At 60.6% G+C, this 54,581-nt stretch carries 43 protein-coding genes, 2 rRNA genes and 3 pseudogenes (1 of these 48 running past the window's edge); 25 read left to right on the forward strand and 23 right to left on the reverse strand.

Going from position 1 to position 54,581, the window contains the following annotated elements:
• Positions 1–513, reverse strand: the start of a protein-coding gene (locus tag AO240_RS17770; protein ID WP_099237883.1) for an AI-2E family transporter. It extends 555 nt beyond the left edge of the window; only the first 513 of its 1,068 coding nucleotides appear in the window; it begins with the start codon at positions 511–513; its stop codon lies off the left edge, out of view.
• A 160-nt stretch (positions 514–673) separates the two neighbouring features.
• Between AO240_RS17770 and yegQ the strand changes: the two genes are divergently transcribed.
• A complete protein-coding gene (yegQ, locus tag AO240_RS17775) occupies positions 674–1,996 on the forward strand; it encodes a tRNA 5-hydroxyuridine modification protein YegQ (RefSeq protein ID WP_099237885.1) in 1,323 nt (440 codons plus the stop codon).
• A 17-nt stretch (positions 1,997–2,013) separates the two neighbouring features.
• Here the strand turns inward: yegQ and AO240_RS29360 are convergent, their stop codons facing one another.
• The 3 genes and pseudogenes from AO240_RS29360 to AO240_RS17785 form a co-directional block, all read right to left on the reverse strand.
• The gene (locus AO240_RS29360; RefSeq protein ID WP_371918642.1) at positions 2,014–2,835 is read right to left on the reverse strand and encodes a methyl-accepting chemotaxis protein; all 822 of its coding nucleotides are present in this window, start codon (positions 2,833–2,835) and stop codon (positions 2,014–2,016) included.
• A 36-nt stretch (positions 2,836–2,871) separates the two neighbouring features.
• A pseudogene (locus AO240_RS29365) lies at positions 2,872–3,693 on the reverse strand (cache domain-containing protein); the annotation flags it as partial.
• A 190-nt stretch (positions 3,694–3,883) separates the two neighbouring features.
• Positions 3,884–5,203 carry a Na+/H+ antiporter family protein gene (locus AO240_RS17785; protein ID WP_177445838.1) on the reverse strand — a complete coding sequence of 440 codons (1,320 nt, stop codon included), beginning with the start codon at positions 5,201–5,203 and terminating at the stop codon, positions 3,884–3,886.
• Positions 5,204–5,351: 148 nt separating this feature from the next.
• Here AO240_RS17785 and AO240_RS17790 point away from each other — a divergent pair.
• A pseudogene (locus AO240_RS17790) lies at positions 5,352–5,597 on the forward strand (chemotaxis protein); the annotation flags it as partial.
• A 145-nt stretch (positions 5,598–5,742) separates the two neighbouring features.
• On the opposite strand, the gene AO240_RS17800 reads toward AO240_RS17790, so the two are convergent.
• From AO240_RS17800 to AO240_RS17815, 4 genes are read right to left on the reverse strand one after another with little or no spacing between them, the layout of a single operon-like run.
• Positions 5,743–7,062 (reverse strand): sensor histidine kinase, encoded by a 1,320-nt coding sequence (locus AO240_RS17800; RefSeq protein WP_099237891.1) that lies wholly within the window; start codon positions 7,060–7,062, stop codon positions 5,743–5,745.
• The gene (locus AO240_RS17805) at positions 7,059–7,727 is read right to left on the reverse strand and encodes a response regulator transcription factor (protein WP_099237893.1); all 669 of its coding nucleotides are present in this window, start codon (positions 7,725–7,727) and stop codon (positions 7,059–7,061) included. Before AO240_RS17805 ends, AO240_RS17800 begins: the two co-directional genes overlap by 4 nt.
• The gene (locus tag AO240_RS17810; protein ID WP_099237895.1) at positions 7,727–8,041 is read right to left on the reverse strand and encodes a PepSY domain-containing protein; all 315 of its coding nucleotides are present in this window, start codon (positions 8,039–8,041) and stop codon (positions 7,727–7,729) included. Before AO240_RS17810 ends, AO240_RS17805 begins: the two co-directional genes overlap by 1 nt.
• Positions 8,041–8,343, reverse strand: coding sequence for a PepSY domain-containing protein (locus AO240_RS17815; protein WP_099237979.1), 303 nt, complete (start codon positions 8,341–8,343; stop codon positions 8,041–8,043). The genes AO240_RS17810 and AO240_RS17815 overlap by 1 nt, the downstream gene beginning before the upstream one ends.
• Positions 8,344–8,503: 160 nt before the next feature.
• Between AO240_RS17815 and AO240_RS17820 the strand changes: the two genes are divergently transcribed.
• From AO240_RS17820 to AO240_RS17845, 5 genes are all read left to right on the forward strand, one after another.
• Entirely contained in the window at positions 8,504–9,583 is a 1,080-nt protein-coding gene (locus AO240_RS17820) for a hypothetical protein (RefSeq protein ID WP_099237897.1), read from the forward strand.
• A 76-nt stretch (positions 9,584–9,659) separates the two neighbouring features.
• On the forward strand, positions 9,660–10,016 hold the full coding sequence (gene queD, locus AO240_RS17825) for a 6-carboxytetrahydropterin synthase QueD (protein ID WP_058414152.1): 357 nt from the start codon (positions 9,660–9,662) through the stop codon (positions 10,014–10,016).
• 1,812 nt (positions 10,017–11,828) lie between these two features.
• Entirely contained in the window at positions 11,829–13,097 is a 1,269-nt protein-coding gene (codB, locus tag AO240_RS17835; RefSeq protein WP_099237899.1) for a cytosine permease, read from the forward strand.
• 158 nt (positions 13,098–13,255) lie between these two features.
• Positions 13,256–14,491 carry a cytosine deaminase gene (gene codA / locus AO240_RS17840; protein WP_099237901.1) on the forward strand — a complete coding sequence of 412 codons (1,236 nt, stop codon included), beginning with the start codon at positions 13,256–13,258 and terminating at the stop codon, positions 14,489–14,491.
• 172 nt (positions 14,492–14,663) lie between these two features.
• On the forward strand, positions 14,664–15,815 hold the full coding sequence (locus tag AO240_RS17845) for an MFS transporter (RefSeq protein WP_099237903.1): 1,152 nt from the start codon (positions 14,664–14,666) through the stop codon (positions 15,813–15,815).
• Between the two features lie 26 nt (positions 15,816–15,841).
• Here the strand turns inward: AO240_RS17845 and AO240_RS17850 are convergent, their stop codons facing one another.
• The 4 genes from AO240_RS17850 to AO240_RS28660 form a co-directional block, all read right to left on the reverse strand.
• A complete protein-coding gene (locus tag AO240_RS17850; protein WP_099237905.1) occupies positions 15,842–16,390 on the reverse strand; it encodes a type III secretion effector protein in 549 nt (182 codons plus the stop codon).
• Position 16,391: 1 nt separating this feature from the next.
• The gene (locus AO240_RS28410; protein ID WP_143505393.1) at positions 16,392–16,595 is read right to left on the reverse strand and encodes a hypothetical protein; all 204 of its coding nucleotides are present in this window, start codon (positions 16,593–16,595) and stop codon (positions 16,392–16,394) included.
• Positions 16,596–16,937: 342 nt separating this feature from the next.
• A complete protein-coding gene (locus tag AO240_RS29010) occupies positions 16,938–17,252 on the reverse strand; it encodes a type III secretion protein (RefSeq protein ID WP_256585985.1) in 315 nt (104 codons plus the stop codon).
• A 138-nt stretch (positions 17,253–17,390) separates the two neighbouring features.
• The gene (locus AO240_RS28660; RefSeq protein WP_177445834.1) at positions 17,391–18,338 is read right to left on the reverse strand and encodes a type III secretion effector protein; all 948 of its coding nucleotides are present in this window, start codon (positions 18,336–18,338) and stop codon (positions 17,391–17,393) included.
• A 328-nt stretch (positions 18,339–18,666) separates the two neighbouring features.
• On the opposite strand from AO240_RS28660, the gene AO240_RS17870 reads away from it, so the two are divergent.
• The 3 genes from AO240_RS17870 to AO240_RS17880 all read left to right on the forward strand — a co-directional run bounded on the left by AO240_RS17870 (position 18,667) and on the right by AO240_RS17880 (position 22,305).
• Positions 18,667–19,467, forward strand: a complete 801-nt coding sequence (locus tag AO240_RS17870) for a glucose 1-dehydrogenase (protein ID WP_099237909.1) — start codon at positions 18,667–18,669, stop codon at positions 19,465–19,467.
• Complete coding sequence (locus tag AO240_RS17875; protein WP_099237911.1) at positions 19,460–21,286, forward strand: glycoside hydrolase family 15 protein; 1,827 nt, start codon at positions 19,460–19,462, stop codon at positions 21,284–21,286. The genes AO240_RS17870 and AO240_RS17875 overlap by 8 nt, the downstream gene beginning before the upstream one ends.
• 113 nt (positions 21,287–21,399) lie before the next feature.
• On the forward strand, positions 21,400–22,305 hold the full coding sequence (locus tag AO240_RS17880) for an alpha/beta fold hydrolase (protein ID WP_099237913.1): 906 nt from the start codon (positions 21,400–21,402) through the stop codon (positions 22,303–22,305).
• A gap of 3 nt (positions 22,306–22,308) precedes the next feature.
• Here the strand turns inward: AO240_RS17880 and AO240_RS17885 are convergent, their stop codons facing one another.
• Together AO240_RS17885 and AO240_RS17890 are read right to left on the reverse strand one after the other, a co-directional pair.
• The gene (locus tag AO240_RS17885) at positions 22,309–24,519 is read right to left on the reverse strand and encodes an ATP-binding protein (RefSeq protein ID WP_099237915.1); all 2,211 of its coding nucleotides are present in this window, start codon (positions 24,517–24,519) and stop codon (positions 22,309–22,311) included.
• A gap of 104 nt (positions 24,520–24,623) precedes the next feature.
• Complete coding sequence (locus AO240_RS17890) at positions 24,624–25,592, reverse strand: GlxA family transcriptional regulator (protein WP_099237917.1); 969 nt, start codon at positions 25,590–25,592, stop codon at positions 24,624–24,626.
• Between the two features lie 89 nt (positions 25,593–25,681).
• Between AO240_RS17890 and AO240_RS17895 the strand changes: the two genes are divergently transcribed.
• From AO240_RS17895 to AO240_RS17960, 13 genes are all read left to right on the forward strand, one after another.
• A complete protein-coding gene (locus tag AO240_RS17895) occupies positions 25,682–26,362 on the forward strand; it encodes a DJ-1/PfpI family protein (protein ID WP_099237919.1) in 681 nt (226 codons plus the stop codon).
• Positions 26,363–27,017: 655 nt separating this feature from the next.
• On the forward strand, positions 27,018–28,457 hold the full coding sequence (locus AO240_RS17905; RefSeq protein ID WP_099237923.1) for an undecaprenyl-phosphate glucose phosphotransferase: 1,440 nt from the start codon (positions 27,018–27,020) through the stop codon (positions 28,455–28,457).
• Complete coding sequence (locus AO240_RS17910) at positions 28,457–29,917, forward strand: mannose-1-phosphate guanylyltransferase/mannose-6-phosphate isomerase (protein ID WP_099237925.1); 1,461 nt, start codon at positions 28,457–28,459, stop codon at positions 29,915–29,917. The genes AO240_RS17905 and AO240_RS17910 overlap by 1 nt, the downstream gene beginning before the upstream one ends.
• 1 nt (position 29,918) lies before the next feature.
• A complete protein-coding gene (locus AO240_RS17915) occupies positions 29,919–30,830 on the forward strand; it encodes a glycosyltransferase family 2 protein (protein WP_099237927.1) in 912 nt (303 codons plus the stop codon).
• 29 nt (positions 30,831–30,859) lie between these two features.
• Positions 30,860–31,636: a polysaccharide biosynthesis/export family protein gene (locus AO240_RS17920; protein ID WP_099237929.1), complete on the forward strand. Its 777-nt coding sequence runs from the start codon at positions 30,860–30,862 to the stop codon at positions 31,634–31,636.
• 14 nt (positions 31,637–31,650) lie between these two features.
• On the forward strand, positions 31,651–33,642 hold the full coding sequence (locus AO240_RS17925) for an exopolysaccharide transport family protein (protein ID WP_099237931.1): 1,992 nt from the start codon (positions 31,651–31,653) through the stop codon (positions 33,640–33,642).
• Positions 33,642–34,832 (forward strand): glycosyltransferase, encoded by a 1,191-nt coding sequence (locus AO240_RS17930; RefSeq protein ID WP_099237933.1) that lies wholly within the window; start codon positions 33,642–33,644, stop codon positions 34,830–34,832. The genes AO240_RS17925 and AO240_RS17930 overlap by 1 nt, the downstream gene beginning before the upstream one ends.
• On the forward strand, positions 34,822–36,150 hold the full coding sequence (locus AO240_RS17935) for a cellulase family glycosylhydrolase (protein WP_099237935.1): 1,329 nt from the start codon (positions 34,822–34,824) through the stop codon (positions 36,148–36,150). Before AO240_RS17930 ends, AO240_RS17935 begins: the two co-directional genes overlap by 11 nt.
• 8 nt (positions 36,151–36,158) lie before the next feature.
• Positions 36,159–37,376, forward strand: coding sequence for a glycosyltransferase family 4 protein (locus AO240_RS17940; protein ID WP_099237937.1), 1,218 nt, complete (start codon positions 36,159–36,161; stop codon positions 37,374–37,376).
• The gene (locus AO240_RS17945; RefSeq protein ID WP_099237939.1) at positions 37,367–38,470 is read left to right on the forward strand and encodes a glycosyltransferase family 1 protein; all 1,104 of its coding nucleotides are present in this window, start codon (positions 37,367–37,369) and stop codon (positions 38,468–38,470) included. The genes AO240_RS17940 and AO240_RS17945 overlap by 10 nt, the downstream gene beginning before the upstream one ends.
• On the forward strand, positions 38,467–39,900 hold the full coding sequence (locus tag AO240_RS17950; protein ID WP_099237941.1) for an O-antigen ligase: 1,434 nt from the start codon (positions 38,467–38,469) through the stop codon (positions 39,898–39,900). The genes AO240_RS17945 and AO240_RS17950 overlap by 4 nt, the downstream gene beginning before the upstream one ends.
• Positions 39,901–39,902: 2 nt before the next feature.
• Positions 39,903–41,312, forward strand: a complete 1,410-nt coding sequence (murJ, locus tag AO240_RS17955) for a murein biosynthesis integral membrane protein MurJ (RefSeq protein WP_099237943.1) — start codon at positions 39,903–39,905, stop codon at positions 41,310–41,312.
• Between the two features lie 48 nt (positions 41,313–41,360).
• A complete protein-coding gene (locus AO240_RS17960; RefSeq protein ID WP_099237985.1) occupies positions 41,361–42,407 on the forward strand; it encodes an acyltransferase family protein in 1,047 nt (348 codons plus the stop codon).
• 33 nt (positions 42,408–42,440) lie between these two features.
• Here the strand turns inward: AO240_RS17960 and AO240_RS17965 are convergent, their stop codons facing one another.
• From AO240_RS17965 to AO240_RS17975, 3 genes are all read right to left on the reverse strand, one after another.
• Positions 42,441–43,013 (reverse strand): DUF4174 domain-containing protein, encoded by a 573-nt coding sequence (locus AO240_RS17965; RefSeq protein ID WP_099237945.1) that lies wholly within the window; start codon positions 43,011–43,013, stop codon positions 42,441–42,443.
• A 164-nt stretch (positions 43,014–43,177) separates the two neighbouring features.
• Positions 43,178–43,810, reverse strand: coding sequence for a glutathione S-transferase family protein (locus AO240_RS17970; protein WP_099237947.1), 633 nt, complete (start codon positions 43,808–43,810; stop codon positions 43,178–43,180).
• Positions 43,811–43,855: 45 nt separating this feature from the next.
• On the reverse strand, positions 43,856–46,213 hold the full coding sequence (locus AO240_RS17975; protein WP_099237949.1) for a DNA polymerase II: 2,358 nt from the start codon (positions 46,211–46,213) through the stop codon (positions 43,856–43,858).
• Positions 46,214–46,429: 216 nt separating this feature from the next.
• On the opposite strand from AO240_RS17975, the gene AO240_RS17980 reads away from it, so the two are divergent.
• Positions 46,430–48,661 (forward strand): TonB-dependent siderophore receptor, encoded by a 2,232-nt coding sequence (locus tag AO240_RS17980; RefSeq protein ID WP_099237951.1) that lies wholly within the window; start codon positions 46,430–46,432, stop codon positions 48,659–48,661.
• A 67-nt stretch (positions 48,662–48,728) separates the two neighbouring features.
• Here AO240_RS17980 and AO240_RS17985 read toward each other — a convergent pair whose 3' ends face one another.
• Positions 48,729–49,196: an SRPBCC family protein gene (locus AO240_RS17985; protein ID WP_099237953.1), complete on the reverse strand. Its 468-nt coding sequence runs from the start codon at positions 49,194–49,196 to the stop codon at positions 48,729–48,731.
• A gap of 97 nt (positions 49,197–49,293) precedes the next feature.
• Between AO240_RS17985 and AO240_RS17990 the strand changes: the two genes are divergently transcribed.
• Positions 49,294–49,698, forward strand: a complete 405-nt coding sequence (locus AO240_RS17990; protein WP_058414123.1) for a GFA family protein — start codon at positions 49,294–49,296, stop codon at positions 49,696–49,698.
• Here the strand turns inward: AO240_RS17990 and mrdA are convergent.
• The 5 genes and pseudogenes from mrdA to AO240_RS18010 all read right to left on the reverse strand — a co-directional run.
• Positions 49,695–51,587 carry a penicillin-binding protein 2 gene (gene mrdA / locus AO240_RS17995; protein WP_058414122.1) on the reverse strand — a complete coding sequence of 631 codons (1,893 nt, stop codon included), beginning with the start codon at positions 51,585–51,587 and terminating at the stop codon, positions 49,695–49,697. The genes AO240_RS17990 and mrdA overlap by 4 nt on opposite strands.
• 181 nt (positions 51,588–51,768) lie before the next feature.
• The gene (locus AO240_RS29370) at positions 51,769–52,641 is read right to left on the reverse strand and encodes a methyl-accepting chemotaxis protein (protein WP_371918643.1); all 873 of its coding nucleotides are present in this window, start codon (positions 52,639–52,641) and stop codon (positions 51,769–51,771) included.
• Positions 52,624–53,673: pseudogene (locus tag AO240_RS29375) on the reverse strand (methyl-accepting chemotaxis protein); the annotation flags it as partial. The gene AO240_RS29370 and the pseudogene AO240_RS29375, both read right to left, overlap by 18 nt.
• Positions 53,674–54,129: 456 nt before the next feature.
• Positions 54,130–54,245 (reverse strand): 5S ribosomal RNA (gene rrf / locus AO240_RS18005).
• A 240-nt stretch (positions 54,246–54,485) separates the two neighbouring features.
• A 23S ribosomal RNA gene (locus AO240_RS18010) occupies positions 54,486–54,581 on the reverse strand; the annotation flags it as partial.

The raw sequence follows: 54,581 nt of genomic DNA on the forward strand, positions 1-54,581 counted from the left end.
CAGGTAGAGCATGATGAAAAAGCTCACCAGAAAATCAAACGTGCCCTGGCCGAAGCTGAACGCCTGGGTCGCGAAGAACTGGCTGCCCTGCATCGCGCTTTTGACGATATTTTCGCGCAGGCCTTCGAGGTTGCCCATGCCGAAGCGGTCCAGCAGGTGCTGGAAGTACGGCGGCAGGAAGTTTTTGAACTGCTCGATATAGCCCGCCACATCCAATTGGCCGCTTTCTATATTTTTGTAAAGCGTCGCGCCCTCTTGCACCAGCAACACGCTGGTAATGATCACCGGCAGGATCGCGATGACCAGGCACACCGTCAACGTGGTCAAAGACGTCAGGTTACGGTTCCAGCCGAAGCGCATTTGCAGGCGCCGTTGCATTGGCGCAAAGATGATGCCGAGGATGACCGCCCAGAACACCGCGCCATAAAACGGCAGCAATATCCAGATAAAAGCGAGGGTCACCAGCACCAGCAGTAACAGCAGGGTTTTGAATTGCAGGTTGGTTTGATTCATGTCCGGTCCATGTCAAAAAGCCGGGTGCGTATATGCGCCCTGCTGCTTAGTCCGCTGCAAGCCCTGCGAGTGCCATCTTTGTTGCAAGCGTAGACGCAGATCAATAACCCCGGTTGAAGCTTGCACTACCCTGCGGCACTTTTTGAACCCAGTGCCGACCATGCCGCCTATTCTTGCCCCCGAACTGCTCGCCCCCGCCGGCACCCTGAAAAACATGCGCTACGCCTTCGCTTACGGCGCCGATGCGGTATACGCCGGCCAGCCGCGTTACAGCCTGCGCGTGCGCAACAACGAGTTCGACCACGCCCACTTGGCGCTCGGCATTCAGGAGGCCCATGCGCTGGGCAAACGCTTCTACGTGGTGGTGAACATCGCGCCGCACAACGCCAAGCTGAAGACCTTTCTCAACGACTTGGCGCCGGTGATAGCCATGGGCCCGGATGCGCTGATCATGTCCGACCCCGGGCTGATCATGCTGGTGCGCCGCCACTTCGCGCAGATGCCGATTCATTTGTCGGTGCAGGCCAATACGGTGAATTGGGCGAGCGTGCAGTTCTGGCAGCAGCAAGGCATTTGCCGAGTGATTTTGTCACGCGAGCTGTCGCTGGAAGAGATCGACGAGATCCGCCGGGAGGTGCCGACCATGGCGCTCGAAGTGTTTGTGCACGGTGCCTTGTGCATGGCGTATTCCGGGCGCTGCCTGCTCTCGGGCTACCTCAACAAGCGCGATGCCAACCAAGGCAGTTGCACCAACGCGTGCCGCTGGAAATACCAGGCCACTGCGGCGGTGGAAAACGCCGCCGGCGACATCGTCCAGCCGTATCCGCCGGAGCCGACACTGGGCATCGGTGCGCCGACTGATCAAGTATTCCTGCTGCAAGAAGCCAATCGCCCGGATGAGCTGATGCCGGCGTTTGAAGACGAACACGGCACCTACATCATGAATGCCAAGGACCTGCGTGCGGTGCAGCATGTGGAACGCCTGACCCGGATGGGCGTGCATTCGTTGAAGATTGAAGGCCGTACCAAATCGCACTTCTACTGCGCGCGCACCACTCAGGTGTATCGCCAGGCAATCGATGATGCAGTGGCCGGTCGCGCCTTTGACCGCCACTTGATGACCGATTTGGAATCGCTCGCCCAACGGGGTTACACCGAAGGTTTCCTGCGCCGCCATGTGCACGACGAATACCAGAATTATCAACATGGGAGTTCGGTGTCGGAGCGCCAGCAGTTCGTCGGCGAGCTGACCGGTGAACGCCGCGGCGAGTTGGCCGAGGTCAAGGTGAAGAACCGCTTTGCGCTGGGTAACCACTTGGAGTTGATGACGCCCGCCGGCAACGTTCACTTCGCCTTGGCAATGATGCAAAACGCCAAGGGCGAGGCCATCGACGTGGCGCCGGGCGATGGGCACACCGTGTATGTGCCGATCCCTGCGCAGGTGGATTTACGCTTCGGCCTGCTGATGCGTGCTGTTTCGTAGCAACGGCCGCTGCGGTGTCAGATCTTGAACTGCCCGACCAATTGCCCCAACCGCTGGCCAAGGTCCGCCAGGCTGCGCGAGGTCTGCGCGCCCAACCGGGTTTCATCGGCCACACTGTCCACCGCCACGGCAATCTGGTGCACGCTGCGGTTGATCTCTTCGGCCACGGCGGTTTGCTCCTCGGCGGCGCTGGCGATCTGCGCGTTCATCGAATTGATGGTGCCGATCAACTGCGCCATGGTGTCGAGTGACGTCCCGGCCTGGTTGGCCTGGGCCGACGTGCCATCACCGGCATCGCTGGAGCGGCGCATTGCATCCACAGCGGCTTCGGTGCCTTTTTGCAGGCGGTCGATCATGCCCTGAATTTCCTGGGTGCTGGTTTGGGTGCGGCTGGCCAGGGCGCGCACTTCGTCGGCGACTACCGCAAAACCACGCCCGGCCTCACCGGCGCGCGCGGCTTCGATGGCGGCGTTGAGCGCCAGCAGGTTGGTCTGTTCGGCAATCGAGCGAATCACCCCGAGCACGCTGACAATCGACGATACATCCTGCTGCAAGCTGTCGAGGGACACGCCGCTGCTAAGAATATCGTTCACCAGCGCATGGATCTGCGCGATGCTGCCGTCCACCACACGCTTGGCGGCCTGGCCTTCTGCATCGGTCTGTTGCGCGGCGACGGCGGCGCCCTGCGCACTGCGCGCCACTTCGTGTGCGGCGGAGGACATCTGGTTGATCGCGGTAGCCACCTGGTCGGTTTCGTGGCGCTGACGCTCCATCGCCCGTTCGGAACGTTGGGCCTGGTCGGATACCTGGCTGACCAGACCCGTGAGTTGCGTAGTCATCTCGGTGATCTGGCGCACCAAGCCGTGGATCTTGTCGACAAAACGGTTGAACGCGCCAGCCAGATCACCCAGCTCATCGTGGCTGGTGATTGCCAGGCGCCGAGTCAGGTCGCCCTCGCCGGCAGCAATGTCGTCGAGGTTGGCTTTCATCAAATTCAACGGCCGCAGAATGGTATTGGCCACTACCATGCCGACCGCGGCGATCACCAGCAGCACCACCACCGCCAGGCCGAGGATGCTCAGCAGCACGCCTTCCATTCGTTTCTCGACCTTGGCCTCGACCACCGCCACCTGCGCTTCGATGCCATCCAGATTCACCGACGTACCGATCACCATGTCCCACTTCGGCAGGTAGTCGGTGTAACCCAGCTTGGGCACCAGTTCGGTCTGCCCTGGCTGGGTCGAGCTGTATTGCAGGTAGTGGCTGCCGTCCTTGCCGACCTTGACCAGGTCGCGGTTGACGTAGACGCCGTTGGGGTCGCGGTTGTCCTTGAAGCTCTTGCCCACGCCGTCCGGGCTGTTGCCCTTGAACAGGCGGATGGTTTCGGAATCGTAGCCGAAGAAGTAGCCGTCCTTGCCGTAGCGTGTATTCGACAGCAGCTTGACCACCTCGGCCCGCGCCGCGGTATCGCCGGGGGCAGCCGCGTCGTACAGCGGCTTGATGGTGGTCATCGCCACCTCGACGTAACTTTGCAGGGTGGCCTTGGCGTCATCGAGCAGACGCTGGCGGGTTTCATCCACCTCGTTGCGCGCTTGCCCTTGCAGAATCCACACCGTGGTCAGGCTGATGACCACGGCAAACAGCAACACCGGAACGACGGCGAGGGACAAAACCTTGCCCTTTAAACTCAGACGCATGGCTTTTCTCTCTTATTAGTAGCGACTTGAGAGGTTAACGGCCGGCTCCGAGTATTCTGTAGGGCTCAAGCACGTGTGCCGAGCACCCTTGTGGCGAGCGGGCTTGCTCGCGTTGGGCTGCGTAGCAGCCCCATCATCCAGACAGACCGAACCCGCCAGCCCAGCCACACAGCGAGCAACAACCAAACACCTAAAGCGTCATTGCCGCAATCCAGCCAAACGCCAGCAACGGGATGTTGTAGTGCAGAAAGGTCGGCACCACAGTGTCCCAGATATGGTGGTGCTGGCCGTCGATATTCAGGCCGGAGGTTGGCCCAAGCGTAGAGTCGGAGGCCGGCGAGCCGGCGTCGCCCAGCGCACCCGCTGTGCCGACGATGCACACGATGGCCAGCGGGCTGAAGCCCAATTGCACACACAGCGGCACGAAAATCGCGGCCAGAATCGGCACTGTGGAAAACGACGAACCGATGCCCATCGTCACCAACAGCCCCACCAGCAACATCAGCAGCGCACCCACACCACGGCTGTGGCCGATAAACGCCGCCGAGGTTTCCACCAGCGAGCGCACGTCGCCGGTGGCCTTGAGCACTTCGGCAAAGCCCGACGAGGCGATCATGATGAAGCCGATCATCGCCATCATCTTCATGCCTTCGGTGAACAAGTCGTCGGTTTCGCGCCAGCGCACGATGCCCGACACCGAGAAAATCAGGAACCCGGCCAACGCGCCGATGATCATCGAGTCCAGCCACAACTGAATAATGAACGCCGCCGCAATCGCCAAGCCGGCCACCAGCAATGTCAGCGGGTTGTACTGCACCGCCACTTGCTCGACGCGCTCGATTTTTTCCAGGTCATACACGCGTTTCTTGCGGTAGCTGATAAACACCGCCACCAGCAGGCCGACCACCATGCCCAATGCAGGCAAACCCATGGCGTGGGTGACGTTGACCTGGCTGATGTCGACGCCGCTTTTGGCCACGTTGGCCAGCAGGATCTGATTCAGGAAGATATTGCCAAAGCCCACCGGCAGGAACATGTAGGGCGTGATCAGCCCGAAGGTCATGACGCAGGCAATCAGGCGACGGTCCAACTGCAACTTGGTCAACACGTACAACAGCGGCGGCACCAGCAGCGGGATAAACGCGATGTGGATCGGCAGGATGTTTTGCGAGGCAATCGCCACCGCCCACAATAGGCCGATCAACAGCCATTTGACGTGGTTACCGCCCGTGGCCTCCTGGCGATCCACCAACATCAACGCCTTGTCGGCCAGCGCGTGGGCCAGCCCGGACTTGGCAATTGCCACCGCGAACGCGCCGAGCAAGGCGTAAGACAACGCCACAGTGGCGCCGCCACCCAAACCGCCGTTGAAGGCCTTGAGCGTGGCCTCAATGCCCAGGCCACCGGTCAAACCACCGACCAGGGCGCCGATGATAATGGCGATGACCACATGCACGCGGGACAGGCTGAGCACCAGCATGGTGCCGACCGCGGCGATGACTGCGTTAATCATGGTTACCTCAAGGCAGAAACAAAAAACAGGCATGCCCGCGCCCGAGCGGCCAGTGAGTGGCTGCCAGCGCGCAGGCTTTAAGAGGTCTTATTAGAGGGCGCGCACTTTGCAGCAGGCGCGCGCGCATGTCAAAACGCGCCGGTCAAAAACTCTGGTGCGACGCACTCAGGAGTCGGTGGAAGACACCCGATTGGTGATTGAACACCTGCAAATCGCCAGCGCTGCCGAACAGCAAAGCGCGGTGGCTGAAGAGATGAACACTAATGTGGCGACTATTCGGGATGTGGCGGAGTCGCTGTAAGAGCAGGCGAATGAGCCGGCACGGGTGAGTCAGACGTTGAACAGTTTGGCCAATCAACAGCAGGGGGTGATGGGGCAATTTGGCGTGTAAGCGGCCTGCGTTGTCGGTGAGCCCAAAGCGGCCGGAACACGGTCAAATGTGGGAGCGGGCTTGCTCGCGATGCAGACACCTCGGGCCCTCAGGGACACCGAGTTGATGCCATCGCGAGCAAGCCCGCTCCCACAGAAAAGCCCACTCAGGCCTGCCGTTTGGGCAGCTCAACCCACACTTTCAGGCCACCCAGCTCACTCTCCTGCAATTGCAACCCCCCGCCCCACACTTCGGCGATGTCGCGCACTATCCCCAGCCCCAAGCCATGGCCGTCTATCTGTTCATCCAAACGCGTGCCACGGCTGAACACTTGGTCGCGCTGGATGTGCGGAATCCCCGGGCCATCATCTTCGACCACCAACACGTAGCTGTGCGCCGTGTCACTAATGTTCAAGCGGATCTCGGCGTCTGCCCATTTGCAGGCGTTGTCGAGCAGATTACCGAGCAACTCCAGCAAGTCCTCGCGATCCCAAGGCAGTTGCAACCCAGGCGTGACGTGGTAGCTCAAGTCCAGGTGTTCGCCGTGGATCACGCTCAGCGTGGCCAACAAGCCCGGTAGTTCCTTTTCACAGTCAAACAACGCACCCGGCAACGTTTCACCCGCAAGGCGTGCACGGTTGAGTTCGCGATTTAAACGCTGCTGCACGTGATCAAGCTGTTCGCGCAACAACTTGGCCAATTCCGGATGGGCCTTCAACTGTTCGTTGGAAGCCACGCTCAACAGCACGGCCAATGGCGTTTTCAACGCGTGGCCCAAGTTGCCCAACGCGTTGCGCGAACGCTTGAGGCTGTCTTCGGTGTGAGCCAACAGATGGTTGATCTGCGCCACCAGCGGTTCCAGCTCCAGCGGCACTTGGGTGTCGAGTTGCGAGCGCTGGCCCTGTTGCAGTTGGGCGATCTGCTCGCGCACGGTTTCGAGTGGGCGCAAGGCGCGGCGCACGGTGACCCGTTGCAAAATCAGCACCAGCAGCAACGCGGCAAGGCCCAGCACCAGACCGATCTGGCGCATCAGGCGAAAGCTTTCGCGCACCGGGGTGTAGTCCTGAGCCACGCTGATGGAAATCAATTGGCCGAAGCGCTTGTAGTCCGAACGCAGCACCAGCAGTTGCTGGCCTTCCGGCCCTAACTGCAAGTTGCCCTTTAGCCCAGCCTCGGGCAAGCGCGGCAGTTCCTGGTCCCATAACGAGCGGGAGCGCCAATGCGTGTCGGTAAAGTCGATACGAAAATAGTGCCCCGAAAACGGCCGCTGGTAGGCAGGCGACAAGCGATGTTCGTCCAACTGCACGCCGTTCGGCCCGCGCACCAGCGCCACCAGCAGGTTCTCGCTGTCGTTGCGCAACCCAGCTTCCAGATAGCGCTGCAAACCGGCCTCGAACAACCACAAACTGGTTTGCGCCAACACCAGGCCGACGATCACCATCACGCTGATCAAGCCCAGGCTCAAGCGCCGCTGAATGGACCTCATGCAGGGCTGGCGCCAAACCGGTAACCCTGGCCGCGCCGGGTTTCAATCACACTGCGGCCCAACTTGCGGCGCAGGTGGTTAACGTGAACTTCCAGCACATTGGAGTCGCGCTCGGTCTCGCCGTCGTACAGATGCTCGGCCAAGTGGCTTTTTGAAAGGATCTGTTCCGGGTGCAACATGAAATAGCGCAGCAGGCGGAATTCGGCGGCGGTCAACTGGATCTCGTCGCCATCACGCAGCACACACTGGCGCCCTTCATCCAGATGCAGGCCGGCAGCTTGCAGGGTGGGCTGGTTGGCGTGGCCGTGGGCGCGGCGCAACAGCGCCTGGATGCGCAAGTGCAGTTCTTCGGGGTGGAACGGTTTGCTCAGGTAATCATCCGCACCGGCCTTGAGCCCTTCGATACGCTCGGCCCACGAGTCGCGCGCCGTGAGTACCAGCACCGGCGTAGCCAGGCCCGCGGCGCGCCATTGCGCCAGCACCTCAAGCCCGGGCAAACCGGGCAGGCCGAGGTCAAGGATGATCAGGTCATAGGGTTCGCTGCGGCCCTGATACACGGCATCACGCCCATCGGCCAGCCAGTCGACGGCATAGCCTTGACGCTGCAGGCCAGCCAACACTTCATCGGCCAGCGGAACGTTGTCTTCCACCAGGAGCAGGCGCATCAGTCATCTTCCTTATCTTTGAGCAACGCACCGGTGGTTGCATCCAGCTTGATCTCGCGCACCACGCCTGCAGGGGTCACCAGCTCTACTTCGTAAGCATAGTGGCCGTGTTTTTTTTCAAGCTCGGCTTCCAGCAACCGCGAACCGGGGTGCCGCGCCATGGCTTGCTGCAACAACTCCTCCAGCGGCAGGATCAGCCCCTGCTGGCGTAGCGCCAAGGCTTCATCCTGGTTGAGGTCACGGGCGGCCAGGCTTGAGCAAAAAGCCAGGAGCGCCAGCACCATCAAACCGCTGGCGCGTCGAAATACCTTCATTACGTATCCTGATGATTCTTGAGAACGTGCCCGGACAGCGCGTCCAATTCGACGTCCCACTCGATGCCATGCGCGTCTTCAAGTTCGACTTGATAGACGTACTTGCCATAGGCCTCGTCCAAGTCGGTGTCGAGTAGGGTTGAACCTGGATGCAGCGCCAGGGCTGTAGCTTCCAGCTGATCGAAGGCGACAATTGTAACAGTGCCAGGCAATTTCAGTGGTGTGCCGGGGTCCACTGCTTGGGCCAGTGCCGCCGTGGACGCGATGATACAGGCGGCGACCAGCGCTGTGAGCCGCTTCATGGTAAGTCTCCGTTTCAGGATGTTTTTCCTACGCAGGCCACCGTACTCGCTGCAACTTAACTGAAACTGAATTGCCACCATGGCAATTTCATAGAGCCTTCTTTACCTATGCGTGTGCGAGTTTTCCTATAATGCCCCGCTCGCTTCAAATGAGACCGGTATGACAGCCATTCACATCAAGTTTCCCGCCCTGACCCTCAAGGCCGGCAAACGCGCCTTTGCACGTATTCGCGACCAAGGCCTGGCGCCTGCGGATGTCGGTACCCTGCCCGGTGCGGCCGGTGGCCCCAAGGCGCTGGGCATCCAGGGTCTGGACCTCGCGCTGTTCGGCGACTGGCTGCCGCGCGCGCCACGCGAACGCGCGCTGATCGGCGCTTCCATCGGCTCCTGGCGGTTCGCCAGTGCCTGCCTGCCCGACCCGGTGCAAGGCTTGCTCGACCTCGGCCGCTTGTACAACGAACAGCGTTTCGCCAAGGGCGTGAGCATGGCTGAGGTCAGCCGCAGCTGTCAGCGCATGCTCGATGACCTGTTGGCCGGTCGCGATGCGCGGGTGTTGGAAAACCCCGGTTATCGCCTGAACATCATGGTGGTCAAAAGCCACGGCCTGCTCGCCGATGACCATCGCGGGCGCCTCGGCTTGGGCTTGTCGTCAGTGATCGCCGACAACCTGCGCGGCCGCGCACGCCTGTCGCGACACTTTGAACGGCTGATCATCCACGACCCACGCCAAGCGCCGCCGGTGCATCCGCTGACGGATTTCCCGTCGCGCTTTGTGCACCTGGAACTCGGTAACCTGCGCCAGGCTTTGTTGGCCTCAGGCTCGATCCCGTTGGTGATGCAAGGTGTGCGCGACCTGCCCGGCGCCGGTCAAGGCACCTACCGCGACGGCGGCCTGCTGGACTATCACCTCGACCTGCCCTACCACGGCGACGACATTGTGTTGTACCCGCACTTCACTGACCGGGTCATCCCTGGCTGGTTCGACAAGGGCTTGCCGTGGCGCCGCAGCCATCCACAGGGCTTGCAGGATGTGTTGCTGCTCGCACCGTCGAGGGACTACCTCGCGCGCCTGCCGCATGGCAAATTGCCGGACCGCAGCGACTTCAAGCGCTTCCTGGGCGACGATGTGAGCCGCAACCAATACTGGCAAACCGCGATGAGCGAAAGCCAGCGGCTGGGCGATGAATTTCTGCAACTGGCCGATAACGGCGCGTTGGGCGAGCGCTTGCAAGCGCTTTAACCCAGCGGTATGCGCGGTGACGGATCAAGCTGTTAAACTTGCCGACTGCCAGACACCTGACCGAGCTGAAAACACTGTGGAAATCTTCAAAGAGTTTACCTTCGAATCCGCCCATCGCCTGCCCCACGTACCGGAAGGCCACAAGTGCGGGCGCCTGCATGGGCATTCGTTCAAGGTGGCGATTCACCTGAGCGGCGACGTGGACCCGCATACCGGCTGGATTCGCGACTTCTCGGAGATCAAGGCGATTTTCAAGCCGCTCTATGAACGCCTCGACCACAACTACCTGAATGACATTCCTGGCCTGGAAAACCCGACCAGCGAAGTGCTGGCCAAGTGGATCTGGAATGAGCTGAAACCGCTGCTGCCGGAACTCAGCGCGATTCGCATCCATGAGACCTGCACCAGCGGATGTATCTATCGCGGCGAATAACCCACCTCGCTCCGATAACGACGGAGCTAAACCGGCGCCCTGAAAGCCGCCCCACTCTCCCAAACCCAACGCGGTCAAAAATGTGGGAGGGGGCTTGCTCCCGATGGCAGTGGGTCAGTCAATTCATGTATCACTGTAAAACTGCTATCGGGAGCAAGCCCCCTCCCACAAAAAGCAAAAAAAGCAGATCTACTGTATATGCAAATCCGCCCTTGATCTGCTTCAACCACTCAAGTTGCAGAGCGTCCGGAGCGGCATTACCACGCAGAGCGTGGGAACGATCATCTATCTCCCAAGCAGAATGCATTCAAACTGTGGGAGGGGGCTTGCTCCCGATGGCGGTGGGTCAGTCAACTCATGTATCAACTGTAAAACTGCTATCGGGAGCAAGCCCCCTCCCACAAAAAGCAAAAAAAGCAGATCTGCCGCGTACGCAAAACCGCCCTTGATCTGCTTCAACCACTCAAGTTGCAGAGCGTCCGGAGCGGCATTACCACGCAGAGCGTGGGAACGATCATCTATCTCCCAAGCAGAATGCATTCAAACTGTCGGAGGGGGCTTGCTCCCGATGGCAGTGGGTCAGATAAATATTTTTCAACTGACACACTGCTATCGGGAGCAAGCCCCCTCCCACAAAAAGCAAAAAAAGCAGATCTACTGTGTATGCAAAGCCCGCCCTTGATCTGCTTCAACCACTCAGGTTGCAGAGCGTCCGGAGCGGCATTACCACGCAGAGCGTGGGAACGATCATCTATCTCCCAAGCAGAATGCATTCAAACTGTGGGAGGGGGCTTGCTCCCGATGGCGGTGGGTCAGATAAATATCTTTCAACTGACACACTGCTATCGGGAGCAGGCCCCCTCCCACAAAAAGCAAAAAAAGCAGATCTACTGTGTATGCAAAGCCCGCCCTTGATCTGCTTCAACCACTCAAGTTGCAGAGCGTCCGGAGCGGCATTACCACGCAGAGCGTGGGAACGATCATCCATCTCCCAAGCAGAATGCATTCAAACTGTGGGAGGGGGCTTGCTCCCGATGGCGTTGGGTCAGATAAATATTTTTCAACTGACACACTGCTATCGGGAGCAAGCCCCCTCCCACAAAAAGCAAAAAAAAGCAGATCTGCTGTATATGCAAATCCGCCCTTGATCCGCTTCAACCACTCAGGTCGGCTTTCAGGCCGCCGTGCTAAAAAAAAGCAGATCTGCTGTATATGCAAATCCGCCCTTGATCCGCTTCAACCACTCAGGTCGGCTTTCAGGCCGCCGTGCTCTTGCTTTTGATCTGCTTTTGATCTGAGAAGCGCCCCGTTAAACCACGATGGCCGCACGCAGGCTTGAATCCGTGGGTAACCCGGCAGGACGCCGGGTTAGCCGCGCTGGGCCAAGGATGGCCCATCGCGGCGGCCCACGGATTCAAGCCTGTGTGCGGGCATGCCGAGCCTAAGCGAGGCACCGAGTGGTGGGGCGAGGACCTTTTGGTTACTTTTGGGTCCTTTCAAAAGTGACTCGCTGTAAGAGCGAAACCGATATAAGCCATCCCCCAAATAACGGATATGTACGAAAATCCGAAGCCCCCCCAAGCCCGTTTCCCGCGCCACAGCGCGACACCAAACATCCAGTGGCGCCTCCCACAGACTGATCCAATGTGTCCCACCGCTGCACCGCTTTCGTGCCCGACCAGGCACAACGCACCCACATCAATTCGATTCCCCCCTGTTTGACCATGCGTAAGGTGCGCACATCGCGCCGTGCGACTGATGTGGCACGCGCGGTGCAACAGGCCTGCGTCACTCATTCAGGGAGCAAGGCACATGACGCAGCAAGAACCGGGCAACGATTACCCCCTCAGCGAGGTGCCGATGCAGGCGCGCAAAGGCTTGGCGTCCACCGCCATGGTGCTGTTGGGGTTTACGTTTTTCACCGCGACCATGTTTGCCGGCGGCAAGCTGGGAGTAGCCTTCAGTTTTACCGAGATGCTGGGCGTCGTGGCCTTGGGTAACCTGTTGCTGGGCCTGTACGCCGCAGGCTTGGGTTACATCGCTTTCAAAAGCGGCCTGAACTCGGTGTTGATGGGGCGTTTCTGCTTCGGCGAAGTCGGCAGCAAACTCAGCGACCTGATCCTCGGTTTCACCCAGATCGGCTGGTACGCCTGGGGCACCGCCACCGCTGCCGTGGTGCTGGGCAAGTATTTCGAGTTGAGCCAAAGCAGCGTGCTCGGCTTGATGGTGCTGTTCGGCATGGTGTTCTGCGCCACGGCCTACGTCGGCTATCGCGGGCTCGAAATACTCTCTTATATAGCGGTGCCGGCGATGGGTATCCTGCTGTTTCTGTCGATGTGGGTCGCCACGGTAAAAGTCGGCGGTCTGGAGGGTCTGCTGGCCGTGGTCCCCACCGGCGAGTTGGACTTATCCACCGCAATCACCCTGGTATTCGGCACCTTTGTCAGCGGCGCGACCCAGGCCACCAACTGGACGCGGTTTTCGCGCTCGGCCAAGGTCGCAGTCCTCGCCAGCTTGATCGGATTTTTTATCGGCAATGGTTTGATGGTACTGATCGGCGCCTATGGAGCCATCGTCTATCAACAGCCGGATGTGGTTGAGGTGTTGCTGCTGCAGGGCTTCGCCATGGCGGCGATGGCCATGCTGCTGCTGAATATCTGGAGCACTCAGGACAACACCATTTACAACTTCGCCGTCGCGGGTTGCAACTTGCTGCGCACCCGGCGCCGCAAGAGCGTAACCCTGGCCGGTGCGCTCATCGGCACGCTGTTGGCGCTGCTCGGCATGTACGACATGCTTGTGCCTTACCTGATTCTGCTGGGCACGGTGATCCCGCCGATTGGCGGGGTCATCATGGCGGACTTCTTCTACCGCTATCGCGGCCAATACCCGCTCCTTGCCGATACACGCCTGCCGGCGTTCAATTGGCCCGGGCTGGGTGCCTACGCGGTGGGTACGGTGTTGGCATTCCACTCGCCGTGGGTCGCGCCCCTGGTGGGGATTGCCGCCGCCGCGCTGAGCTACATCGTGCTGACCTCGGTATTGCGCGTGCGCTCACCGCTGGCTGATGCCTCGGCATGAAGGGTATTGCGCGACGAACCCGATGCAGAATCTGAAAGGCCGGTTTCACCAGAATGCTAACCTTGTGGCCGCCGCCCAGAGCCTGGCCCTGCACCGCAACAGCCCTGATCATCTGGCGACTGACTGCCTGATTGTTTTTAGCCAAGAGGAACTTGCCCATGCATATCATCAACGCCCGCCTGCGCAACCGTGAAGGCCTGCATGATTTGCACCTGGAACACGGCCGGATAGCCAGCATTACGCCACATACGGCCGCGCGCACGTTGACGCCAGCCGACCTGGACGCCGCCGGCAACCTGGTCATACCGCCCTTCGTCGAGCCGCATATTCACCTCGACGCCACACTGACCGCCGGCGAACCGCGCTGGAACATGAGCGGCACGCTGTTCGAAGGCATCGAGTGCTGGGGCGAGCGTAAAGCCACCATCACCCATGAAGACACCAAGACCCGCGCCAAAAAAACCATTCAGGCCTTGGCCGCGCATGGCATTCAACACGTGCGCACCCATGTCGACGTCACCGACCCAGACCTCACAGCCTTAAAAGCCATGCTCGAAGTGCGTGAGGAAAGTACGCACCTGATCGATCTGCAAATCGTCGCGTTCCCGCAGGAAGGCATCGAGTCCTACCGCAATGGCCGTGAGTTGATGGAAGAAGCCATTCGCCTGGGCGCCGACGTGGTCGGCGGTATCCCGCACTTTGAATACACACGCGACCAAGGCGTGAGTTCGGTGAAGTTCCTTATGGACCTGGCCGAGCGCACCGGTTGCCTGGTGGACGTGCACTGCGACGAAACCGATGACCCGCACTCGCGTTTTCTCGAAGTACTCGCCGAAGAAGCCCGCAGCCGCGACATGGGCGCACGCGTTACCGCCAGCCACACCACGGCCATGGGCTCTTACGACAATGCCTACTGCGCCAAACTGTTTCGACTGCTGGGGCACTCGGGCATCAGCTTTGTCTCTTGCCCCACCGAAAGCATCCACTTGCAAGGCCGCTTCGACAGCTTCCCGAAACGCCGAGGCGTGACCCGCGTCAACGAACTGCTCGAAGCCGGCATGAACGTGTGCTTCGGCCAGGACTCGATCGTTGACCCGTGGTACCCGTTGGGCAACGGCAACATCTTGCGCGTGCTGGAAGCCGGTTTGCACATCTGCCATATGCTCGGCTACCGCAACCTGCAAAACGCCCTGGACCTGGTCACCGACAACAGCGCCAAAGCCATGGCACTGGGTGAGCGTTACGGCCTGGAGCCCGGTCGCCCCGCCAACTTGTTGATCCTGTCGGCAGACAGTGACTACGAGGTGATCCGCAGCCAGGGCTCGGCGCTGTACTCGATCCGCCATGGCGAGGTGCTGATGAAACGGCAACCGGCGCACGTGGAGTTTGTGTAGGCCGTTGGCTTAATATCGAATCGCCATACAGCGGTTGCACGCGCATAAAAACAAGCGTGTGACCTGCGCTGGCGGCCATCAACCCTGGGGAACCCCATTCGCTCGGCACGGCCTGATATGCAAGGATGTCGCCCCGGACATCGTTCTTCGAACGCAAAACCAAGGATTTTTCATGACTGCCATCCCCACCCCAGCGCCCGTGGTTCCCGGCCGGCTGGAACAAATGTCGACGCGTATCGCGTTTTTTATCGCAGGCTTCGGCATCGCCGCGTGGGCGCCGCTGGTGCCTTACGCCAAAGCGCGCGCGCAACTCAACGAGGGCACGCTGGGCCTGCTGCTGCTGTGCCTGGGCGTGGGTTCGATCATTGCGATGCCGGTGGCAGGCGCGCTGGCATCACGTTATGGCTGCCGTCGCGTACTGACGGCCGGCACGATCATGATTTGCCTGGCGCTGCCAATGCTCGCCACGGTCAGTTCGATTCCGTTGCTGATCGCCGGGCTGTTTCTGTTTGGCGCGGGCTTGGGCACCGTGGATTCAACCGTCAACCTGCAGGCGGTGATTGTTGAGCGCGCCAGTGGCAAAACCATGATGTCGGGCTTCCATGGTTTGTTCAGCCTTGGCGGTATTGTCGGCGCAGCGGGGGTTGCCGGGTTGCTGGGGCTGGGCCTGTCGCCATTGCAGGCGACCCTGGTCGTCATCGTCATTATGCTGGTGGCGCTGCTCAAAGCCGGCCCTCACCTGCTGCCCTACGGCAGTGAAAGCTCAGGGCCCGCGTTTGCCGTACCACACGGTGTGGTGCTGTTTATCGGCTGCCTGTGCTTCATCGTATTTTTGGCCGAAGGTGCCGTGCTGGATTGGAGCGCGGTGTTCCTCAGCGCCGAGCGCGGCCTGGACGAGGCTTACGCCGGCCTTGGCTACGCCGCGTTTGCCTTGACCATGACCGCTGGGCGCCTGACCGGTGACACGATTGTCCGCCGCCTTGGCGCTACCCGCGTGATCATGCTCGGCGGCACGCTGGCCACCGCCGGCATGTTGCTCGCAACGCTGGTGCCAGCCTGGGAAACTGCGCTGTTGGGCTACGCTTTGGTGGGCGCGGGTTGCTCAAATATCGTGCCGGTGCTGTACAGCGCCGTCGGCAAGCAAACGGTCATGCCGGAACATATTGCGGTGCCGGCCATCACCACGTTGGGTTATGCCGGCATTCTCGCCGGCCCTGCGGTCATCGGCTTTATCGCGCATGGCAGCAGTTTGAGCATCGCCTTTGTGCTGGTCGCGATAATGTTGGCCGGTGTCGCCATCAGCGGCAAAATTCTCAAGGTGTAGCCCCACTGGCGCACAAGGCCAGGACGTTACCTGGCCTTGTGCGCCGCGTGCTGCTCCAGCCAGCGCGCCAGGCTTCTGTTGCACAGCCACCCGCCGTGCTTGGGGCGACCAAATAAACGCAGGGTGTTGGCACGCTCCAGGGAGCGCAATAAACCTGGGCGCTCGATGATGTTTCTTGCGGTGTAAACGCAGTGTTCGCTGTACTTCTTCCTCGGCAGCCCAGTGGTGGGTTCCAGAACCGGCACACCCAATGAGTCGATGTCATCGGGGTCATTCATCACGGCTTTGAGCAGTGCGATGTCGACGTATTCAAGCGCTTCAAAAAAAACTGTGCGGTCCTTGGGTTTATCCCTCAATTGTTTGAAATAGCCTTGCAGTGCCTGCACCACCTCGGCGTTGCCCTGACCATGAAAAGGATCCTGGCTGAAGGCTGCGGGGGAGCTGTTGCCCCGCAAAGCCAAGGCCGCAGTGTTAAGGCTGTCGCGGGTAATATAGCCCTCGGCGTCGATAATCGCGTCGTTCAGCAACGGGCGGCTGAGAATTTCCCTGACCACTAAAATCATACGGTCGCGCACATTATTCCCCCCGCAGCGCTTGCGCTGCGATTTGCCGCAAAGATGATTGCGTCACGCGGCCTTCCTTGAAAAACGCGTGCAGCTCGCCGAAGTTTTTCTCCAGCTCGCTCGCCAATTGGCTATCGGTAGAGTTCGGTCCTGGCGGGGTTGTGTTCGCGCGAGCAACCGGCGCGTTCTGTAAGGTCTGGTAGCGCAGCGACGACAAGGTTGCGCGCACTGCAGCGGGTGGGCGCGGCGGTATTTCCCGCGGGGCATATTGCTCAACGCAGGGCGGCTGAAAAACCGGCGGCGCTGAGGCACGGCGCATCTCTGGCGCGCTTATGATCATTGGCTGCCCACGCGGTATTGCACCCTCAATTTTCATGCGTCATCTCCCACTTTTTCAGATCTGCGTTTGCCTGAAAGCCCCCGAGGCACCCCAAATCGTCGGTCGATTCCAGAGCGGCAAGCCACCGATGTGTGGTTAGCGGGGCGCAATAGTTCCGGGTAACCGCTGAAGACCAATGACAGCATGTAAAAAACCCGAGGCGCAGCTTAGAACCAGCCTTTAGCCACGACACAAGGCGGTCAAGCCACTCATCAGCGCTGCCCACACGCCATTGGGGTGACGCAACGACGTTGTGTCGGCATTGCCGGCAGGCCTTTGGGCAAGCATGCCGCGGGCAAAATCATCGGCGACCGGTGCCTGGAATCTGCGCTGGCCGGCAAATGCTTTCATTCGGCGGGCTTCAGCCGCATGCGCGTCCGACGCAGCCAGGGAATCGTGCAAGGCTGCGCCGCCTCGCGCCGAAGAGTCGGCTTCATGAGCAATGTTGAAACGTTCGGGACAGCCGGGGTTGGATTGAAACGAGGTTGAATTCATTTATTAGCCTCACTCGGAGTCTGAAAGCGACCGGCCTCAGCCAACCGTCGCGTATGACGTAGTGGTTCAATCGGCTTAAACAGTTCCTGACACAAAACAATCAGGTGCCGCGAACCGGCCGCAGCACCTGAGCGTCATTCAACGAGAAAGCCTGTAAAGCGCTTCCAGGCTGATGCGACCGTCATCTTCGCGACTCGCGAGATCGTCCATCTGGTCAAGCAGGTCGCTGCGTGAGAGGACCTCGCGGGACAGATGCGTCAGATGATCCTTGTCGGCGTCACCCGTCAGCGGTTGGGCTGCCAGCCTTTGCAGGCTTTTGAATCGAAGTTCGCGCCCGAACTGCCCTTTTAATGCGTCGAAATGCTCAAGCATTTCGTCGGCCAGTTGCTTGTCACTGGTGTATTTGAAGGCGTTATCGCCCTCAAGAATAATGCTCAGTTTTTGCTTGTCGATCAGGCCATCCAGCGCACCTGTCGTGGGGTCCCGGTCGATGGCAGTGATCAGGTCAGGACGCCGCAACAGCTCTTTCGCCAGGCGAATGTTCTCATTCATCACAGCATCACCGGACGGCCTTTTACTGGCCATTGCGTGAATACTGTCAACGCTGACATAGCGCGGGTTCTTGGGGTCTCTGAAAGCGTTGAAGTTCTGGAGCAGTTGCTTGCCCAACTCTTCATTATTCTTAATCGCGTACTCAAGGTCAGGCAAAGAAGGGCCTGGTTTACTGGGGTTGGGCCTTGGTGGCGGGCCACTCGAACCTGGGTGATGCGGTGGCCGGTGCCCGCCGAACCATTGCCCCAACAAGTGCTTGAGCTGCTGTACGAACCCTTGATGCAACGCGAGGTCCGGCAGTGCCGACGGGTTTTTCTGCTCGCCAGGGCGATTCGCCTGAGGCTGATGGTCACCGAACACTGGCCTGGAAGGGGTAGGTGCCAAGTGGAAATTAACGTTCACGGTACTCTGACTGTTGTAGGACGGCGCGGCATGCGCCGCAGGGCTGGCCTTGGCGTCGGGTTTGGTGTTTACCGGCGCAGCATCAGGGGCGGGTGGGGCGGATACAGGTGTATCGAGAGCCGATACCGACATAGGTGTCTCCAGTGCAAGGGTGCTTGATGATCAACCTGTCGCTCCAGCATAAAGTCGAAGCCAATCAGGTTTCCCCTTGTGTGGCACATCCGTCGGAATAGGTTCCTGATCAGGCATCAAACAGCTTGAACGCACGTAGGAAACCCTCAAAAAACCCCGAAGCGGGTGCTGCGATTTTTCTTATAAAAGGCCGGTCAGCCCGGCATTGTCAGCCAGGGTGCCCGCAGCAATCGTTTGGATCCTGGCGTTACCCGGCGGTTTAACGGTGAACTTGTGCCCTGCCCCATCAGTCAGCTAACAGAACTTGCAGATAAAAGGTGGGCAGGCAATGCATCTTTCGCTGGAGCAACAAGTAGCCATCGTCACCGGCGCCAGTTCGGGCATCGGCGCAGGCGCCGCCAAGGCACTGGCCGAAGCCGGGGCCGCAGTGGTGCTTAATTACAACTCGCAGGCGGCACCGGCGCAGGCGCTCGCCGCGCAGATCAACGCCAATGGCGGCCGCGCGATTGCCATCGGTGGCGACGTGTCAAAAGAAGCTGAGGTTGAGCGCCTGTTCGCGCAAACCCTCGACGCCTTCGGCCACCTGGACATTCTGGTGGCCAATTCCGGCCTGCAGAAAGACGCCAACCTGGTCGACATGACCCTCGACGACTGGAACGCCGTGATCGGCGTCAACCTCACCGGCCAATTCCTTTGCGCTCGCGCCGCCGTGCGTATTTTCAACCGCCAGGGCGTGCGCGATGGCGTGTCACGTGCCGCCGGCAAAATCATCCACATGAGTTCGGTGCATCAACTGATCCCTTGGGCCGGGCATGCGAATTACGCGGCCTCCAAGGGCGGCGTCGAGATGTTGATGCGCACCCTCGCCCAAGAAGTCAGCGAACAGCGCATCCGCATCAACGGCATTGCCCCGGGAGCAATTCGTACAGCGATCAACCGTGCGGCCACCGAAGGCGCGGCCGAACAAGAGTTGCTCAAGTTGATCCCTTACGGCCGCGTCGGAGACGTTGAAGACGTGGCCAGCGCGGTGGTCTGGCTGGCCAGCGACGCGTCTGATTACGTGGTGGGCAGCACCCTGTTTATTGATGGCGGCATGAGCCTTTATCCGGAGTTTCGTGGCAATGGTTGATTTCAACAACGAACCGCAAAGCGCCATCGATGCCCACGGCATTATTGGCGATATGCGCAGCGCGGCACTGATCAACGACAAAGGCAGCATCGACTTTTTCTGCTGGCCGGAATTCGACAGCCCGTCGATCTTTTGCTCGCTGCTCGACACCCCCCAAGCCGGCGTGTTTCAACTCACGCCCGACCTGCCCAACGCCCGTCGCGAGCAAATTTACCTGCCCGACACCAATGTGCTGCAAACCCGTTGGCTGAGCGATGAAGCCGTGGTCGAAATCACCGACCTGCTGGTGATCAGCGAAGAGGTCGACGACTTACCCTTGCTGATCCGCCGCGTGCGCGTAGTCAGCGGCAAGGCGACGATTCACCTGCGCTGCGCGGTACGCCATGACTATGCGCGCGCGCCAACCCGCGCCAGCGCCGACAAGGCCGATGTGTGCTTTGCCGCCGACGGGCAGCCCGGCATTCGTTTGGCCGGCAGCCACCCGCTGCAGATCGAAGACAATGCCGCCGTTACCCACTTCACCCTGAACCAGGAAGAAGGCGCCGAATTTGTCCTCGGCGGCCAGGACGACCCACGTGTCGACGGTGGCTGCACCGACTTGGCGCTGGCGCACACGTTGAAGTTCTGGCGTGGCTGGATCGCCCAATCGAATTACCGCGGGCGCTGGCGCGAAATGGTCAACCGCTCGGCCCTCGCGCTGAAGCTTTTGACCTCGCGCAAACACGGCGCGATCATCGCCGCCGCCACCTTCGGCCTGCCGGAAACACCGGGCGGCGAGCGCAATTGGGACTACCGCTACACGTGGATCCGCGATGCGTCCTTCACCGTCTACGCCTTTATGCGACTGGGCTTCACCGAAGAAGCCAATGCTTACATGCGCTGGCTCAAGGGCCGCGTGAGCGACTGCTGCGGCCAGCCGACCAAAATCAACATCCTGTATGGCGTCGATGGCCGCCAGGAGCTGCCGGAAACCGAGCTGGATCACTTCAGCGGCCACGGCGGTGCCACACCGGTACGCATCGGCAATGAAGCGTTCGACCAGATCCAGTTGGACATCTATGGCGAACTGATGGATGCGGTTTACCTGGTCAATAAATACGGTGAAGCGATCTCCCACGAGGGCTGGCAACACACGGTGGAAGTGACCGACCAGGTGTGCGAGATCTGGAATCAAAAAGATGTCGGCATTTGGGAAATGCGCGGTGAACAGCACCACTTTCTGCATTCCCGGCTGATGTGCTGGGTAGCGCTGGACCGTGCGATCCGCCTGGCTTACAAGCGCTCGCTGCCGGCGCCGTTTGCGCGCTGGGACCAAACGCGGCAGGCGATCTACGCCGACATCTGGAGCAACTTCTGGAACGAAGAACGCGGGCATTTTGTGCAGTATATCGGCAGCACTGCACTGGATGGTTCGATGCTGCTGATGCCACTGGTGCGCTTCGTCGCGGCCACCGATCCGCGCTGGCTGTCGACACTCGAAGCGATCCAGAAAAGCCTGGTGCGCGACGGCATGGTCTATCGCTACCGCAACGACGACAGCCAGATCGACGGCCTGCAAGGCACCGAAGGCGCGTTCGCGGCGTGCTCGTTCTGGTACGTCGAATGCCTCGCACGTGCAGGCCAAGTCGAAAAAGCTCACCTGGAGTTCGAACAATTGTTGCGCTACGCCAACCCGCTGGGGTTGTACGCCGAAGAGTTCGACAGCCAGGCCCGGCACTTGGGCAACACGCCACAGGCGTTGAGCCATTTGGCGCTGATCAGCGCGGCGACCTTTCTGGATCGCAAACTCAGTGGGGAGAAGACCACCTGGCAACCTTGAGGTGGTGCGTACATAGCCCAGGAGCATAGGCACCTACACAAACTTCAAAGGCAGCCCGCTCGGCACATAAACTTGCTCCCCACACAAGGCCGCCGATGCCACAGGAGTTCATCATGACCACCGCTGCCGCCCTGCTTCGCGTACGCACCTCCATGCTCGACATGGCCTATGAAGCCCATGGCCCAGTCGACGCAGAGCCGGTGATCTTGCTGCACGGGTTCCCCTACGACCCACGCGGCTACGATGAAATTGCGCCGCTGCTGGCCGAACGTGGCTACCGGGTATTGGTGCCGTACCTGCGCGGTTATGGGCCGACGCGGTTTATTGATGAGCAGGTGATGCGCTCCGGTCAACAGGCGGCGTTGGGCAAGGATTTACTCGATTTCATGGATGCGCTGGGCATCGCGCACGCCACCCTCGCCGGGTATGACTGGGGTGGCCGCGCCGCGTGCATTGTCGCGGCGCTTTGGCCGCAGCGGGTGCGCGGGTTGGTGACTGCCGACGGCTACAACATTCAGGACATCGCCACATCGCACGAGCCTCTGGCGCCGGAGCAGGAGCATCGTTTGTGGTACCAGTTCTATTTTCACACGCAGCGCGGCGTGGACGGCTTGACCGCCAATCGTCGTGAGCTGTGTGAGTTGTTGTGGCGGCTGTGGTCGCCGAGTTGGTCCGAGGGGCCGAGCCTGTATGGCCAGACCGCGCCGTCATTCGATAACCCGGATTTTGTCGAGGTGGTGATTCATTCGTATCGCCACCGCTTCAGGTACGCGCCTGGCGACCCGACACTGGAAGCCATCGAGCAGGCGCTGGCGCTGCAACCGCCGATTTCAGTGCCGACGATTTCGCTGTGCGGCGCCGATGATGGCGTCGGCCCGGCGACGGTGGAAGATGACGATGTAGGGCATTTCAGCGGTTTTTATCGGCGCGAAGTGTTGCCCGGCGTGGGCCACAATATTCCACAGGAAGCGCCGCAGGCGACGCTTGCGGCGCTGTGCGAATTACTCGATAGAAGGTGAGCGTTACCGAGCCGCCGCAACCCGGAAACTGAAGACGCTGCCCTGCCCTTCCACGCTTTCGGCCCAGAGCGTGCCGCCGTGGGCCTCGATAATGCCGTGGGAAATATACAAGCCCAGGCCGCTGCCGGTCGGGTTGCCCTCACGCGAGGTCCAGTAGCGCTCGAAGATATACGGCAATTGCGCCGCACCGATGCCGGAGCCGTTGTCACACACACGAAACAACACTTCGTCGCCTGCCGCCAGCGCCATCACCTCGATTGCCCCGCCCAAGTGCGTGAATTTCAGCGCATTGCCGAGCAAGTTGGAAAACACCTGGAACAGGCGCTCCGGGTCGGCCTGGATGCTCAGCCCAGGTTGGCTGCTCCAGGTCAGGTTGACGCCCTTGGCCGAGGCCAGCGGGTGCCACATCAAGCCGAGCTGTTCCAGGGTCGACGTCACGTCCAGCGTTTGCAGGGCGACGCGATAACGCCCAGCCTCGATGCGCGAAATGTCGATCAAGTCTTCGAGCAAGGTGTTCATGCGCGACGTGGCGGTTTGCATGGTTTCAATCGCGTTGTTCAAACGCAGGGTGGCTTTGGTGTCGTCGGCGGGCACCATCTTGCGCATCATGCCGCACTGCATCAGCAAGATAGTCAGCGGGCTGCGCAAGTCGTGCGAAACCACCGCGACCATCTCATCGCGCGCGCGCACGGCGGCATGTTCGCGCTGTACCTGACGGGCCAGGTCATGCTCCAGGGCGTTCCGGCGCAAGTTTGCCACCGCGTGCAACTCCGAGGCAGACCATTGCAGCGCCTTGCCGTCGACCTGCTGTTTCCAGAGTTCAAATGACAGGCGTGGGGTCAAGGCGGTTGCTCCCACCTCACGCTGTTTGACCGGTTCGCCGCTCCACTGCACGGTGGTTTTGACCTCGGGGCGAAACCACATCACTGCGTTATTGACCGGTTTGGGCAACCGGAAGGCCAACAGGCCACTGGCGATGCTTTGATAGGCCTCGGCCGGCGGGAAGTCTGCGGACAATTGGTGGCTGTGCACCACGCCTTTGCCCTGTTGCTGAACCCACGGGTACAGGGCGCGAATGTGCTCGTCGCTCGGGCAAACGCCGACGGTGTGCAAACGCTCCTCCACCAGAATCGCCAACCCAGTGGCGCCAGTCAGGTTCAACAAGGTTTGCGCGTAAGGCAGCAGGCTCTCCATCACATCCAGCGTGTCGGCCGCCATGGCGCTGACCAATGCATCGATCATGGCGGTTTTTTCATGCTCGTGGCGGCGCGCCTCCTTGTCCTGGAGCAGTGTGATCTGCATCGACAATAACTGACCGACACTGATGCACGCCGTGCGCAGCTCATGTGGCACGCGCAGGGGCTCGCGGTGGCCGCAGGTGATCAGGCCCCAGAGTTGATCATCCTTGAGCAGGGAAATGCTCATCGACGAGCGTATGCCCATGTTTTTCAGGTAAACACAATGCACCGGCGAGACGCTGCGCAGCACTGCAAAACTGAGGTCCAGCGCTGCACCGGTGTCTGGGCGCATGGCGGGCAGGATGGGCACCGGCACGTAGGTCGCGTCGGGGATCACCCGAACCCAGTTCAAGCGGTAGAGCTCACGCGCCTGCGGCGGAATATCCGAGGCCGGGAAACACAGGCCCAAGTACGGCTGCATGCCGTCGCTGAGCGCTTCGCCGATGACTTTGCCGTGGCCCTCCTGCTCGAAACGGTACAGGGTGACCCGGTCGTAGCCGGTCAATGCACGTATTTCGCTCACGCAGGTCTGGTACAGCGCATCGAGGGTTTTGGCTGCCTGCAGGCGGCGCAAGGTTCGGGCGACCTGCAGCGCAGCGGTATGGCGCGGTATGACCGAGCGTTCCAGCTCCAGGAATAACAGGCCCTGATGGCGGTGCAGCACGGCATCGTAAAGGTTGCCGTTGAGCGTCACCTGATGCAGCTCGTCTTCATCGGCGTCCAGGTCTGCCAGCGCGAGGCGTATTTGGGCCAACGCATCCGCGCCGATCAGGCTGCCCAACGCCTGCCCGGACAACGCCACAGGCCCCAGCGCAAGCTCGGTATTCAGGTTGGTGCTGGCTTGCAGTACCACCAGCGTCGGTTCGCTCAAGGTCAGCAGTAACCCGTGCGGCTGGATCGTACCGGGGATGTGAATAGGCTCGCTCGCGCAATCGTCTCGCAGAGGATCGGCGCTGATCGCAGGCAATGGTTTCATGAGACACGTCACGCCGGGGGGCGGAGGAAATAGCGGCGCAGACGGGGGAGATCACTGCGGAAGCCGCCAACATAACACCTTGATCCAAATGTGTACGTTTTCGTTTAACGTGTATGGCTAAAGCGCTCGCGGTAGGCCTGTGGCGTGACCGCCAGCGCCCGCAGGAAGCTGCGCCGCAGGGTTTCTTCACAGCCAAAACCGCATTGCACGGCGATGCGTTTGATCGACGCCGTACTGTCGGCCAGTTGCCGGCGCGCGGTTTCCACGCGTATCAACTCGACCGCGCGCGCGGGCGTCTGGCCGGTTTCAGCGCGGTAGTGGCGCACGAAGCTGCGCTCGCTCATGCCGGCCTGCGCGGCCAATGTGGCGATGTTCAAATCAAGGGTAAGGTGTTCGGCCATCCAGGCGTGCAGGTCGGCGAAGCGGCTGTCGCCCTTTTGCAGTGACAACGCCACGCTGAACTGTGACTGGCCGCCGGGGCGTTTAAGGAACACCACCAAATGCCGTGCGACCTCCAGGGCCACCGCGCGGCCGAGGTCTTCTTCCACCAGGGCCAGGCACAAGTCGATGCCGGCCGTTACGCCGGCAGAGGTCCATACCGCGCCCTGCTGGATGAAAATCGGGTTGGGCTCCACGGTCAACGAAGGAAACTTGCGCGCCAGTTCTTCGCAGCGGGTCCAGTGGGTGGCCACGCGGCAGCCGTCGAGTAAACCACTGGCCGCCAGCAGGAAAGCGCCGGTGCACACCGAGGTCATGCGCCGCGTGTGCCGGTTTTTTTGTTTCACCCATGCCACCAACGCAGGGTCTTCGGCGGCGCCGTAAACGCCCCAGCCGCCAGCGATAACCAAGGTGTCACAGGGTTTATCCACTGCCGGCAGCGGCTCGGCGACCAGCGCCAAACCGGCAGAGGTCATCACCGGCGCCGTCTGCGCGGCGATCACCGAGACCGCGTAGGGCAACGGCAAGCCGCGCTGGCGCGCCAGGTCATTGGTCGAGGCGAACACTTGCAAAGGCCCGGTCACGTCGAGCACCTGGACGTTATCGAACGCGAGTACGTGGATTATTCGGGTCATATTGGCGTGATCGGTGGGTTCAATGGCGTATTCGCCAAAGCCTAGGCCGCTAGAGTGAAGCCGTCCACCTCTTTATCGGAGCATGATTGATGACCTTGCAGATCGGCTTTTTGTTGTTCCCCGGCATCCAGCAACTGGACCTTACCGGCCCCTATGACGTACTCGGCTCGCTGCCGGACGTAAAGCTGCACCTGGTGTGGAAAGACCTCGCGCCGATCACCTCGAGCACGGGGTTGGTATTCACCCCGACCATGACCTATGACGACTGCCCGCAACTGGATGTGCTGTGCGTACCCGGCGGTTCCGGCGTGGGTGCGTTGATCGAAGACCCGCACACGCTGGATTTTCTCAAGGCCCAGGCACAGCACGCGCGCTACGTGACCTCGGTGTGTACCGGTTCGCTGGTGCTCGGCGCAGCGGGCTTGCTGCGCGGTCGCAAGGCCACCACGCACTGGGCGTACCACGACCTGCTTGCCCCGCTGGGTGCAACCCCCGTGCAGGCGCGCGTGGTGCGTGACGGCAATATATTGACCGGCGGCGGCATCACCGCCGGCATCGACTTTGCCCTGACCCTGGCGGCTGAGTTATACGACGAGGCAACGGCGCAGTTGGTGCAATTGCAGATCGAATACGCGCCCGCGCCGCCGTTTGATTCGGGCAGCCCGGCCACGGCGCCCAAGTCGGTGCTGGAGCAAGCCAACCGGCTTACGCAGCAATCGCGCAAGGTGCGCGGCGAAATCGTCGCACGCGCGGCCGCCCGGTTGGGGTGATGTAGCGTCTGCGTTCTTGGTTGTCTGTGGCAAGCGGGCTCTTTGGCAAGCAAGCCCGCTGGCCACAACGGCCGCTCACCACAACACGCTCAGTTGCGACTACAAGTGCGACTAATCAGCAACAATCCAGCGTCTGTTAAGCAACTTTTTGAGCCTCCCCAGCCAATTTTTTGTTAGTTTGAAAAGTACCTGCCCATTGCACCAAGCCCCCGCAATCAGGGCCGTTAGCCCGCCCTCCCCGCGCCTCTTTGTCCCTCTTTCCTGCGCCTCTCGAAAAAGGTTTTCATATTCCACAGGAAAATTCCTGGATTTGTTCCTACACTCAAAAACAAGGCCTTACACCGACCGTATTCAACACCGCATTGAACACTCTATTGAACAGGGAACGTCAATAAAATGCCGATAAAAAGACCGATTAACGCTTCAAGACTGACACCTCCGCACCATTGTCAATTGATTGACTAAGCAACCCAAACGGAACACTCCTTACGTATTTACCCAGCAAAATCAATTCATTTGAATAGCTTCATGTGAAGGGACAGTTGCGTTTTACCCAGAGTAGTCGTCGCTCGACTTGCCTTACTCAATAAGCAGCTTGCTGCCTTATCGATTAAACAGTCGAACAGGGGCCTGGCGTGCAATGAAGGATGTTTTTATGCGAGAAAAGTCGTCAGTCGACAGCCTGTTTTTAACCCGCGCCGGATTCGTTGAGTTCTTTGTTGTCTTCGTCAAATTTATCCATGGTTTGTCGGCCATTCTGCCGCCACTGGTGTTGGTGCTTTTCATCGACCCGATGGACCCCGAATTGCGCCCTCACTTCCTCGGCTTGCTGCTGTTTTTTGCAGTCCTGACCATTATTCTGTTCCACGCCCTGGGCATCTATTCCGAAGAGCTGTTCAGCAATCGCTTGCGCCTGCGTACCAAGGTGGTGTCGTGGTCTGCGGCATTCTGCATCCTGTTGTTCATGTACCAGATTCTGCAGTTTTTTCCGCAGCTGACGCCCCACAACCTGGTGGCCTGGTACTTCGCCAGCCTGGCGTTGTTCTGCATTGAACGCCTGCTGATGCTGCGCCTGTACCGCAACCTGATGCGCAAAGGCAAATACCTGCAACGCACGGTGATTTTGGGCTTTACCGATACCGCCGTGCACGTCGCCGACCACCTGCAACGCAATGGCGATATCCGTTCCGGCCTGATCGGCTTTATCGATGACCGCACCGAACGCATTCCCAAGGAATTGAGCAACTTGCCGTTGCTGGGCAACACCCGCGACCTGGAAAAACTGATTCGCGCAGAAGAAGTCAATCAGGTGATGATCTGCCTGCCGTGGGCCGCCGAGCAGCGTATTCACGGGCTGGTCAATCGGCTGCGCCAGATGTCGGTGAACGTAATGCTGGTGCCCGACATGGCCGCCCTGCGCTACGGCCACAGCCGCATCACCGACGTCGGCGGCATCCTGATGTTCAACACCTCGCAGTTGCCACTGCGCGGCTGGTCGCCGGTGATCAAGCGTTTCGAAGACATGCTGCTGGCAAGCCTGGCGCTGGTGGTGCTGTCACCGCTGATGCTGGCGACGGCCATCGCGATCAAACTCGACTCCAAAGGCCCGGTACTGTTTCGCCAGAACCGTTATGGCTACAACGACAACGAGATCCGCGTGTTCAAGTTTCGCTCGATGTTCACCGACCAGAGCGACTTCACCGCCGAGCGCCAGACCACGCGTGCCGACCCGCGTATCACGCGCGTCGGCCGTATTATTCGCAAGACCAGCATCGATGAACTGCCGCAGTTGTTCAACGTGCTGCTGGGCAACATGTCGATGGTCGGCCCGCGCCCGCACGCCACGGCGACCAAGGCTGCGGGTGTTCCGTTCGAAGTGGCGGTCAGCGAATACAGCTCGCGGCATCGGGTCAAGCCGGGCATTACCGGCTGGGCGCAGATCAACGGTTATCGCGGCGAGACCGACACCCTGTTCAAGATCCAGAAACGTGTCGAGTACGACCTGGAGTACATCTCCAAGTGGTCGGTGTGGTTTGACCTGTACATCGTTTTCATGACGGTCCCGGCCGTCCTTTCCACCAAGGAAGTCTATTGATGAATACCCTCAACGGATTAATTCCCTGCATTATTTCCGGTGGTTCGGGCACACGGCTGTGGCCGGTGTCACGGCAGAACATGCCCAAGCCGTTCATGCGCATGCGTGACGGCCAGAGCCTGCTGCAGAAAACCTTCCAGCGCGCGGCCAAACTGCCCGGCGTCGAAAGCGTGCTCACGGTGACCAACCGCGACCTGCTGTTCCGCACGCTCGACGACTACCGCGGGGTCAACACCGCGCACCTGCCGCTGGACCTGTTGCTGGAGCCCTTTGGCCGTAATACAGCGGCGGCCATCGCGGTGGCGGCGCTGCACGTGCAGGAACATTTCGGCGACAGCGCGCAGTTGTTAGTGATGCCTGCCGACCATTTGATTCTCAATGAAGTCGCGTTTGCCGACGCCGTGAGCCAGGCCCGCGACCTCGCCGAAGCCGGGTACCTGGTCACGTTCGGCATCCAGCCCGACCACCCGGAAACCGGCTTTGGCTACATCGAACAAGGCGAGCCGCTGAGCACCGGCAACCGGGTTAAACGCTTCGTCGAAAAACCTGACCTGGCCACCGCGCAAGGCTACCTCGACGGCGGTAAACACCTGTGGAACGCCGGCATGTTCTGCTTCAAGGCCAGCACCCTGGTGGAACAACTCGCCGCCCACGCACCCGACGTATTGACGGCCGCCAAAGCCGCACTCGAACACAGCCAGAGCCTGCAGAATAAAACCTCGCGCCAACGTGAGCTGGATTCGGACGCGTTCGGCAGCGCGCCGGATATTTCCATCGACGTGGCCTTGATGGAAAAGTCCACACAAGTGGCCGTAGTGCCCTGCGACATTGGCTGGAGCGACATCGGTTCCTGGGAAGCGCTGCGCCAGCTCACGCCCAGCGACGCCCACGGCAACCAGGTCAATGGCGAAGCAATTTTGCATGACGTGCATAACTGCTACATCGACTCGCCCAAACGCGTACTCGGCGCCGTTGGTGTGCGCGACCTGATCATCGTCGACACCCCGGATGCGCTGCTGATCGCCGACGCTCATCGCAGCCAGGATGTGCGTTACATCGTTGCCGAACTCAAGCGCCAGAACCATCCGGCGTTCAGCCTGCACCGCACCGTTACACGGCCGTGGGGCACCTACACGGTGCTGGAGGAAAGCAGCCGGTTCAAAATCAAACGCATCGTGGTCAAGCCGCAGGCGTCGTTGTCGTTGCAGATGCATCACCACCGCAGCGAACACTGGGTGGTGGTCAGCGGCGCGGCGCAGATCACCAATGGCGAGCGCGAATTTCTGATCAACGCCAACGAGTCCACCTACATTCCCGCCGGGCACAAACACCGCCTGACCAACCCCGGCATCATAGACCTGGTGATGATCGAAGTGCAGAGCGGCGAGTACCTCGGTGAAGATGACATCGTGCGCTTTGACGACATTTACGGGCGCGCGCCCCTAGACGTGAAAAAGTAACATGCGCACCTCGTTGATCATCCCGACCCGTAACGCCTCCAGCCACCTGGCGCGACTGCTGCCGGCGCTGAAAATGCAGACCATGCAACCGGACGAAATGCTGGTGGTCGACAGCGCCTCGCGTGATGACACCGTGGCGCGCTTTCAAGCGTATGGCGCACGGGTCGAAGTGATCGACGCCGGCGACTTCAACCATGGCGGCACGCGGCGCTGGGCCAGTCAACAGGTGGGCGGTGACGCGCTGATCGTGATGACCCAGGACGCGATCCCCGCAAGCCCCGAGACGTTCGCCAACCTGCTCGACGAGTTGCAGCAAGACCCGCTTAACGGCGTGGCGTACGGCCGCCAACTGCCGCACCCGGACGCCGGCGTGCTGGGCGCGCAATCGCGGCACTTCAACTACCCGGCCCAGAGCCGCAGCAAGCGCCTGGCCGATGCGCCGGAACTGGGGATTAAAACCTGTTTCAGCTCCGACTCGTTTTGCGTGTACCGGCGCAGCGCGTTGCAAGCGGTTGGCGGTTTCCCCGCCGACGTGATCGGCAGCGAAGACGCCTACGTCGCCGCGCGCTTGCTGCTTGCCGGTTACAACGTGCGCTACGCCGCCACCGCGCGGGTGTACCACTCCCACGATTACCGACTCATGGATGAGTTTCACCGCTACTTCGACATTGGCGTGTTCTACGGCCGTGAACCGTGGATTCGCCAGGCCTTTGGCGATGCCGGCGGTGAAGGTAAACGCTATGTACTGGCTGAGCTCGCGGCTTTACGCGCAGCCGGTGCATTGCACCGCGTACCCGAAGTACTGGTGCGCAGCGCGTTCAAGTTGCTCGGCTATCGGCTGGGCCATCAGGAACGCCGCCTCCCCCTTGCCGTAAAGCGGCGCATCAGCATGTTCCCCGGTTATTGGAGGTGAGCAGCATGACTAACAGGACGTCCCCCTTTATGAAAAAAACCGTGCTCATCCTGGCCATGATGGCCCTGGCCGCGTGTAATACGCCGGCGCGCATCGAGCCGCCAGACGACAAAACCGTCGAAGACGGCAAGCGCGCCCTCGACCAACTGGCGCAGTTGCCGCCGGCGGTGGAGCGTATTCGCATCGGCGACCAGTTGCGCATCGTGCGTGATGCCGGGGAGATGCCGACACTGTCGGCGTTCAACGTCAGCACCATCTATGAACTGACGCTGTACACGGTGCAAACCGACGGCAAGATCAACTACCCGTTCCTGGGGCCGATCCAGGTGGCCGGGCGCCAGCCGTCGGACCTGGCGCTGGAGCTGACCAACAAGCTCGCGCCGGTTTACCGCGAGCCCCGCGTGACGGTGAACATCAACCAGGCACCGGGCAACGCAGTGATCGTCGGCGGCGCGGTGAATAACCCGACCTCGGTGCAGATCGCCACGGCCAACACCCTGGAGCAAGCGATTATCGGCGCTGGCGGGGTCAACCCGTCGGGTAACGCGAGCATGGTTGCGCTGTTGCGCGAAGACGCTCAAGGCGCCTATCACGCCTACTTCCTGGATTTTAGCCAATACCTCAAAACCGGCCCCAACGGGCGTAAACCCGTGCACCTGCAACGCGGTGATGTGGTGTTCGTGCCCAAGTCCAACGTCGGCGAGCGCATCCAGGGCGTGGACACTTACCTGAACCAACTGATCCCGTTCACCAAGTCGATCGGGGTTGGCTACAACTACACCAGAACCAGTGGCGGCACTAACTAAAGGAGCGACATCCGATGATCGAGATCCGTTCTTTTCGTGATCTTCTGCGCCTGTTTTTCATCTTCCGGCACGAGTTCAAACTGGCCGCCATCGCCGCGCTGGTGATCATTTTGCTGAGCGCATTTTTGCTGCCGGCCAAGTACGAATCCACCGCGCGCCTATTGGTCAAGCCGGGGCGCGATTCGACCCTGCCGATCGAAATCAGCAACCGCCAGGCGATGGTGATGCCCAGCACCCAGCGTGATCCGATTGTCGACGAGGAGCGCTTGCTGACCGGGCGCCCGATCGTACGCGCAGTGGCCGAGCACTACCTGCAAATCAGCGAGAACGCCACGCCGCCAGAGGGCGTCTGGAAGCGCGCCAAGTACTACGTCAGGGAAGGCGTGGGCGCGGTGTTCGACGGCCTGCGGGTGGTGCTGGAAACCGTCGGCATCGTCGAAAAAACCACGCCGGTAGAGCGCATTGCCGCCAGCCTGGAAAAGAGCTTTGAAGTCAGCCACGCCGTCGGCTCCACGGTGATGGACATCAGCTTCAAGTGGGGCGACCCGGAGATTGCCCAAGCGGTGGTCAAAGACTGGATCGAAACCTACATCGCCGAGCGCACAGAGGCCTTGGGCCGCAAGAGCCTGTATGCCTTCTACGAGGCCCAGGTGAGCAACAGTGCTACCGAGATCAAGAGCTATAAAGAGCAGATCCTCGGCCACCTGAACGAGATTGGCGCGGCGAGCATTACCGATCGCCTCGAAGATTTGTCCGAGCGTATCAACGTGCTGCGTGGCGAAGTGTTCAATACCACGCGGTTGATCGCCTCGTCCGACAGTGCGATTGACAGCACCCGCACTCAGCTCAAGTCGCAGCCCAAGGAAGTGACCACGGTTCGTCAGATTGCGCTCAACCCGCAGCAGCAGGATTTGCGCCGTTTGCTCAACCAAAAGCTGCTGGAAAAGGCTGACATGATGCGCACCTACACGGATAACGCGCCGCCGGTGAGAGCCCTGGACGCGTCGATTCGTGCCATGCAGGCGCAAGTCGCGAATGTCAGCAACACCGTGCAGGCCTCGGAAAACCGTGCGCCGAATACCCTCGAAATTCACCTGCAGCGGGTGCTGCTGGATGAGTCGAGCAACAACCAGGCGCTGCGTACACAACTGGTGCAACAGCAAAAACAACTGGTAAACCTCGAAGCCCAACGCAAGCAAGCGCTGGAGATTGAACCGGAGCTGGCGCGCCTCTCGCGTGAGCTGAATGCGACCGAGCGTAACTACACGCTGTACGTCGACAACCTGGAAAAATCGCGTATCGACCGCGAACTGGACAACAGCCAGATCAGCAACATTGCGGTGATCGAAGAGGCCACCCTCAACCCCGGCCGCATCTTCCCGAAAACCCTGGTGATGCTGGTGCTGGCGATCCCGTTCGCGATCGTCGTCGGCTTGCTGGTGATCTACCTGTGCTACCTGATGGACCAGCGCATACATGACGGCGGCTTGGTGGAGCGCAAGTTTGGCCTGCCACTGTGGACCACCCTGCCGGAGCTGGACACCAGCACCGCGCAGAGTACCAACGCGTTCAACGCAAGCATTTACCGGCTGTATGGGTTGTTGCAGTTGGACCGCGTTGCCGAGCAAGGTTTGACCCTCGGGCTGACCTCGGCGCGCCACGGCGAAGGGGTGACCTTTGTGGTGGAGCAACTGCGCCAATTGCTGCAAGAAAACGGCATCACCGTGCGGGTCGGCGGCGTGTCGCCGGCGTTACCCGGCGAAGTGGTGCTGCTGGACGCCGCGGCGCTGCTGGACAACCGCGATGCGTTCGTCAACTTGCTGCGCGCCGACCTGATTGCGCTGGTGGTGGAAGCGCAGAAAACCACGGTGCCGGTGGTGGAACACGCGCTGTCGATCCTCAACACTGCGTTCGGCAAAGTGGACGGCATCATCATCAACCGACGCAAATTCGAAGTGCCGGCCAAGGTGCTTAAATCCATCGCCAAATACCGGGGAGCGTTCTAATGCGCATCGCCCTGCTCGCGCCCTTGCCGCCGGAAAAAAACGGCATCGCCGACTACGCGAACCATTTCAAGGCAGCATTGCAGCAGTTGGGCGTGACGGTGGCGACACCGTTGAGCGGCGTGGAAGGCAACAGCGTTGCGATCAAGCAGGCCGTCGCAGGCTTCGATTGGCAGAGCGTGGACCTGGTGCACGCCGAGCTGGGTGGCGGCCGACTGGGCGAGTTCCTGGCCCTGCGCGAGTTGCGCAAGGCCTACCCCAACCTGCCGCTGACGGCCACCGTACATGACCCGGAGCGCATGGTTTGGCGGCGCGAGCACCTGCCGTTTCCGCTGAACCTGCTGGAACGCTTGCCCAGCCCGCTGCCACAAGCGGCGGTGGTGCTGGCCGACCCGCTGACCTTGCGCGAAGAGCGTCACGTTGCCCAAGGCCTGACGCGGCTGATCACGCTGACCCGCTTGGGTGCCGATTGCTTGAGCCGGCGCATGCAATTGCCGAGCGGCAAAGTGGCAGTGATCAACCACGCCAACCTGGCCATTGAACCCGCGCCGTTACCGTCGCTTGAGACCCTGCGCCTGCTGTATTTTGGTTTTATCTACCGTGGCAAAGGCATTGAAGACCTGCTGCAAGCATTGGCTGACGCCTTCAAACAAGCCCCCGAATTGCGTGACCGTGTGCGCCTGACGCTGGCCGGTGGCACTGCCGCCGAGATGGCGTTTGGCGCGGGCGGCAATTACCTGGAGCAGTTGCACAGCCAGATCGCCGAACTCGGCCTGGCGGGCTCTATCGACTGGCGGCTGAACCTGCCGGCCAGCCAGATTGCGCAGACGATTCAGGCGCACCATGTGATGGTGCTGCCGTATCGCGAATCAAAAAAACTTGGCCTGCTGGGGCGCCAACGTGGCACCAGCGGTGCACTGTCTTGGGCGGCAGCCTGCGGGCGCGGGGCGATCACTTCGGACGCCCGCGCATTTGCCGAAGAAGTCGCCAGCGGCAACGGCGCCATTTATCCGCAAGGTGATGTGGCGGCGCTGAGCGCACAATTGTTGCGCCTGGCGCGTACGCCGTCGCTTGCCAGGGACTGGGCCGAACGTGCGGCAGAAATCGGCCGCGAGCGCTTGTGGCCGGTGACCGCAGAAAAATTCAGGCAGCGCTTTGAGCAGGCCATTCAAGGAGCACCCTATGGCGCGTAAACGCACCTACTTCGCCACGCTTGCCGTGGTCGCAGCCCTTGGCCTGAGCGTGTTTATGTGGGGCCGCCAGGCCGACGCCGAGAGCCATGTGCTCAAGGGCAACAAAGTGGTGGTGTGGAAAGATTTTTTGGGCGTAAACGCGCAATTTTTGTGGTTCAGCCCGGCGCGTTACCAACTGCAAATTGACCGCCTCAAGGCGCTGGGCTTGCAATGGGTGCGCCTGGATTTGCACTGGGACCAACTGGAACCCACCGTAGGCAAGTATCAGATCGCAACCCTGGACCAACTGGTCGATAAGCTGCAAGACAACCAGCTTAAATCGGTGTTCTACATGGTCGGCTCGGCGCCCTTCGCCACCACCGCGCCGAAGGGTGCACCGTATCAGGACCAGTACCCGCCCAAAGACCCGAACGTGTTCGCCAACCGCATGGGTTTGTTGGCCCAGCGCTACCCCAGCGTCAACGCCTGGCAAGTGTGGAACGAACCGAACTTGCTCGGCTTTTGGCGCCCGGCGGCCGACCCTGCGGGCTACGCCAAGCTGCTGACCGCCACGGCCTCGGCGTTGCGCGCTGTCGATGCGAACAAACCGGTGGTCGCCGCCGGCATGGCGTTCTTCAGCGAAATGCCCAACGGCCAGACCATGTTCGATGCCCTTGGTGCGCTGGGCGTGGCCAGCTTGAAAACGATTATTTCCTACCACCCGTATACCCAACTGCCCGAGGGCAACGACCCGGCCAACCTCGACTTCATCACCAAAACCAACGCGCTCAACCAGTCCCTGCGCAACGGCGGCGTACAGACCCTGTGGAGTACCGAGTGGGGCTGGTCGACCTACCCAGGGCCAAAAGACGCTCAAGACATCATCACCCTGCAAGGCCAGGCCGATTACGTGGTGCGCCGCGTGGCGCTGATGAGCACCATGGATTTCGACAAGATTTTTTTGTTCACCTTGAGCGACCTCGACCAGCGCGCCAGCGTGCGGGACCAGTTCTACGGTTTGCTCGACATCGACGCCAACCCGAAGCCGGTCTACACCGCGTTGAAAAACTTCCTCGACGTGAGCGGCCCGCAACTGACCCCCGGCGACCCGCCCACTGCCGACCAGTTGCCCGACGGCTTGTTCAGCATCGGCTGGACCCGCGCCGACGGCCGTAAATTGTGGTTCTTCTGGTCGGCCCAAGGCGGCAATGCGCACTTGCCTGGGCTGGCCAACGCGACCCTCTACGACCCACTGCGCAGCACACAAACCCCCGTCAGCGGCACCAATGGGCTGACCGTACCGGTCAAGCCGAACCTGCAAATTCTGCTATGGGATTGAAGCCTGCCATGCGCATTTTATGGATACTGCCCTACTCGCCCTGGCCCGCGACCAGCGGCGGCAAGACGCGCCAGTTCCATCTGCTGCGCAGCCTGGCCGCGCGTGGGCATCGGATCACCTTGCTGCTGCATGACAAGCAACCGGTGTCGCCAGCGGATCGCCATGTGCTGGAGGCGTTTTTGGAACAGGTGATCACCTTGCCACGGCGCCCGCTGCGCAGCCTCAAAACCCTCGCGGCCGGGCTGTTTGCGCCCTACCCGCTGCTGGCCAGCGTGAATGGCCTGTCGAGCGCGCTGCAAACGACCTTCAACCAATTGCTAAATGAACAGTGGGACGTGGTGCAGATCGAACACACCTACACTTTTCAGCCGTACGAAGAGGCCCTGATGCGCACAGCCCAGCCCTTCGTGCTGACCGAGCACAACGTTGAATCGGCGCTCGGCGCGGCGACTTACGACCGCTTGCCGCGTTGGGCACTGCCGTTCATTCGCTACGATCAATGGCGCTACACCCGCTGGGAACACCGCGTAATGCGCCAGGCCGCGCAAGTGGTGGCGGTGACCGACAGTGACGCACAAGTGCTTGAAAAAATCGCCGGTAAACCGGTGCCGGTGGTGGTGAATGGCGTGGACTGCGACCATTTCGCCGCCGCCCATCCCGACCCCGGCACGCGCCGCGTGTTGTTTTTGGGCAACTATGAATACGCGCCGAACGTGGATGCGATTGAGTGGGCACTCGACGAGATTTTGCCCAAAGTCTGGGAACGCTGCCCCGACGCGCGCATGAGCGTGTGCGGTTTTGGCATGCCCGGCAGTTGGCGTGAGCGCTGGAAAGACCCGCGCATCGAGTGGCAAGGGTTTGTACCCGACCTGCTGAATTTACAATCAAGTTGCTCAGTGTTTCTGGCGCCGTTGCGCCATGGCGGCGGTTCCAAATTGAAAGTGCTCGAAGCCTTGGCCGCCGGCCTGCCGTTGGCCAGCACCGAACAAGGCGTGTCGGGCCTGGACCTGATCGAAGGCCTCGACTACCTTGGCGGGCAAAGCGCAACCAGCCTGGCGGACGCCGTGGTGCGCCTGTTGCAGTTTCCCGAGGCTGCCGCGCCGATGGGCGAAGCCGGTCGCGCCTATGTGCGTCGGGCGCATGACTGGAGTGTTGCCGCCAGCCAACTGGAACGGGTCTACGCGAGCCTTGCGCCGCTCAATCAAGAGGAGCCCGCATGCGTGTAGGCCTGGATTACCGTACCGTCGGCACCTCACCGCAATCGGGCATCAGCCGCCAGGTGTATGCGCTGGAAAATGCCCTGCGCACCCTGCCAGGTATCGAACTTGAGCGGTTTACCGTGGCGCCCTTGGGCGATGAAACGCGCTTTCAGGCGCATTGCCCGGCGTGGGGGTGCGCGAAAACCGCGATGCATCAACCGCAAAATCGGTTGCGTTTCGAGGCCGGTTTTTTACCGCGCGCGTTGCGTGAGCAACACATTGACCTGTACATCAGCACCTTCAATATGGGCCTGCCATTGCCGCCCAAACCGAAAGGCTTGCGCAGCGTGGTGCTGTTGCATGACCTGTTTCAGATTACGCTGAACAACTACCACGCCAACCGTTTGAAAGCGCTGCTCTACAAAACCAGCGATCGTTTGTCGATTGCCTATGCGGTGCACAGTGCCGACCGGGTGTGGACGCCTTCGCAGTACAGCGCCGATGAAACCGCGCGGCTGTTTCCCAGGGCGGCGGGCAAGATTCGGGTATTGCCCAACCAAGTGGACGGGTTTGTCGACCGGGCGGCGGACCTTACCGCGCGCCAGTTGCCCAAGCGTTATTGGTTGCTGGTGGGCACCCGCGAATTGCGCAAGAACGTGCCGTTTTTAGTCGCCGCCTGGCAGCAGGCGCGGCGCCTGTCGCCTGCGGTGCCGGAACTGGTGCTGGTGGGCAGCCTTGAGCATTTACCCGAGGCGCAACGCAGCCTGCCAGGCATTCGCGCCTTGAGTGGCGTGTCGGACGCCGAGTTGCACGCGTTGTACCAGCAGGCCGCGCGTTTGTGGCAGCCGTCGTATGCCGAGGGGTTTGGTTTGCCGGTGATCGAGGCGCTGAGCGTCGGTACGCCGGTGGCGGTGGCCAGCGGCACGTCGCTGGATGAAATCACCCCGCCGTCGTCGCCGCGTTTTTCGCCCACCGATGGCCCGGCGCTGGTGCAACTGATGGTCGAGCTGGTTGATCGCCCCAGCGAAGACTCACCGGAACAACGCAAGCAGTGGGCGCAACGCTTCAATTACCAGGCCTATAGCCGACGCCTGGCCGAACTGATCGAGGAATTAACATGAGACTTTCACTGGCAGGCCTCGTCGCGATCATGTTCGGCCTGCTGTTTGGCGCACTCGCCCTGATGCTCTCGCCGGCCAAGGCGTTTCTCGCCGTGATCGGCCTGGCCGCCGCCGTGACCATTCTGCGCTTCCCGCTGTGGGGCTTGTTGCTGTTTGCCGGGGTTGCGACCTTTATGCCGTATTCGACGGTCAACCTGGGTATTCGCACCACCGTCAGCGAGGCGATTCTGGCGCTGACGTGGGGCGCGGTGCTGTGGCACAGCTTTCTGTCGCGTGTGCCAGACACACCGAGCCTGTCACGCCGCCCCACCGATCAGATGCTGCTGTGGCTGATGCTGTTCAGCGTGTTCCCGTTTATCGTCGGCCAAATCAGCATCCAGGCCGACACCAGCGGCACGGCCAACTGGCTGCGCTGGTTGCTGAGCCTGTCGGCGGTGTTCCTCGGCGCCAAATTGCTGGTGGGCTACAAGCAGCGCGAATCGCTGGTGATCGCGCTGTTGCTGGGCACGCTGGCAATGCTGGTGCTGTCGATTGCAGTGTTTCTGCGCACCCGCTCGGGCGCAGGCATTGCGCCGATTCTGGCAGTGTTCAATTACGGCAACTTCGACATGCTCAAATTCGGCCTGGAGGCGATGTCGTCGCGCATGGGTTCGCCGTGGATGCACCCGAATGCCATCGGCGGGATCATGGCGCTGCTACTGCCCCTGGCATTCTGTTACGGCATGACCGAACAAGGCTGGAAACGCGCGCTGGGCTTGGGCGTGGCCTGCCTGGGTGCCGCCGCGTTGCTGTTGGCGAGCAGCCGTGGCGCGATGGTCAGCCTGGCGCTGGTGCTGATGTGGATGGCCACGCGGCGCGTGCCCTACACCGGGCGCCTGTTGATGATCGGCGCGGCGCTGACGGTCGCGCTGGTGATGGCTTACCCGCCGTTGCAGGAGCGCCTGGCGACGATTTTCTCGTCGGACAACGCGAGTACCGAAGTGCGTTTCGATGAGTACCGCATGTTCCCGCAGGCGGTAGCGGCGTACCCGTTCGGCATCGGTTTCAAAGTCGACCCGCCGGTGCCGGGTACGCAGTTGCTGGGCATCTCCAACCTGTGGCTGAATTTCATCTACAAGACCGGCATTGTCGGCATGCTGCTGTTTGTTGCAGTCACCGTGCGCTGGTGGCGTGAAGCGCGCCCGGAAAAAGGCCCGATCCGCCTGACCAAAGACAACGCGCTGTGGCTGGGCAGCACTGCCGGGATTCTTTCGGCACTGGTCAGCGGTTTGTTTGACCACTACTTCAGTTTTGCGGTGGTGATGGTCGCGCTGTTCTGGCTGATGGTCGGCATTAACGTATTGGAGGCGCGGCGTTTGTTTCCGGCACGTTTGCCGCAGGTCAAGGCAGTCGTTTATCGCAAGCCGATGCTTGACGGCGCAAGGTCTTAAGCGTGCTCGGTTCCGCCGTCTGGCTGACCGTGGCCACCCTGCTGGGCCTGTGCCTGGGGTTCGCCCGCGAATGGTTGCTGGTGGCGGCGTGGGGTGCAGGCGAGCGCAGCGATGCGTTCTTGATCGCGCTGTTTTTACCCGAGGCCTTGCGCATGTCGTTGGCCGGTGGCGTGTTGAGCGCCGCCGCGCTGCCGCTGTACCTCGAACGCAAAAGCACTGAACGGCTGGACTGGCTGGGCGTGCTGTTCCCGGCCTTGCTGTTGATCGCCTTGTTCACCAGCCTGTTGCTGACGCTGCTGGCGCCGTGGCTGGTGCAAATACTCGGCCCGGGGTTGGCGGACAGCGCCACCGCCCTTGCCGGCAGCAACCTGCAAATTGTCGCCTGGTGTGTGCCGGGCCTGATGCTGCATGCGCTGTTCAGCATTCCGTTGCAGGCCAGCGAACGCTTTGTATTGGCGGGCTTGGGTTCGCTGCTGTTCAACCTGCCGCCGGTGACGTACCTGGCGCTGGCAGGCACTGCCACTCAGGCGCATGTTCTGGCGCTGGCGTGCCTTGCCGGCAGCCTGCTGATGCCGTTGGCCTTGCTGCCGTCGGTCTGGCGCCAAGGCTGGCGGCCGTGGCGCTGGCAACTGAGCGTTGCGCCGCTGCGCGAACTCGGCCAGCGCATCGGGCCATTGTTGTTAAGCAATGGCGCCAGCCAAGGGTTGGCGTTGATCGAGCGGCTGGTGGCGTCGCTGCTGGGTGAAGGCGCCGTCACGTGGGTCAACCTTGCCCGCAAGCTGATGAACCTGCCGCTGATTGCGCTGATGAGCCTGAACCAGGTGCTGCTGGGCATGATGAGCCGACGCCAGGGCGACGAGCGCCTGGCGTTGCTCAAGCGCGGCCTGGAAACCGCCAGCGTGCTGACCTTGCCTGCCGGGGTCGGCCTGGTGGCGGCCGCGCCGAGCCTGGTGGCGTTGCTGCTGCCCAAGCAGTCGGCGGATTCGCCGTTGCCGTTGTTGCTGGCCTGGTTTGCCGTGCCATTGGTGTTTGGCGCGTGGAACGCCTTGCTCGCGCGTTATGCCTATGCCGCCGGCGATACACGCCAGCCGCTGCGCTGTGAGTTGCTCGGGAGCCTGGTCAACGTGCTGTTGCTCGGCGCCCTGCCCTTTGTAGTTGGCCTGGCGGGTATTCCGCTGGCCGCGCTGGCGGGGGTGCTCTGTACCGCGCTGCTACTGATGCAACGCCAGCGTTTGCTCGGCGACTTGCCGTGGGCGCGGCACTGGCTGCTCAGCGCAATCGTCATGGGGTTGGCGGCGCTGCTGCTGTTCCCCATTGACGGCGTATGGCTGCAACTGGGGCTCAGCACCCTGGCCGGCGCCGTGGTGTTGCTGGGCATGGGGCTGTGGCTGAAGCCGTGGCGCAAGGCCTGAATGACCAAGCCTGCTGCAGGCGGTGAATTTATCGAAGGGAGTAGTCAGGTGAAACATCGTTGGATTCAAATGGACATCGCCAGAGGCATTGGCATTCTGGTAATCGTGTACGCCCACAGCTGGTTTGTCGCGTCCTCGCCGGAGCTGCTCTACCCGATCCTCGCCTCGTTTGTATTGCCGTTGTTCTTCTTTCTGTCCGGGGTGTTCTTCAAGCCTGAGCAGCCGTTTGGGGAGATGGCAATACGCAAGGCCGACGCCCTGCTCAAGCCGTTTTTCTTCACCATGCTGGCGTATGTGATCGTGCGCGACATCCTGCGGGGTCAGCCGTTGCTGCCGGATATAGGCGGCGTGCTGTACGCCTCGGTGGACACCATTCCGTGGCAGGCGCTGTGGTTTCTGCCGCACTTCTGGGTAGCGATACTGTTCAGTTGGGTGGTGCTGCGGCTGATTTCGCGCTGGAAGCTGTCGCTGCCGGTGAGCTGCGTGTTGATGGTGGTGCAATTGCTGGTCGGCATCTGGATGCTGCCGTGGTTCTGGCAATTGCCGGTCACCTTCGGCGGGCACAGCTGGGTGCTGCCGGGCCTGCCGTTCGGCCTTGATATCACGTTGGTCAGCAGTGCCTGTTTCGTCTACGGCTATTTGCTGCGCGACTGGTTACGCACCCATTCGGGCTCACTGTTGACCTTGCTGGTGTCGGTGGCACTGTTCGCGGCGGTGTTCATCTTCAGCCGCGACACCATGGACATCGCGCAACGTCGCTATGACCATTGGCTGTGGAGCAGCTTGCTGGCGCTGATTGGCGTGTACGTGTGCTGGGCGCTGGCGCGGGTGCTGATGGTGTCGGCGCTGATCACCCGAGTGATGACCTACATTGGCCAGTCCACGCTGATTCTGTTGATCTTCCACGGCGAAATCCAGCACAAGACGGTGGACCTGATGGAGCGCGTAGGCCTGCATCCGTTTGTGGCGGCGAGTGTGGGTTTGGTGACGGCGATCGTAGCGCCGTTGTTGATCGGCGAAGTGATCAAGCGCGTGGCGTTTTTGCGCTTTTTTTACTTTCCGTTTCCAGTGCGTAAAGCCGCTAAAAACCCGTAGGAGCGAGCGGGCTCGCCCCTGCGAGCAGGTCCGTCAGTCATCCAGTGATTGCGGCGCAGGCTTGGCGGGTTTGCCGGCTTTCGCGCCCTTGGCCGGCGCTGCGGCGGCAGGCTCGGGTTCGGCTGGGGCGGCGAGTTCTTTCTCGGCCATCGGCATCTGGTCGATGGCGCTGAAGAACTCTTTCAGGTCGAGGGTATCCGGAGGCACGGTCTTCTCGAGTTTTTTCTCGCCGTCCTTGCCCACCAGAATCACTTTGGTGCCGCTGCCGGCACCCAACTTGAGCGCACGGATCAAGGCATTGGTTTCAGGCGGCGTGAGCTTTTTGTTGTCCTTCGGGTCTTTGGCGAACTTCTCCCCTTCGGCACCGATGCTGCCGAACTTCACGGTGTAGAACACCATGCTGCGCTCTTCAAAGGACTGCTTGGTGGCAGGCTCTTCCAGCTGTTTGTGCAAGGTGGCCAATGTTTGGTTGCCGGAATCCAGCTCCACAACCACCAGCGGGCGTGACTTGCCCATGTCCTGCTTGAGCGGGTTAATATCATCCGCGGCCAACAGCGGCCCCGTAAAAGCCATCAAGGTAGCCAGGGTCAGCGACCGGATGAGCATGCGCACCTCCTTTGAATTTCATGCAGTGTTCTTGAGTTTCATGTCTGCGACAGTCAATTTCAAGGATGATTCCTACACTACGTTAAGAAGCGTAGGTCAGGACGCCCGCCACGCAAGGGATCGGCTGCCCTCAATCATCATTGTTTCTTCTGATTGCACGCCCATTACGCGACACCCCACTGCGGCCAATGCCGGGCAAACACGGGCGCCACAAGCGGGTCGGCATCCACCTGCGCCAACGTCTGGGCAAAGCCTGGCGCCAGGCTGCTGAGCATCTCGCGGGCTGCGTCCCAGCGCGACACCGCAGCGGCCATAATGCCCAGCGCATTCGGCCGTGCATTCGGCGCAAACAACTGCTCGGCAAACTGGTCGGCGAACACCACCCAGGCTTGATGCAGGTAGCGGCGCGTGCCAGTGACCAATTGCGCCTGCGCCGCCTCATCCGCAGTGCCCAGCCAGCGTTGCGGGTAGTCGATGATGCCGATGGCCGAATAGCAATTGGCAGCGATGTACACCAGGCCTCGCAGGATCTGCGCGCGGTCACCGCCCAATAGATCCGAAGCCGGAAACTCCAGGCCCAAGTGGATCAGAATCGCGGCGCTTTCGGTCAACACCTGGCCATCGGGCGTGACCAGCGTAGGAATCTGTTTGAGCGGGTTGATACGCGCAAGAGCGTCGCTGCCCTCGCCGTCGTCCCAGGAACTGGCGTTAACCCGATGCCACGGCACCGCGCAACGCTGTAGGGCGATTTCGATCATGCAGGAGCCGGATTCGTCGGTGCCGTAGAGCGTGTACATGGGCGTTTCCTCGCTGTCGCAGCCATTTGGCGGTTAAGTGGCGGTTTAGAACAGGCCCATTTGCCCGCCGACCAAGGTGCCGAAATCATCATTCACAAACGGCAGAATAGCATCGGCCACCGGCTGCAGTTGCCGAGTGACGTAGTGATCATAATCAATCGGCGCCTGCCGCACTTCCAGCGGCTGCGGCCCGTTGACGGTCATCACATAGCTGATCCAGCCGCCACGCTGGTACTGGCGCGGTCGCCCGAGGCGGTCGTTGTATTCATCCGCCAGGCGCGCAGCGCGTACATGCGGCGGGACGTTGCGTTCGTAGTCGCCCAACTGGCGGCGCAGGCGTTTGCGGTAAATCAGCAGGTCATCGAGTTCGCCGCTCAAGGTACGGCGCACATAGTCGCGCACATACTCCTGATGGGGCTGGCGATGGAAGATGCGCTGGTAAAGCGCTTGCTGGAATTGCCGGGCCAGCGGCGACCAGTCGCTGCGCACGGTTTCAAGGCCCTTGTAGACCATTTGTTCGCTGCCATCGGCGCGCACGACCAACCCGGCGTAGCGCTTTTTGCTGCCCTCCTCCGCGCCCCGAATGGTCGGCATGAGGAAGCGACTGAAGTGGGTTTCGTATTGCAGTTCCAGGGCGCTTTGCAGGCCGAATTCGTTGTGCAAATGCGCGCGCCACCACTCGTTCACGTGTTGCACCAGCGCCTCGCCGATACGGCTGGCGTCTGCCTGGGAATGCGCACTGCCGAGCCAGACGAAGGTGGAATCGGTGTCGCCGTAGATCACCTCATACCCTTTGGCCTCCACCAGTTCGCGGGTCTGGCGCATGATCTGGTGCCCGCGCATCGTGATCGACGACGCCAGCCGCGTGTCGAAAAACCGGCAACCGCTGGAACCCAGCACGCCGTAGAACGCGTTCATGATGATTTTCAGCGCCTGCGACAACGGCGCGTTGTGCTCACGCTTGGCCAGCTCGCGGCCCTCGGACACGCGCGTGACAATGGACGGCAGGCAGTGCCGGGTGCGAGAGAACCGCGCACCGCGAAAGCCTTCCACCGACGCGCTGTCATCAGGGTGCTTGAGGCCTTCGATCAGGCCCACCGGGTCAATCAGGAAACTGCGGATGATCGACGGGTACAGGCTTTTGTAATCCAGCACCAGCACCGACTCGTAAAGGCCGGGGCGCGAGTCCATGACAAAACCGCCGGGGCTGGCTTGCGGTGGTTTATCGCCGAGGTTCGGCGCAACGAAGCCTTGGCGGTGCATCAGCGGCAGGTACAAATGGGTGAAGGCCGCAACTGAACCGCCATTGCGGTCCGCCGGCAGCCCGGTGACGCTGGCCCGCTCCAGCAGGAATTTGAGCAGCTCGGTCTTCTCGAAAATCCGCGTGACCAGCTCGCAGTCTTTGAGGTTGTAGCGCGCCAGGGCGGGTTTGTCCTCGGCGAACATGCGGTTGATTTCGTCCATGCGCTGGTACGGCGTGGAGATGTCCTTGCCTTCGCCGAGCAGGGTTTGCGCGACGTTTTCCAGGCTGAATGATTCAAAGCTCCATGTGGCCGAACGCAGCGCTTCAATGCCATCAATAATCAGCCGCCCCGCTGCCGCCGCAAAGTAGTGGTTGCGGCTGCCGTGCTCGCGCCAGGCCATGGCTTCAGCGCCGCGCCCGAGCAGCAGCGGCACATTCAGGCGCTGGGCATGTTCGTGCAGCACGCGCAGGTCGAACTGCACCACGTTCCAGCCGATGATCGCATCCGGGTCGTGGGTCGCAAGCCACTGGTTAAGGCGTTCGAGCAGTTGCGCGCGGGTGTCGCAGTAGTCGAGCTTGAAGTCGACCGCGCAGGCCCTGTTCGGCGGGCCGAGCATGTACACCTGGCGCTCGCCGCAGCCTTCAAGGGCGATGGAATAGAGGTCGCCTTTGGCCGTGGTCTCGATGTCCAGAGACACCAGTTTCAGCGGCGGGCGGTAGTCGGGCGCAGGTTTCATTTGCGCATCGAACAGCGTGCCGTCGGCGTCGGGCGTTCCGCCAAACCAGACCGGCGCGGTGATGAAACGCTCCATCATGTAACGCTCGGGCGGGCGTATGTCACCCTCGTAGACGTCGACGCCGGCGGCGCGCAGGCGTTTCTCCAGGTCCATCGCTTGGCGGTGCTGCCGGGTGTAAAGGCCCAACACCTTGCGGTGGTGGAAATCGCACAGTTGCAGCGGGCGCAATTCGACCTCGCGCTCGCCCTTGAGCAGCCAATCCAGCGGCTTGCGGTGCACCTCGGGAATGAACATCACCGACGGTTGCACGGGTAGGCGAATACACCGGGGGCCGTGGTCGGTGGCCAGCCAGAAACTGACCTCCGTGCCCGCCGGGGTGTCGCGCCAATGCCGGGTCAGGACAAAACCCTGCTGTAAATCCACCGTACCGCACCTCAGCCATAACGTCAGGGCGTGATTCTACTCGGCATCCGCCTGGACGCGGCCGGTTAACGCGCGCGCAGACCACAATAATACAAACTTGTTGCAAAATGTTAATCACAATCACTATCATTCGCGCCGGAGTCGTATCCGCGCAGCGAGGACGCGCAACATTGTTGCCCTTTTCCTCACTGTGACGGTTCGCCGTCTGGATCGACCATGCCCGCCCGTGCCCGACTTTCCATCCCGTTTTGCCCTACCCTGCTGGCCCTTTGCTGCTCAGTGAGTTTTGCCGCTCACGCCGAATCCCCACTGACCCCGCAGGAAGCGAACAACAGCCAGGGCGGCACTGCACTTCAATTGGACGCCACGCGCATCAGCGCCGACGCACCCGCGCCGAATGCCCTGCCGCCGGTATACGCCGGCGGCCAAGTGGCACGTGGCGGCCAGTTGGGCGTGCTGGGCAACCAGGACATCATGGACGTGCCGTTCAGCATGGCCGCCTACACCGAGAAACTGATACGTGACCAGCAAGCGGAAACCGTCGGCGACGTGCTGCTCAATGACGCGTCGGTGCGCCAGGCGTCGGGGTATGGCAACCAGTCACAAGCCTTTGTGATTCGCGGCCTGCCGCTGAATGGCGATGATATTTCCTACAACGGTTTGTACGGCATTTTGCCGCGCCAGATCATGTCCACCGATGCGCTGGAACGGGTTGAAGTGTTCAAGGGGCCGAATGCCTTTATCAACGGTGTAACGCCCGGCGGCTCAGGCATCGGTGGTGGCGTAAACCTGCAACCCAAGCGCGCGGAGGACGTGCCGTTACGCCGTTTCAGTACCGACATCAGCAGTGATGGCCGGGTGGGCGAACATTTGGATGTGGGCCAGCGTTTTGGCGAAGACAACCGCTTTGGCGCACGCGTGAACATTTCCCAGCGCGAAGGCGATACCGGCATCGACGACGAAAACCAGCGCTCCAGGCTGTTTGCCGCAGGCCTGGATTATCGCGGTGATGCGCTGCGTTTATCGGCTGACTTTGCCTACCAACGCCAGCACATCAATGGTGGCCGCAACTCGGTGTTCCTTGGCACGGCGGTCACGCATATTCCCGATGCGCCCTCAGCAGACACCAACTACGCCCCCAAGTGGGCCTCCACCGACCTTGAAGACACGTTCGGCATGCTGCGCGCCGATTATGACGTGAGCGACAACTGGAGCGTTTACCTCGCAGGCGGCGCCAAGCACACCAACGAAGAAGGCCGTTATTCCTCGGTGACGCTGACGGACAATCTGGGCAATGCCAACGTGACCGGTTCGCGCATTCATCACCAGGAAGACAACACCAGCTTGATGACCGGCTTGAACGGTAAATTCCAGACCGGCGACGTCAGCCACAAACTCAACCTTGGGCTGACCGGAATCTGGACTCAGGCGCGCAACGCCTACGACTTTGACCTCAGCGGCCATGCGAGCAATATCTACGAGCCATCGAGCGTCGCCGCGCCGGTTAAAGGCGGCTTCGCGGGTGGCGACATGAACGACCCGGGTATAACCGCCAAAACCTTTGCGCGCAGTGCGGCGATCTCGGACACCGTTGGGTTTATGGACGACCGCCTGCTGCTCACCGCCGGCCTGCGCCGCCAGCAGTTGGTGGTTCAGGGCTTTGCCTACGGCACGGGCACGCGCACTGCCGCGTATGACAAGTCGATCACCACACCGGTGTACGGCATCGTGTTCAAGCCGTGGGACCACGTCTCGCTCTACGCCAACCACATTGAAGGGCTGGCCCAAGGCCCGACGGCACCGGTTGCGTCAGGCGGTTTGACCGTGACTAACGGCGCCGAGGCGTACGCGCCCGCGCGCACCAAGCAAACCGAAGCCGGCGTCAAACTTGATATGGGCACCTACGGCGCAACGCTGGGCGTGTACCGCATCGAACAACCGAGTGATGGCTATTCGACGCAAACCAGCGCGACCACCGCCCTGTATGTGCGTGAGGGCCAGCAGGTCAACCAGGGCGTTGAGCTGAACGTGTTCGGTGAACCGATCAGCGGCCTGCGTGTGCTTGGCGGCGTCACCGTGATGAAGACCGAACTCAAAGACACACTCAACGGCGCCAACGACGGCAACCGTGCGATTGGCGTGCCGTCATTCCAGCTTAACGCCGGCGTAGACTGGGACGTGCCCGGCCTGCAGGGCGTGAGCGTGAACGGGCGGATGTTGCGCACCGGCGGCCAGTACGCCGATGCAGCCAACAACCTGAGCTTGCCGGCATGGAACCGCTTCGACGTAGGCGCGCGCTACACCTTCAAGGTCGACCAGCGTGATATATCGCTGGGCGCTACGGTGGAGAACGTTGCCAATACAAAGTACTGGGAGTCGGCGCTGGGCGGTTATCTGACCCAAGGCGATCCGCGTGTGGCCAAGCTGTCGGCGACGATAGACTTCTAAAACGCTACACGCCGCCCTTATCGGGCGGCGTGTAACGGTGACGTCTACCGGTCAACCGTCAAGGCGGTCAGTCTCGACGGGCTCCGCCAAGATAGGTTTCGATGTTGTTCATTTGCTCATCCCACCCACGCGAGTTCATCTTGAAGGCTTTTTGCCGCCGGGCTGCGGGCACGCCGTTAAAGCCGGACTCCACCACCCGCAGCAAAATGCCCGGCGCGTGATCTTCCAGGGTGAACTCCACCAGGGTCGGCGTTTCAGCGTCGTAGTCGACACCCTTCTCGACCGCGTAAGGGTGCCACCAGAACGAGAACAGCGTCTGCGGCAGGATGCGTTCGATCTTGGCCTTCCACACCACGTGCTCGTAGCCTGCGTAGGTAATCGGCGCTTCGAGGGTATCCCCTGCCGCGAAGGTTTTGCCCTTGAGCGCGACGCCGAACCAATTGCCGAACTGCTCGGCATCGGTGAGTGCTTCCCACACCTGTTTACGTGAAACGCTGAGCAGGACTTTTCGTTCGATGCGATCTAATACGTGCATAAGTCACCTCCTCCATTGACATTAGGCGACATCGACCAATGCGCAACCTTGGGTTGTGCGCGATGATGATGCCCCATCCTTGAACCGACCTAACGTTATGACTGAGCCGTTAAATGGAAGTTGCTTGTGCAAGGCTGTGCGCTACGAGGTGGACAGCCTGGACATGCCGATCAGCCACTGCCACTGCAACAGTTGCCGCAAGGTGCATGCCGCAGCGTTTGTGGCCACGGCCGGGGTGATGCGCGAGCACTTTCGCTGGGCGCAGGGTGCAGAGTTGCTGTCGTCGTTTGAATCTTCACCGGGCAAGCTCAGGCATTTCTGCTCAAGGTGCGGCTCACATCTGGTGGCGGAGCGTAGGCATCAGCCCCATGTGATTGTGCGGGTGGCGACGCTGGATGATGATCCAGGCGTTCGGCCCACCTCGCACATCTGGACCGCTCATGATGTGCCCTGGCTCGCCTATGCAGGCATAGAGCGCTGGGATGAGTGGCAAGTAGACTAGACGTGCGGGTCACCTGGCGCTTTGGCGGGCGTTGCGTATTGCGGCTTGAGGTGGCCTTCCTGGTCCAGCAGCCAGGCGTCCATGATCTGCCGCACCACCGGGCCTGCCACGCGGCCACCGGCCTCGCCGTTTTCGATCATCACCGAAATCACGATTTTCGGGTGTTCGGCTGGCGCGAAGCCAACGAACAAGGCGTTGTCGCGATGGCGTTCCAGGGTCTTGTTACGGTTGTAACGCTCACCCTGCTTGATCGCCACCACCTGCGCCGTACCACTCTTGCCAGCGATCCGGTATTGCGCGCCAAGTGCGGCGGCCCGCGCGATGCCGCGCGGGTCATGCATCACCAGTTGCATGCCATGGTTGACCTGCTCCCAATCACGCGGGTCTTTGAGTACCACGTTGGGCATCGGGTTTTCATCCACCGGCGCCACGCCGTTGATGGTTTTGGCCAGGTGCGGTCGGTTCCACACGCCTTTGTTGGCGATCAACGCAGTGGCTTGCGCCAGTTGCAGCGGGGTGACCTGCATATAGCCCTGGCCAATGCCAAGGATCACGGTTTCACCCGGGAACCAGGGTTGGCGCCGCGTCGCACGCTTCCATGCCTGGGAAGGCATCAAGCCAGCCGACTCTTCGAACATGTCGAGCGAGACCTTCTGGCCAAGGCCGAATTCGGCCAGGTAGTCGTGCAGGCGGTCGATGCCCAGCTTGTGAGCCAGATCGTAAAAATAGGTGTCGTTGGAGCGCATGATGGCCGCGTCCATGTCCACCCAGCCGTCGCCGCTGTGGTTCCAGTTGCGGTATTTGTGGTCAAAATCCGGCAATTGGTAATAACCGGGGTCGAACACCCGGGTTTGCGCGGTGACCACACCGCTGTCGAGACCGGCGATGGCCACTTCCGGCTTGATGGTTGAACCGGGCGCATAGAGCCCGCGCAAGACGCGGTTGAACAGCGGCCGGTCGATGGAATCATGCAGCGCGGCGTATTCCTTGAAGCTGATGCCGGTGACAAACAGGTTCGGGTCGAAGCTCGGCTTACTGACCATTGCCAGTACTTCACCGGTCTGCGGGTCGAGCGCAACCACCGAACCACGGCGATCGCCCAAAGCTTCTTCCGCCGCTTCCTGCAGCTTGACGTCGAGGCTCAGCACGATGTTTTTGCCGGGGATCGGGTCAGTGTGCTTGAGCACGCGCAGTACGCGGCCCTGAGCATTGGTTTCAACCTCTTCATAACCTACGTGGCCATGCAGTTCGGACTCGTAAAAGCGCTCGATACCGGTCTTGCCGATGGATTGCGTACCGCGGTACTCCACCGAATCGAGGGCCTTGGATTCTTTTTCATTGATGCGGCCGACGTAGCCAATCGAGTGGGCGAAGTGCGCGCCCAGCGGGTAGTGGCGAACGAATTGAGGCTCGACGTCCACGCCGGGCAGGCGAAATTCGTTGACGGCCAGCACGGCGATCTGTTCTTCGGTCAGTTCGTAGAACAACGTCACTGGCACAAAAGGATGACGCGCCTGCTTCAGCGCCTTGTCGAACACGGCGCGGTCTTCAGCGGGCAGGTGCAGCAGATTGACGATGGCGTCCAGCTCACCCTTGAGGTCGGTAGTGCGCTCGCGGGTGATGGTCAGGTTGTAACTGGGACGGTTATCCGCCAGTACCACGCCGTTGCGGTCATAGATCAACCCGCGCGTCGGCGTAATCGGCAATACGTGGACACGGTTGTTTTCAGAAATCGTTGAGTGATAGTCGTACTGCACCACTTGCAGGAAGTACATGCGACCCACCAGGGCGCAGGTAATGCCAATCACCAACAGCGCGCACGCGAGTAAACGCTTGTTAACCAGGCGGTTTTCTTTTTCGTGATCCTTGATCGGTATCGCTTCGGGCATTTCTACAGCATCTCGTTGAAGAAGATCGACGCCGCGTCCTGCGGATGAAAGATCAATCCTTGTGAAAATGTGCTGCACCATACCAAAAATGCAGAAACACTTTGCATCGATTTCCCCAACGGCATGCTGTTTTGTCACAACAAGCCAGGTCCAGGTTAAGCACTGACGGTGTTAGCTGGCCTTATATAACGAATTTGCTGACCAAACCCTGCAGGTGCACACCCAACTTAGCCAACTCAACGCTGGAAGAGGCTGTTTCTTCACTGGCGGAGGCGGTTTGCTCCGAAATGTCGCGGACGTTCAGAACGCTGCGGTTGATTTCTTCGGCGACGGCGCTCTGCTCTTCTGCAGAAGCGGCGATTTGCAGGTTCATGGATTCGATGGTCGAGATCGAACGGCTGATGTTACTGATCGAGGTCCCTGCATCACGGGTCAGCTCGACGCTATTGTCGGTAAGTACGCGGCTGTTTTCGAGGATGGTCGCGACCTGTGCAGTTCGGCGGTGTAAACCATCGATCAAGGATGCAATTTCCTCGGTTGAGGTCTGGGTGCGCTGTGCAAGGCTTCTGACTTCATCGGCGACCACCGCAAAACCTCTGCCGGCTTCACCCGCGCGAGCAGCCTCGATGGCAGCGTTAAGTGCCAGCAAGTTGGTTTGCTGAGCGACGGCCTGAATCACATCAAGCACTCCGCCAATCTTGTTGCTCTCTTGCTTCAACTCATCCATCGCCGTCTTGGAGTGACCGACTTCGGCCGAGAGCTGTTCGATCTGAAGCACGGCACGGCCCACCACCGCATCACCCTCGCGGGCTTCTTTTGAGGCAGTAACGGCCGCGTGCGAGGCTTGTTCAGCGTTGCGCGCGACTTCCTGAACCGTGGCTGCCATTTCATTCATGGCCGTTGCTACTTGATCGGTTTCGCTGCGCTGGCTATTCACGCCTGCACTGGTTTGCTCCGTGACTGCCGACAACTGTTCGGCAGCGCTGGCTATCTGAGTGACACCATCACGCAAACCACCGATCAACTGGCGCAGGTTTTGAGTCATGCGATACATGCTGGTTTGCAACATGCCCAACTCGTCGCGCCGCGTAGTGACAGCGTTGTGCGTCAGATCCCCATTGGCTACCCGGTCAGCCAACTGCAGCGTTTCAAGCAGCGGGCCGACGATAACGCGGGTGATGAGCCATGCAGCGAGTGCGCTGACTATAAGCGCTACCACCAGCCATATAACCAACATTTTGCTGGCTTGGTTTACGTCTTCAATACGCAAATCCACTTGGTTTTGTGCTAGTTGATTAGCGGACGTGAGCAGGATTTCGATGTTTTTCGATATACCTGCCTGGGCGTTGTTAATCGCAACCTGAGCGCTCGAAAATTGTGTAAAAGCAGCCTCATGCTCATTCAGCGAGGCTTCAAGCGTTTTGATGGCGTCGGGTTGGATACCGGAACCTTCGAGCGTTTTGATATAGGCAGACGTCGCAGAGATTGAAGTAATTGCGAGCTGCTGCGCTTCGGGTTTCAGCGTCAGCGTGTACGCCACCACATCGGCGCGCATTTTCTGAAACAGTGTGAAGGCCTGCGTCATTAGCTCGCGTTGTGCAGACGTGCTGTCTGGCGAATTAGCCAACACGTTGAGCTGTTGTAACTTGGCTGCCGCGTCATCACCACGGCTGCCAACGAGTCTGCGACTGGCCTCACGCGTGTGAGTGGCATTGATCAAACTAGTGTAGAAACCTATGTACTCTTTCATCGCCGCTGTTGCAGTGTTTACATGCGGAACGTTGAGTTTGGAGTCCAGCACTTTGCTTAAATAACCCAGGTGGTTGTCCAGGTTTTCATACGCTTTAAGCCAGCCGGCCGCGTTCGCGTCGTCAGCATTCAAGCTATAGACCAAACGGGCTATGCGCATGTCTCGCGTCAGTGTACTGAGCTTGGCAATATCAGCGACGCGCTCACTGCGCTCACTGAGTGATGATATGCCCGACCACCCCGTCAGCGCGATAAGAACGGTGAGCACTATGACGAGCGTGAAACCGAGTATCAGTTTAGACCTGACGCTCATATTAACCAATGTGTTCTTAAGCATATTGCCCTCTCGGAATGACAATTATTAATATACGAGACGGCTGCTCCGTGCCAGTCCTACAGCATAAGAATTCGGCGGCTTGCAAAAAAACTTTAATTTAAAAAACTAACTTTCTGAATATTTACCAACTATTGATGTAGCGCTTAACAGCGTTATAACCGTCAAGAAAAGTTCAATTTTTTTATGCACTCGATAGTGGTTATCTTAAGTCGCGTTACTGTAAGTCCACCCTGCACGGTAAAAAGTACGATAAGTGTCAGGTATTTATAATTCATCGCCAGTTATTACTGGCAGTTTGCAACGTACGCATCGGTGCTTTTGTCCGAATGACAGAGAGATTTAATAGCCCAAGCCAGTGAAGCTAAAAGAAACTGCGACACGCCTTACCCATTAACTTTTCGACCGCCCAAAACAAAACCCCTGTTTGCGTTAGCAAACAGGGGTTCTGGAATTTAATCTTGACGATGACCTACTCTCACATGGGGAAACCCCACACTACCATCGGCGATGCATCGTTTCACTACTGAGTTCGGGATGGGATCAGGTGGTTCCAATGCTCTATGGTCGTCAAGAAATTCGGGTACTGAGTCGTGGCCTAGTGGCCTCGCTTCAGCAAATTGGGTATGTGACAGCTTTCGGTGTTTTGCGAGATCGAACTTTCGGTTCTATCGTCTTCACACACCGCAATCTGGTTTCAGCAAATTGGGTATGTGACAGCTTTCGGTGTTTTGCGAGATCGAACTTTCGGTTCTATCGTCTTCACACACCGCAATCTGGTGCTCGTTAGAGCAAGCAAATTGCTTGGGTGTTATATGGTCAAGCCTCACGGGCAATTAGTATTGGTTAGCTCAACGCCTCACAGCGCTTACACACCCAACCTATCAACGTCGTAGTCTTCGACGGCCCTT

This window comes from Pseudomonas sp. ICMP 460, from assembly GCF_002723595.1.
Lineage (GTDB): Bacteria > Pseudomonadota > Gammaproteobacteria > Pseudomonadales > Pseudomonadaceae > Aquipseudomonas > Aquipseudomonas kitaguniensis.

Coding starts and splice junctions, on each gene's coding strand:
- yegQ (WP_099237885.1), top strand. CDS start 674: ATGCCGCCTATTCTTGCCCCCGAACTGCTCGCCCCCGCCGGCACCCTG.
- AO240_RS17970 (WP_099237947.1), bottom strand. CDS start 43,810: ATGTACACGCTCTACGGCACCGACGAATCCGGCTCCTGCATGATCGAA.
- AO240_RS29360 (WP_371918642.1), bottom strand. CDS start 2,835: ATGACTACGCAACTCACGGGTCTGGTCAGCCAGGTATCCGACCAGGCC.
- AO240_RS17890 (WP_099237917.1), bottom strand. CDS start 25,592: ATGACCCGAATAATCCACGTACTCGCGTTCGATAACGTCCAGGTGCTC.
- AO240_RS17875 (WP_099237911.1), top strand. CDS start 19,460: ATGGTTGATTTCAACAACGAACCGCAAAGCGCCATCGATGCCCACGGC.
- AO240_RS17990 (WP_058414123.1), top strand. CDS start 49,294: ATGACTGAGCCGTTAAATGGAAGTTGCTTGTGCAAGGCTGTGCGCTAC.
- AO240_RS17950 (WP_099237941.1), top strand. CDS start 38,467: ATGAGACTTTCACTGGCAGGCCTCGTCGCGATCATGTTCGGCCTGCTG.
- AO240_RS17985 (WP_099237953.1), bottom strand. CDS start 49,196: ATGCACGTATTAGATCGCATCGAACGAAAAGTCCTGCTCAGCGTTTCA.
- AO240_RS17800 (WP_099237891.1), bottom strand. CDS start 7,062: ATGAGGTCCATTCAGCGGCGCTTGAGCCTGGGCTTGATCAGCGTGATG.
- AO240_RS29010 (WP_256585985.1), bottom strand. CDS start 17,252: ATGAATTCAACCTCGTTTCAATCCAACCCCGGCTGTCCCGAACGTTTC.
- AO240_RS17810 (WP_099237895.1), bottom strand. CDS start 8,041: ATGAAGGTATTTCGACGCGCCAGCGGTTTGATGGTGCTGGCGCTCCTG.
- AO240_RS17945 (WP_099237939.1), top strand. CDS start 37,367: ATGCGTGTAGGCCTGGATTACCGTACCGTCGGCACCTCACCGCAATCG.
- AO240_RS17880 (WP_099237913.1), top strand. CDS start 21,400: ATGACCACCGCTGCCGCCCTGCTTCGCGTACGCACCTCCATGCTCGAC.
- AO240_RS17935 (WP_099237935.1), top strand. CDS start 34,822: ATGGCGCGTAAACGCACCTACTTCGCCACGCTTGCCGTGGTCGCAGCC.
- AO240_RS17920 (WP_099237929.1), top strand. CDS start 30,860: ATGAAAAAAACCGTGCTCATCCTGGCCATGATGGCCCTGGCCGCGTGT.
- AO240_RS17965 (WP_099237945.1), bottom strand. CDS start 43,013: ATGCTCATCCGGTCGCTGACCCTGGCTACCTTGATGGCTTTTACGGGG.
- AO240_RS17870 (WP_099237909.1), top strand. CDS start 18,667: ATGCATCTTTCGCTGGAGCAACAAGTAGCCATCGTCACCGGCGCCAGT.
- AO240_RS17930 (WP_099237933.1), top strand. CDS start 33,642: ATGCGCATCGCCCTGCTCGCGCCCTTGCCGCCGGAAAAAAACGGCATC.
- AO240_RS17885 (WP_099237915.1), bottom strand. CDS start 24,519: ATGAAACCATTGCCTGCGATCAGCGCCGATCCTCTGCGAGACGATTGC.
- codB (WP_099237899.1), top strand. CDS start 11,829: ATGACGCAGCAAGAACCGGGCAACGATTACCCCCTCAGCGAGGTGCCG.
- AO240_RS17815 (WP_099237979.1), bottom strand. CDS start 8,343: ATGAAGCGGCTCACAGCGCTGGTCGCCGCCTGTATCATCGCGTCCACG.
- AO240_RS17925 (WP_099237931.1), top strand. CDS start 31,651: ATGATCGAGATCCGTTCTTTTCGTGATCTTCTGCGCCTGTTTTTCATC.
- AO240_RS17895 (WP_099237919.1), top strand. CDS start 25,682: ATGACCTTGCAGATCGGCTTTTTGTTGTTCCCCGGCATCCAGCAACTG.
- AO240_RS29370 (WP_371918643.1), bottom strand. CDS start 52,641: ATGTATCGCATGACTCAAAACCTGCGCCAGTTGATCGGTGGTTTGCGT.
- AO240_RS17940 (WP_099237937.1), top strand. CDS start 36,159: ATGCGCATTTTATGGATACTGCCCTACTCGCCCTGGCCCGCGACCAGC.
- AO240_RS17915 (WP_099237927.1), top strand. CDS start 29,919: ATGCGCACCTCGTTGATCATCCCGACCCGTAACGCCTCCAGCCACCTG.
- mrdA (WP_058414122.1), bottom strand. CDS start 51,587: ATGCCCGAAGCGATACCGATCAAGGATCACGAAAAAGAAAACCGCCTG.
- AO240_RS17910 (WP_099237925.1), top strand. CDS start 28,457: ATGAATACCCTCAACGGATTAATTCCCTGCATTATTTCCGGTGGTTCG.
- codA (WP_099237901.1), top strand. CDS start 13,256: ATGCATATCATCAACGCCCGCCTGCGCAACCGTGAAGGCCTGCATGAT.
- AO240_RS17905 (WP_099237923.1), top strand. CDS start 27,018: ATGCGAGAAAAGTCGTCAGTCGACAGCCTGTTTTTAACCCGCGCCGGA.
- AO240_RS17805 (WP_099237893.1), bottom strand. CDS start 7,727: ATGCGCCTGCTCCTGGTGGAAGACAACGTTCCGCTGGCCGATGAAGTG.
- AO240_RS17980 (WP_099237951.1), top strand. CDS start 46,430: ATGCCCGCCCGTGCCCGACTTTCCATCCCGTTTTGCCCTACCCTGCTG.
- AO240_RS17845 (WP_099237903.1), top strand. CDS start 14,664: ATGACTGCCATCCCCACCCCAGCGCCCGTGGTTCCCGGCCGGCTGGAA.
- AO240_RS28660 (WP_177445834.1), bottom strand. CDS start 18,338: ATGTCGGTATCGGCTCTCGATACACCTGTATCCGCCCCACCCGCCCCT.
- AO240_RS17820 (WP_099237897.1), top strand. CDS start 8,504: ATGACAGCCATTCACATCAAGTTTCCCGCCCTGACCCTCAAGGCCGGC.